Genomic DNA, 56,003 nt, shown 5'->3' on the forward strand with positions numbered 1-56,003 from the left:
CCTCGCCGCGGACGCATATCTTACTGATTTCAGGCGTCAGTGCAACCAAAAAAACGAAAAAATGCCTATTGCTGCTGCCAAACGCTTAAATTGAAAGCAACTTGCTGAAAATGACAACAGCACAGCAACTTTTTTCTTAATTCAGGCTATCCAACCGACCTTGTGCCAAACGGACCGCTGGAGCATTTGGATGTTGCTGTACAACCTGGCGGTAAAAACCTTTGGCGGCATTTACATTATTCTCTCGCTCAGCAATTTGGCCCAATTTAAACAACGCATCAGGCACCTTGCTGGAGTCGGCAAAGTTTTGTACTACCCGCTGAAAGTAGGTTTTGGCTTTAGACAACTCGTTATCACGCAGTACCAGCTCACCCAGCCAATAATTGGCATTGGCGGCATAGACGGAGTTGGGGTATTGCTGTAAAAAACGCTCAAACTCGGCGATAGCTGCATCGTAACGCCGATCACGCAGCACCATCTGGACAGCACGATCGTAGGCATCATTCTCAGACACATCGGAAGAAAACGGGGTTGTTGCTGGCTCAATGCTGGTCTGCACCTGTGTTGCCACAGGTGCAGGTCCCGCTGCCATTCGACGCTCTATCTCTTGATAGATATCACGCTGGCGTTGCACAATTTCTTCCAGTTGATGGCTGTGCAGCTCTGTTTGACCTCGCAGCTCAGACACTTCATCCAGCAACTGTTCCAGTTGCTGCTGCATCCGAATTTGAGCATTGGCACGGGCTTCTACCACCCGTTCCAAGGCTTCCAGTCGCTGCTCAATACTTCCAGCAGCAGCTGTAGATACAGCACCTCTGCTACGGCTAATATCAGACACCGGAGCGGGGTTGGCGACGGCAGCTGCAGATAACAGGCTAACCAGCACTATCAAGGATTTTTTCATTGCACAACGCTTCTCTTAGCAGGAATTAATACACCAATACAGCGCGACGGTTTTTCGCAAAGCCTGCTTCGGTACGTGACATATCAACCGGACGCTCTTCACCGTAACTCACAGTACGCATCTGATTGGCTGGTACACCCAGGTTTTGCAGATACTGTACCACAGCTTGTGCGCGACGCTCACCCAGTGCAATGTTGTACTCTGGCGTGCCACGCTCATCGGTGTGTCCTTCAATGGTCACACGAACCGATGGGTTGGTACGCAAGAACTCACCATGTGCACGCAGGCTTTCTACAAACTCCTGGCGAATGGTTGAACGGTCAAAGTCAAAGTAAATGACATTTTCCTGACGCAGTGCTTCCATCTGCTGACGCACACGCTCGGCTGGTGTTACCGCCTGATCAGCACGCTCCACTTGCACAGCAGCATCGCGCTCCATCTGAGCACGGCGTGCAGCTTCGGCCTCAGCATCTGAAACGCTGGTTTGCGAGGTAGAACTACAGGCAGCCAGTGTCAGGATTGGCAAAGCGATCAAAATCCCCTTTAACGCGTGATGTACGTTCATAGCAACATATCCTTAGTAGATTGAATGATTGAATTTCATTGTTATAAAAATGGCGACCAGGCTGGTGATTTCACTTCACCTTCAGCAGCTGGTAACCGGGCTTTAAAACGACCATCCATAGATACCAATGCCAACACCTGTTTAGATCCGTGCATGGTGCTATAAATCACCATAGACCCATTCGGGGCAATGCTTGGGGATTCATCCAGGCTGGTGGTAGTCAGAACCTGCATAAAACGGGTCTGTCGATCCATCCGGGCTATCTGGTAACGTCCTCGGGTACGATTCACCATCACAATGGACTGGCCATCCGGGGTAAAAGTGCCGGACAGGTTCATCTCACCTTCGAAAGTCAATCGCCTTGTAGTTCCAGTTTGTAAATTTACGCTATATAGTTGCGGATTTCCACCTCGCTCCGAGCTGAAGATAAGTTCTTTGCCATCTGGCGACCAAGCAGGCTCGGTATCGATCGCACGATGGTTGGTAATACGGGTTAACTCTCTGCTGGCAATATCCATCACATAGATTTCCGGGTTGCCATCTTTCGATAGCACCATCGCCATTTTACGGCCATCCGGGCTCCAGGTCGGCGCGCCATTAATACCTGGCGTACTGCTCAGCACACTGCGGCGGCCGGTGTAGATGTCCTGAATAACAATTTGTGCCTGCCGCTGCTCAAAGGTGACATAGGCCAGCTTGGTACCATCCGGTGACCAGCTAGGCGACATCAAGGGCTCGCGTGAGCGCAACAATATTTGCTGATTGGCACCATCGTAATCGGCAACCGCCAGTTGAAATGGGAACTCGGCATCACGCTGCACCAGTACATAAGCAATCTTGGTTAGAAATGCGCCGCGGGTACCGGTTAAACGCTCATACACAATGTCGCTGATGCGATGGCCAAACTGCCGTACCTGATTTCCGGTAATGGTGGTTTCCCGCGCTTCCAGCACATGCTCCTGACTTCTTACCAGCTGGCCTTGGTTTAGCATTTGCCGGCTTAAACCTGCATTGCCTCTCACCACATCAATTAATTCAAACGACACCGTGTAGCGATCCGGACCGGCCTCACGGATGGTACCAATCACCAGGTGTTCCACCCCTTCTTTGGCCCAGGCCGCATAATCCACATCACTGGCGCGATGTGGCTGTTGTGGCATGCGTACCGTAGGGATTGGATTAAACTGACCGCTGCGCATCAAATCAGCCGCAATCACCTCGGTGATGGTTTCTGTTGGGCGGTTTACGCCCTCAAAACGAAACGGCACCACAGCAATAGGCCGTGCAGAATCAATGCCTTCCGTAATGACAATTTCCAAGGCACTGCGAGCCTGCACATTCAGGCTAAGCAGCAAGATAAGGATGAAACTGTATCGGATAAAGGTTCTCATAATTAAAATTCTGGGATCACCGTTAAGTTAATATTGCGCAGTTGCTCAAACACATCCGGATCTTGCGACACCGGTAAGGTACCTGCTCGTTCGACTGCCCGCATGGCGGCATCACACACCACCTGATCACCATTTACCACACTGACATTGGTGACAAAGCCATTACTGGCCAAGCGGATATTGATGCGACACTGTCTGCCACGCATCCGCTCATCGACCCGCAAGTTTTGCTGAATGCGATCGCGGATCATGGCGGTGAAGCGTTCCACTTCGGTCACCGTCTGGCGCTGCCGTGCAACTTGCCTGGCTTGAGATTCACGCTCTAACCGCTCTTGCAGCTCACGTTCTTGTTGTGCTCGCAGCTGGGCCTCGCGCTCGCGTTGCTGGCGCTCAGCCTCTGCCCGCTGGGCGGCCTCCTGCTCCTGCCTGCGGCGCTCAGCGGCTGCTCTGGCTTCGGCCTCGGCCTGCTGCCGCTGCTGCTCAGCCTGACGTGCCCGCTCAGTTTCTTGCTGCTGCTGCCGACGTGCTTCAGCAGCTGCCGCAGTTGCCTGACGCGCAGCAGCGTCCTGCTGTTGGCGTTGCTGTTCCAGCCGGCGGATACGTTGCTCTTCCTCAGCCCGGGCTTGTTCAGCAGCACGGGCGCGACGTTCTAACTCGGCAATCCGTTGTTGCTCTGCGCGCTGCGCTTGTTCCCGTTGCTCGCGCAGTTGCTGTACCCGTTGCTCGTACTGCTGCTGATCGATGGCCACCGCTTCAATCGGTGCCGATGGCGCAGCGGATGCAGTCGCCGTTACTGGTGTCGGCTGCAAACTTGGGCTTGGCGCAAAATTGCTGGCTACCAGAATAAGCACAAAGCCGACATGGAGCAACAGCGACTTCTTTAAAGCTGTTTTAAACTCCGGCTGCATCATCTAGTTGCCCTCCCCCGGATCAGTCATCAGACCAACCGATGGTGCTCCCGCGTTTTTCAGCACATTGATTAAACGAATCACCGCATCATAACTGACGGTATGATCGCCTTTCACAATGACCTGAGTGCCTGGCTCAATTGACAGCCAACTGGCCACTTCCACCACCAGCTCAGCCGAGGTATAAGGGCCATGGGTTTCAGCATCTTTCTCAAAGTAATACAAACCTGCCGAATCCACGGTAGCCACCAAGGGCGTCTTGCCATCGGTCATTTGCTCCAGCGGCTCCGCTGATGACTTAGGCAACTCGACTTTCACCCCTTGCGTCAGCATTGGAGTGGTGACCATAAAAATAATCAAGAGCACCAGCATCACATCAATGTAGGGAACCACATTGATTTCAGCCATCATGCGACGCTTTTTACGGATGTACATCAGGCCGCCTCTCCGGTGGTATTCCCCGCCTGGCGGTGCAAAATATTGGAGAACTCTTCAACAAAGTTGAAGTAGCTGCTTTCCAGCAGTTCAACTTGATGCGAAAACTTATTGTAGGCGACTACTGCCGGAATAGCGGCGAATAAGCCCATGGCCGTTGCAATCAAGGCTTCAGCGATACCAGGTGCCACCATGTTGAGGGTCGCTTGCTGCACCGAGCCTAACGCAATAAAGGAGTTCATAATGCCCCATACGGTCCCAAACAAACCGATGTATGGACTGATGGATCCAACAGTGGCAAGAAAAGGTAAATGTGTTTCCAGTCGCTCCACTTCACGCGACAAACCAACCCGCATCGCACGCTGGGTGCCTTCCATCACAGCACCAGCCTGACGGTTGTTTTTGTGCAAGCGAACAAACTCTTTAAAACCAGACTTAAATAAAGCTTCTAACCCGGTCACCTGACCGCGGGCGCTGACTTCGGTATAGAGTTTCGATAAGTCGATACCAGACCAGAACTTATCTTCGAAGCGTTTCGCCTCTGCACTGGCCAGCTTCAACACTTTTCTGCGCTGAAAAATCATCGCCCAGGACACGATAGACATACCCACCAAGGTTAACATTACAGCCTGCACAATAATTCCTGCTTCGAACAGCAAGCCTATAACTGAAATTTCACCGGACACTGGACATTACCTCTGAGAATTCAAATCTGGGATTGATAGTGGCTATTTAATGGTGTACTCGCGCAGTGCCTATCATAGGGCAGCCATTTCGCGAACTCAACCGGTGCCAGACAAATGTTGTAAAATACTTTTATACCGCCATTTCACTGACTTTGCAGTAAAAAACAAGTTCCTGCTATGCGTTCAAAAAACCTGAAAATGCGACCAGCTTCCACAGGTGCAATTTCCAGGCTTTAGTAAACTTGCATGAATTATATTCTTACCATGCTGTGCACACTGCAAAGCATGCTTCGCCAGAATACAGCTGCATGTATGGCATGCTAAGGATTGTTATACAGCAGCTGGATGAACGCCAAATGAATGTTGCATTAGAAATTTTTATCCGAAACAAGCAATTTTTCTCGTTTGAAGTCTTTACTCTAACTCCCTAGAATACGCCCTGTGTTCTGAGCTAGCGCAAACTACAGCGGCTTGTTCGCTGTTTTAGACCAGTTCACAGAGTGGTAGAGGCTGAATTTTCCCAGTTCACTTTATTGCTCGTAGATGTTCCCTGGATTTTATTGAAGCACTTCCTTCAACTTGTTGCATTCGCCCGCTCTATTGAGCGGGCTTTTTTTTGCTTATAACAAGCCCTAGCTTTCGGGCAGATCAAAACCAAAATGCTGATAAGCGCGCGGTGCTGCGATGCGACCTCGCGGAGTACGCTGAATAAACCCCTGCTGGATCAAAAACGGCTCGATCACATCCTCGATGGTGTCTTTCTCTTCGCCAATGGCTGCCGCCAGGTTATCCAGCCCGACCGGCCCGCCCATAAATTTCTCAATAATGGCCAGCAGCAACTTGCGATCCATGTAATCAAAACCTTCGGCATCTACATCCACCATTTGCAGGGCCTCGGACGCTACTTGCAACGTGACTTCACCGTTGGACTTGACCTGGGCGTAATCACGCACCCGGCGCAGCAACCGGTTGGCGATGCGCGGCGTACCGCGGGAGCGACGGGCAATTTCAGTCGCACCAGCCTCATCCAGTTCCAAGTTTAAAAAACTGGCAGAGCGCAGGATGATTTGTGTCAACTCCGATACCTTGTAAAACTCCAGCCGCTGCACGATGCCGAAACGATCACGCAGCGGTGACGTCAACGCCCCTGCCCGGGTGGTAGCACCGATAAGCGTAAAAGGTGGTAAATCCAGCTTGATCGAGCGGGCTGCCGGGCCCTCCCCGATCATAATATCCAGTTGGTAATCTTCCATGGCCGGATAGAGGATTTCTTCGACCACCGGGCTTAAACGGTGAATTTCATCGATAAAGAGCACATCGTTTTCGTCCAGATTGGTCAGCAGCGCCGCTAAGTCGCCGGCTTTTTCCAGCACCGGGCCCGAAGTGGTTTTGATGTTCACCTTCATTTCGTTGGCGACTATCATCGCCAGGGTGGTTTTACCAAGGCCAGGCGGGCCAAAAATCAGCAAGTGATCCAATGGTTCATTGCGGCCCCGCGCCGCTTCAATAAAAATGGCCATCTGCTCACAGACATGTTGCTGACCGGTATAGTCCGCTAGCAAGCGCGGCCGGATCGCCCGATCGATGGCTTCATCTTCACGACTGGCGGTTGGCTGGATAAAACGGTCGGCTTCAATCATGGTTTACATCATGCTCCTGAGGGCGGCTTTGATCAGTGCTTCACTGCTCATATCGTCGGTTTTCACCTTTTGCACCGCTTTGCTGGCCTGTTGCTGAGTATACCCAAGGCTGACCAGAGCACCAAGTGCATCCTGCTCGGCCTGCTCACTGCTGCTAAGGTTCAACGTGACCGGGCTGATTTGTAAGTTGCTAAAGGCACTGTCGGACGAAGCCATGCCCCAGTCTTTTAATCGGTCGCGCATTTCTACCAGCAACCGCTCGGCGGTTTTTTTGCCAATACCAGGCAGCTTCACTAGGGTGGATAAATCATCCAGTTGCACGCAGCGCACAAAATCATCGGCCGTTAAACCGGATAAAATGGTCAGTGCCAATTTTGGCCCCACGCCATTGGCTTTGATCAGCTGACGAAACAAGGCCCGCTCGCTGGCGGTATGAAAGCCATACAGCAGCTGCGCATCTTCGCGCACCACAAAGTGGGTGTAGAGCACGCACTCCTTGCCAGGCTCCGGCAACTGGTAAAAGCTGGTGAGTGGCAACTGCACTTCGTAACCAACCCCCGCTACCTCCAGCAGCACATCCGGTGCCTGTTTTTCCAGCAAAATACCGCGCAATCGTCCTATCATGGGTTGTCCTTATCGTAAGCGGCCACGAACTGTTTTGCGGGCCTGTCCAGCCAGGCTGATTAAGCTTTGCTGGGTATGTCCATGGCAAAGCGCCACCGCCAATGCATCGGCCGCATCGGCCTGCGGTGTGCCGGGCAATTTGAGCATGGCTTTGACCATATGCTGCACCTGAACTTTATCGGCAGCACCGGTGCCCACCACCGCCTGCTTGACCTGACGGGCCGAGTATTCGAACACGGCCAGGCCAGCATTAGTAGCCGCCACTATAGCGGCACCACGAGCCTGCCCCAGTTTTAAAGCAGAATCAGCATTGCGCGCCATAAACACCTGCTCTATGGCAAACACCGTTGGTTGATGCTGCTGTATCAGCTCGGTCACGCCCTGGAAAATAATTTGCAAACGCTCGGCAAAATCCACCTTAGGAAGACGAATGCAGCCGCTTGAGCGGTACTCAAAGCGGCTGCCTTGTTGTTGCACCACCCCATAGCCGGTTAACAGGCTGCCGGGGTCAATGCCAAGAATAATGGCCACGTCTAGTCCAGACTCGCCAGGATATCGTCGCTGATGTCGGCGTTGTGAAACACGCTTTGCACATCGTCCAGATCCTCCAGCGTATCCAGCATTTTAAGGAATTTTTTTGCTTGCTCCAGATCCAGCTCGACTCTGGTACTGGGCACCTGAGTCACTTCGGCATTGGCCGGGGCAAAACCAGCCGCTACCAGCGCATCTTTAACATCGGAGAAAGTATCCGGCGTGGTCAGTACATCGAAAGAGCCATCGTCATGGCGCTGCACATCCTCGGCACCCGCCTCAAGAGCCGCTTCCATCAGGGCGTCTTCATCGGTGTCACTGTCATACGACAGCACGCCCTGCTTGCTAAAGAGGTAAGCCACCGAGCCGTCCGTGCCAAGGTTGCCGCCATTTTTGCTAAAGGCATTGCGCACATCACTGACGGTGCGGTTGCGGTTGTCGGTCATGGTTTCAACCAGCACCGCCACCCCGTTGATGCCATAGCCTTCGTACAGCAGCTCGTCGTAATTCTCGCCTTCGGTGGCACCGGCACCGCGCTTAATGGCGCGATCGATGGTATCCCGGGTCATGTTTTCCGCTAAGGCTTTATCCACCGCAATACGCAAACGCGGGTTGGAACTGACCTCAGGGCTTACCCGGGCCGCTACCGTCAGCTCCCGGATGATTTTGGTGAAGATTTTGCCTTTTTTGGCATCTTGTCTGGCTTTGCGGTGCTTGATATTCGCCCACTTGCTATGACCTGCCATGCTTACTCCTTTTTCAGCTCTATCATCAACTCCGCCAGCTGAGCCGGATTGGCCAGGCCAGGTGCATCGGTCAGAGGACAAGCCGCTGTGGTGGTTTTTGGAAACGCCATCACATCACGGATAGAGCTTGCACCGGTCATCAGCATCACCAGACGATCCAGGCCAAAAGCCAGACCAGCATGCGGCGGAGTACCGTACTTTAAGGCTTCCAGCAGGAAACCGAATTTTTCGGCGGCTTCATCATCGCTGATACCAAGCAAACGGAAGACCGTGGCTTGCATCACCGGGTCATGAATACGGACCGAACCGCCACCCAGCTCGGTGCCATTAAGGACCATATCATAAGCATTGGAAAGCGCCAGCTCCGGTGCCTGCTGCAGCGCCGAAGGATCCGGGTTGACCGGCGAGGTAAAGGGGTGATGAATGGCCATCAGCTGACCATCGTCGCCCTGCTCAAACATCGGGAAGTCGACCACCCACAGCGGCTTCCAACCTTGTTCAGTCAAGCCATGCTGTTCACCCAGCTTCAGGCGCAGTGCGCCCATGGCTTCACAAACCACTGAGTAGCGATCGGCACCAAAGAACAGGATATCACCGGCAGCAGCGTCAGTGCGGCTCAGAATGTCATTGACAATAGCATCGCTTAAAAATTTGGCCACCGGCGACTGCACGCCTTCGATGCCCTGACCCACGGCTTTGACTTTCATCCAGGCCAGGCCCTTGGCACCATAAATACCAACGAACTCGGTATAACCATCAATGTCTTTGCGGGAAATGGCTTCTGCCTTGCCCGGCACTTTCAGCGCAACTACGCGGCCTTTGGCATCGTTGGCCGGGCCGGAGAATACCTTGAATTCAACCTCTTTGAGTAAATCGGCTACATCCACCAACTGCATCGGGTTACGCAGATCCGGCTTATCCGAGCCATACAAACGCATGGCATCGGCGTAGGTCATGCGTGGGAAGTCGCCCAGATCCACCTGCAATTGCTGCTGAAACAGCTCGCGGATCATCTGCTCGGTCACTGCCATCACCTGATCGGCCGTCATAAAGGAGGTTTCGATATCAATCTGGGTAAATTCAGGCTGACGGTCGGCCCGCAAATCTTCGTCGCGGAAACACTTGACGATTTGGTAGTAACGATCCAGTCCCGACATCATCAACAACTGCTTAAACAGCTGCGGTGATTGCGGCAGCGCAAAGAACTTGCCTTTGTGGGTGCGGCTTGGCACCAGATAATCACGCGCGCCTTCCGGGGTGGCCCGGGTCAGCATGGGGGTTTCCACATCTAAAAAGCCATGGCTGTCCATAAAGTTGCGGACAAAGCTGGTGACTTTGGCACGAAACTTCAGCCGCTCGGTCATCACCGGGCGACGTAAATCCAGGTAGCGGTATTTCAACCGCTGCTCTTCGCTGTTGTTCTGGTTGGAATCCAGCGGAATGGGTGCAGCCTTGCTTAAAATCACCAGCTCACGGGCATAAACTTCCACTTCACCAGTGGCCATATCTGCATTGACCTGCGAAGCAGGACGGGCCCGCACTTTGCCTTTGACCTGAATGCAAAATTCGTTACGCAGCGTATAAGCCAGTTCAAACAGGGCTTTTTCATCCGGATCGCACACCACTTGCACCAGGCCTTCACGATCACGCAGATCCAGGAAGATCAGGCCACCCAGATCACGACGACGATTGACCCAACCACACAATGTAACCTCAGTATCTACCTGCAAAGCGGTTAACGAACCACAATAATGACTGCGCATGCATTCAATCCTTTCCAAAACTGTCGTGAAAGCCTGCATCGGAGGGGAAAACCGGCAGGCCTAGATGGGGGGACATTATAAAGAAAACAACAGCAATGTCACTGCCTGCAAGCTCTGCTATGATGGCATTTTTTCTGAAAAGGTCGCTGCCATGCTCTACCTTGGCTGCCCGATGTGGGCCAATGCCAGCTGGAAACACAGTCTGTTTAGTCCAGACTGCAAAACCGCCGATTTTTTGCAGCAATACAGCCAGTTGTTTAACACCGTGGAAGGCAATACCACCTTTTACGCCGATCCCAAGCCAGCAAGCCTGCAGCGCTGGGCCGGGCAAACCCCAAGCTCGTTTCGCTTTGTGCTGAAGGTACCTTCGCGCATCAGTCACCAGGCTGGGCCGGATGCTCAGGCAGAACTGAAACACTGGTGGCAATCCCTTAAGCCGCTGCATAGCCGCATCGGTCAGGTGCACCTGCAACTACCAGCCACGACCGGACCAGAGCAACTGGCGTTTATTGCCGCTATGCTGGATGCACTGGTCGCCGATGTGCGCTGCTGCGTGGAAGTGCGGCACCTGGCCTTTTTTGATAAAGCTGAACACGAAGTGCGTTTAAATCGACTGCTGCGTGATTATCAAACCGAGCGGGTGGTCTTTGACAGCCGGGCCTTGTTTGCGGTGCCAGCCAGCCATCCGGCGCTTATCGAGGCGCAGCGCAAAAAGCCCAGATTACCGGTGCATGCTATTTGCCTGACGGATGCACCCGTGGTGCGCTTTATCGGCTGCGATGAGGCCGCCATCAACCGTCAGCATTACCAGCCCTGGCTGGCTAAAATCCGCCAGTGGCTGGATGAGGGCAAAAGCCCGTATTGCTTTTTTCATACCCCGGACAATGCCTCAGCTCCGGAGCTGTGTCGTGCTTTTGTGCAGGACCTGGGGCTGGCGCATCCGGTGCTCCAGCCCTGGCCTGGCGAACACACCCCATCGGCTGACGGCATGCAGCCAGAACTATGGTAAGGCCTTAGCCGGTGATGGTGCTGGCGACTGGTTTATGCAGCAAGACAACATCGGGGCCATGCAGCTCTAATTGCAATTGGTATTCGCTGGCCAGCCAGCGGAAGCTATCATCGGCAAAAAAGCTGATATGGGTAGGGTCGAGTGTGTAATGCCAGTTGGCAAAAGCGGCGTCGGTGGAAAGCCGCTTGGTCATCAGTCCCAGCCAACCGCCGGGCGTAAGCATACCAATCAGCTGCCTGAGCACCTGGCCTGGGGCGCTTAAATGCTCCACCACTTCGCTGCTGCAAATAAAGTCGTAGCGCTGTGCTAAACGCTCGGGCTGATGGCAGTAGTAAAGATCGTAATTGGCGCAGGCAAAGCCGGCTTCTTCAAACATCAGCGCCAGCGTCGGCCCCGGGCCACAGCCAAAATCCAAACCAATAGCGCCCGGCGCAAGCTTCTGATGCATCGGTTCACACAAACGGTTTAAAAAGGTGCGGTAGCCCGGATCATCCGGCCGGTTCTGGTGCTGATCGTACACGGCTTTTTCAGCCACGCTATCCAAATGAAAAGCTGCCGGCACAAACACCAGAGCGCAGCTGGCGCAGCGCCAGTAATCGCGGGGCAATACCTTAGAGCGCTGTTCGCTATGATACAGCTGGGTGTGGTCGGATTGACACAGCGGACAAAGCGGTGACACGGTATTCATTTTGGCGTGAACTCAGGGAACGCCTGCATGGGCCCTTGATTTGACATCGAAAACGCCTCGCTCTAGGCTGGTGGTAACCAATAGGCGCTCAGCCTAACCGAACCGGCCTTGTCTGACAACCCGGCACACAACAGCAGGAGCCATGATGACCAAACAAGCCAGCTTGTTACCGCTGCCTTTTGCCAACAGCCACCAGGGCAACCCAAGACGAATTGGCGTTGAAATTGAACTCAGTGGCCTTACTCTGACCCAGCTTGCTGAATTGCTGGCGTCAGAGCTACAACTTAGTACGGAACAAAAGGGCCGTTACGATCTGCGTTTAACCGGCGATCCAGCCGGTGACTGGGTGGTGGAGCTGGATTTTCATTTACTCAAAGAGCTGGGTAAAACCGAGCGAGACCCCGGTAGCCTGTCACAAAGTGCCGAACAGTTGCTGGCATCTGTGGCCAGCCAGTTGGTGCCACTGGAGCTGGTAAGCCCGCCGCTGCCGTTCGAGCGCCTGAGTGATATAGAGCGCATTATCAGCCAACTGCAACAGCAAGGTGCTACAGGCTCTTCCGATGAGTTTCGCAATGCCTTTGGCTTGCAACTAAACCCGGAAATCCCTTCGAGCGATCCAGAGGTCTTACTGCGTTTTTTGCAAGCCTTTGTCTGCCTGCATGACTGGCTGCTGCAGCAAGAACAGATCGACATTACCCGACGTTTAACCAGTTACATCAACCCTTACCCTAAAGCCTACCAAAAGCTGATACTGGCAGCGGATTATCAACCGGACTTAGCCCGGCTGATCGATGATTATCTAAGCCACAATCCCACCCGCAACCGGGCGCTGGATTGTCTGCCACTTTTTATGGAGCTGGATGACAACCGGGTCAAAGCCGAGGTCAAGGACGAGCTGGTCAAAGCCCGTCCTACCTTTCACTACCGCCTGCCGAGCTCTGAAATCCAGCAACCCGGCTGGGGATTGCACCGGGCCTGGAATGGCTGGGTACAGATTGAAAAACTGGTGGCTAACCCGGACCGGCTGAAAGCCTGCGCAGCGGCCTACCTGGCCTTGCTGGACAAACCACTGGGAAAATTGCTGCAAGACTGGCCAACCCAACTGGAGCAAACATGGCTAAGCCAGTAATTGCTATTACAGGGCCAGAGCGCGGCGCCTTCGGCCCTCGCTTTTTGGTAGCACTGGCGGTGCACTGTTATGGCGGCGTCCCCCTCCAGTTGCGGCCATCCCAACACGAACAATCCATCAGCTTCGATGGCGTGGTGGTGACCGGTGGCCATGATGTAGACCCTGTCCTCTATGCTGCCGAGCCCGAGGTCCACCCAAAGTATGATCCTGAGCGCGATAAACTGGAAATGGCGGTGATCAAACAAGCTTTGCAGCAACGCAAACCCTTGCTGGGCATTTGCCGCGGCGCACAACTGCTGAATGTGTGCCGGGGTGGTAACCTGCACCAGCAGCTAAAAGAACATCGCTACAACACCTCGCATCGCTGGACGGTGTTGCCGCTAAAAACGCTTTGCCTGGAAGAACCCCCCTCGCTGCTGGCTGACCTGCTCAAGTGCCAGCGCTGTAAAATCAACAGCCTGCACAATCAGGCCATCAACAAATTAGGCGATGGTTTAAAAGTAGTAGCCCGCGACCTGGATCAACTGGTGCAAGCCATTGAAGATCCAGACTACCCCTTCTTACTGGGTGTGCAGTGGCACCCGGAATTTTTGCTGTTTCTGGGCCGCCAGCGCCGCTTATTTAAAGCCTTGGTTGCCATAGCCCGCGAACAGCAAACAAAATAAACTACGTTACGCTCAGGATGGCTGCAGCCGGCTGAAGTTTTCCAGCAACTCAAGCGTGCGGGCAATATCTGCCGCCTGGATATCCAGGTGGCATACCCAGCGCAAGCGATGCCACTCGGTACCGTTATGGCTGTAATTGCTGCCGCTTAGCAGTATGCCCTGCTGTTTTAAATACGGCAGCAAGGCACCAGCCAGCGCTGGCGCCATATCGCAGAACAAGATATTGGTTTGTACCGGTTGCAGCCGTAACATGCCCTGCCAACAGGCGTAGCGTTCTGCCAGTTGCTGCATTCCCCCGGCCAGTTGCTGACAATGCTTATGATCATCGCCCAACCTGAGCACCTGATGCTGCAAAGCATAGTGCCCGGCTGCCGCCAACAGGCCGGTTTGCCGCATACCGCCCCCCAGCATTTTCCGCAGGCGACGGGCCCGCTTGATCACATCCTTAGAGCCTAATAATAACGAACCAACCGGTGCTCCCAGGCCTTTGGATAAACACAGCGACACAGAGTCATAGCCCTGACACAACTGGCGCGCCATCTGCCAGACATCCTGCTCCCGCTCAGTCGCCAGGCGAGTGGCAGCATTCATCAACCGGGCGCCATCAATATGGCAGGCCAGCTGATGCTGTCTGGCCAGCTGTGCGACACTGGCCATGTACTCCGGGCTTAGAACTTTGCCGGCAATGGTGTTTTCCACCACCACCAGACGGGTGCGGGCAAAATGGGGGTCATCCGGTTTAATCGCCGCGGCGATATCCGCCAGCAGCAAAGAGCCATCGGCCTGCACCGTCAGGGGTTGTGGTTGAATAGAGCCAAGCACAGCGGCACCACCGCCCTCCCAGCGGTAGGTGTGCCAGTCCTGGCCAAGGATGACTTCATCGCCGCGTTGGCAGTGGCTCATCATGGCCAGTAGATTGGTTTGCGTGCCGCTTGATGCAAACAGTGCGGCTTCAAAACCCAGCTGCGAAGCCGCCCAGTCTTGCAGCGCATTGGTGGTTGGATCGTCCTGAAACACATCATCACCAAGCTCAGCGTCCATCATGGCAGCTTTCATGCCTGCGGTCGGTTTGGTCACGGTATCGCTACGAAAATCAATCATGGGAAGCCCCGCTCTATGCAAAATTGGTTCAGTGTCGCCCGGGCCTGACTGGGATACAATCAAAAAATCGAACACTCAACTGAATTTTATGCAATTTAATCGCAATGACCTCATCCCCATAGTAATAGCAGACAAGCAACCAAGGACCAGTCCATGATCGATTTATTTACTCCGCTTACCTTAGGCAAAACCAGCCTGCCAAACCGTATCCTGATGGCACCGCTGACCCGTTGCCGGGCCGATGCCGACCATGTGCCTACCGCCATGATGGCCGAGTACTATGCGCAGCGTGCCAGTGCCGGTTTGCTGATTGCAGAAGCGACCATGATCAGCGAAGGCAATTCGGCATTTTGGCGTGAACCTGGTATTTACTCTGAGGCTCAAATCAACGCCTGGCGAAGCGTCACTGATGCAGTGCATGCCAAAGGTGGGCGGATTTTTTTGCAGATCTGGCACGGTGGCCGGGCTTGTCATCCAGCTTTGAATGACGGAGCCACGCCGGTCGCCCCATCGGCCATTGCCATTGCCATTGATGATACGGTACATACACCGGAAGGCAAACTGCCTTATGCCGTGCCTCGTGCACTTGAGCTCAGTGAGATCCCGTCGATTGTGGAAGCCTTTCGTCAGGCGGCATTAAACGCCATCGCAGCTGGTTTCGACGGCGTCGAGATCCACGGGGCCAATGGCTACCTGCTGGATCAGTTTTTGCGCAGTAGCTCCAACCAGCGCAGTGATCACTATGGCGGCACGCTGGAAAACCGCGCCCGCTTAATGTTCGAGGTGATTGCTGCCGTGACAGCTGCCATTGGTAGCGAGCGAACCGGCTTGCGCTTATCGCCACTCAATAGCTTTAACAGCATGCTGGATGATGATCCTATCCAGTTGATGCAGTATCTGGCCTCTGAGCTGAACCGCTTTGAACTGGCTTACTTGCACCTGATGCGGGCTGATTTTGCCGGCATACAGCAGGCCGATGTGGTCTCAGTCACCCGTGAGCACTATCAGGGTACCTTGATTGGCAATATGGGCTACAGCTTTGATGAAGCCTGTGCTGCGGTAGCAAGCGGCCAGTTGGATGCGGTGGCCTTTGGCAGCGCCTATATTGCCAACCCGGATTTGGTGGAGCGTTTTGCCAACCAGCAGCCTCTGGCCCAACCGGATGCGGCCACATTTTACACCCAGGATGTCAAAGGCTACACCGACTACCCCAGCCTCGCTTAAACACCAAGCCTACAGACAAAATGGCTTCGGACAACCGAAGCCATTGTCATGCTACGACTCAGAGCGCAGCAGCATCCAACCAAGCAGCAACAAACTCAGCACGACCGCAATGGATGAGAGCACCAGCACTGGCTCTAAGATTTCGATGCCTAGAGCCTGACCAGGCCATTTTAGCTAACAGTTGCCACAAGGGGATCTGCCAGACAAATCCTATCCCGCCCCTCAGCCTTGGCCTGATAGAGCGCTTTATCTGCACGCTCAAAGCAAGCCATCAGCGGCTCTTTCGCCCCCTGCTCCGCCAGCCCAAAACTGCAACTGAGTTGCACACTACCGGCAAATAACTGCTGGCTGATGCTGTGGCGAATACGCTCCGCCAGGACCTTAGCTTCACGCAAACTGGTTTTCTGACAAAGAATCACAAACTCCTCACCGCCCCAGCGGGTCACCTGATCACCGTCGCGAACTTGTTGCATCAACTCAGACGCCAATTCCTGCAGTACCTGATCCCCAACCAAATGACCATGCTGATCGTTTATCTGCTTAAAATAATCAATGTCGAGCACAATCAGGCTAAAAGCATCGTCGCTATTTGGTTGTCGCCGCTGCTTTTGCATCGACTGATCAAAGTGATTGCGGTTGTAAGCCTTGGTTAATGGATCGTGGCTGGATAAAAATTGCAGCTTGTTGACAGCTCGTTCAAGCCGAGCTTGGGTTTGCTTTAGTTGCTGATTTTTTTCCTGCAACTTTCGATTAAAATAACTGCTGCGGTAATTCCAGAGCAGCAGCAACAGAATAATACCCAGCGCGGCAGTGGTTACTTGCCAAATTAAGCGATAATTGGTCTGATCGATAATTTCAATTTGGGTCCAGTTTCGATAAATCTGAATGCGCTCAGCGTCACTAAGCTCTGCCAATGCCTGTTCCAGTACCGGGATTAAGGGCTCAAGCCCAGTAATCACACCAAGCCGTAGTTCATCCTCTAGCCCTACCCAGCCTGCAATTTTCATTTGATACAAGGCTTGCTGTTGGATCAATGCATTGATGGAATACAAGGAACCAATAAAGAGATCGGCCCTGCCACTGGCGACTGCCGTTAAACCATCGGCTTCACTCTGCACCACTACGATGGGTATCTCTGGATAATGCGTGGCCAGGTACTCCAGCAGCCGATAGCCCTGAGGCACGGCCAGCGAGCGCTCACCAATGTTATCCAGGCTTTGTAAAAAGGGCTGCTCGCGCAATGACACCAACACATTGGGTGAGCGGAAATAGACGTCACTAAATACCAGGTATTGTTCCCGCTCTGGCGAGCGGTTCAGCATTGGCGTGAGCTGGCAGTCGCCTTGCTGCAAAGCGGTCAGTGTCTGGCTCCAGGACTCGGTTGGCAGCAGCACAAACTCAATGCCCGTAACGCGTTGCAAATAACGCATGTAATCAGCAGAAATACCAACATGGCGGCCATCAACAATGGCTTCATAGGGCAGCCAGTCCGGATCAACACAGTAGTTTACTTGTTGTGGCAATGCAGCCTGTGCACAGAGCGATAGCAAGCTTCCAGCAAGCAAGAGCAAGCAGCTGAAGCGTTTAATTGCTCCAATGAAATAAGTTCGGTGTGATGTTTTCTCTCGCACACTTACAGCTCTGTACTTCGATCCCTGATTTAAAGCCTAGTGTGCTTTTGAAAAAATACGAGTTTTTGTTTCTTTAAGAAACAAGCTGCTAAGCCAACCAGAAAGCAAAAACCCGGCCGAAGCCGGGTTTGTTGATGGAGTCACAACTTAGCGCTGCTGCTGGTCCTGTTCTTTCAGATAATCGTCGTAGCTACCGGCAAAGTTACGCACGCCATCGGCCGTGATTTCAATAATGCGGGTGGCCAGTGAAGAGACAAACTCGCGGTCGTGGCTGACAAAAATCAAAGTACCCGGAAAGTCCAGCAGAGCCTGGTTCAGGGATTCAATCGACTCCATATCCAGGTGGTTGGTTGGTTCATCCATCAGCAGAATATTGGGTCGCTGCAGCATCAGCTTGCCGAAGATCATCCGGCCTTTTTCACCACCAGATAACGCCGTGACCGGCTTTAAAATATCGTCTTTGGAAAACAGCATGCGGCCAAGCACAGCGCGTACCGCCTGCTCATCCTGCTGCGGTTGCTTCCATTGCAGCATCCAGTCGAACACGGTCATTTTGTGCTGGAATAAATAGGCGTGATCCTGAGCATAGTAGCCAATTTCGGCATTTTCTGACCATTTCACCAAGCCCGAGTCCACCTGATATTCGCCCATCAGGCATTTGAGCAAGGTGGTTTTTCCAATGCCGTTGGCACCAATCACAGCGACCTTTTCGCCCACTTCAATCAGAGCCGAAACACCTTTTAATACCGAAAGATCGTCAAAGCTCTTTTGCACATCTTTTAGCTCGAGTGCCTGGCGATAGAGCTGCTTATGCTGTTCAAAACGAATAAAAGGGTTAACACGGCTGGAGGCTTTGACTTCCGCCAGCTGGATTTTCTCAATCTGTTTGGCACGCGACGTGGCCTGCTTGGCTTTGGACGCATTGGCCGAAAAGCGGCTGACAAAGCTTTGCAGCTCGGCGATCTGCTCTTTCTTCTTGGCATTCTCGTTCAGCAATTGCTCCCGGGCCTGAGTAGCCGCAAACATGTACTGATCGTAATTGCCCGGATAAAGCCGCAGCTCGCCGTAATCGATATCGGCCATATGGGTACAAACCCGATTTAAGAAATGCCGATCGTGCGAAATGATCACCATGGTGCTGTTGCGCTCGGCCAGCACATTCTCCAGCCAGCGAATGGTATGAATATCCAGGTTGTTGGTCGGTTCATCCAACAGCATGATATCCGGGTTGGAAAACAGCACCTGCGCCAGCAACACCCGAAGTTTTAACCCTGGTGCCAAGGTGGACATGGTATCAAAATGCTGCTCTACCGGAATGCCAACGCCAATCAACAACTCGCCAGCCCGGGCTTCGGCAGTGTAACCATCCATTTCACCAAACTGCACTTCCAGATCAGCCACCCGCATGCCGTCTTCTTCGCTCATCTCGGCGCTGCCATAGATGCGATCACGCTCGGCTTTGACTTGCCACAATTCTTCATGGCCCATAATCACGGTATCAACAATGCTGAACTGCTCGTAGGCAAATTGATCCTGCCGCAGCTTACCAACCCGCATATTGGGCTCGACCGACACATTGCCGCTGGATGGCTCCTGCTCACCGCTTAGAATACGCATAAAGGTGGACTTACCGCAGCCGTTGGCGCCAATCAGGCCATAACGGTTGCCCTGACCAAACTTAACAGAAATGTTTTCGAACAGCGGTTTGGAGCCAAACTGCATGGTGATATTGGCGGCAGAAATCATGCTTTTCAGTGTCTCGGATGGTTGCAGCAAAAGGGGCGCTAATCTACGCGAAATGCAGCCTTAGCGCAATGCCATGTCCGAAAAAAGCGCATTATTTAATCATGGCCCCAGGGTGCCGGTGGCAGCTCCGTCAAAGGTGTGGTTAAATCAAAATCAATGCGCCAGCTCCAGTTATCACCACGAACTGTGCCATAGGTGTAACGCACTCCGGGTTCAATTTCGATGCGCCAGCCGCGAAAATAGCCTGATTCTTCGGTGCGTGGCACCGATTGAAATTGCTGTGTGATGGCCGAGCCTTCGCCAACGCTGAAACCGCCATATAGGGTGTTGCTGTCGTCCCTGCCATCGGCTTTACGGTGATCGTGCCGAAGCTCCAGGCCATCGGCATGGCGACTGATGATCCAGGTACGGGAGCGATCCCAACTTTGGCTTGCTTCCAGCTCGATATGAAACGGCAATTTCAGCTGATCGTCGCTGCACTCCCGAAAATGCACAATCAACAGCTCAGTCCCCGTCAGCATATCATCGCCTTCTGGCTCCAGTGTCAACCCACCGGGGTACGCTTTGCCACAGTGTTGTGCCAGCGCCTGGAAAAATTGCTCAAACGCCCGGCTATCGGCACTGACAGACTGGTCCACACTGACTTGTTGGTTGCAGCCAGTCAGTACCAGTGCTGTTAGTGTCCATCCCATCAGCTGTTTCATCACTGTCCCCTCCTACGATTTGGTTTTGGCTAGCCTACGGTATCCCTGTGGCGCTGGCAATGGTCTTTGCAAGCCAGGTATATTTGGTGTACAAACATAAGCATTCACCATCACTGGTTTAGCAGCATGCTGTTTACTCTGGAAAAAATTGCCTTACGCCTGTACATGATGGCTTTTAAAGTGAGCACGGCCTTACTGCCCTTTCGCTGGCCCAAGGTCTTTCAGGGCCCGGGCAGCAGTAGCTTGTTGCTGCAGCATATTCAGCAGCAGGAAACCGGCTGCTTGCTGCTGGTCACCGATACTGCCTTACGGCAGTTGGGCTTGCTTGCCCCCTTACTTGCAGAGCTGGAAAGCCTTGGTATTCACTACCAGGTGTTTGATCAGATCACACCCGATCCTATCAATGCGCAAATTGAGGCCGGTTATCAAGCGCTGGTGCAAGCCGATGCCAGCGCTTTGCTGGCAGTTGGTGGTGGCTCGGTGATTGATGCCGCCAAACTGATTGGCGCCAGAGCCAAAAACAAAAAGTCAGTATTAAAAATGACTGGCATGCTAAGAGTGTGGCGCGGCATGCTGCCGGTTTACGCCATTCCTACCACGGCTGGCACCGGTTCTGAGGTCACCATAGCCGCCGTGGTGTCGGATCCCGAGCACCAGCGCAAGCTGCCCCTGATAGATGTGCGCTTGCTGCCCAAAGCTGCCGCCCTGGATGCCCATCTGATGGCCGGACTTCCGCCTGCCATCACCGCCAGTACCGGCATGGATGCGCTGACCCACGCCATTGAAGCCTATTTATCGCGTAACGCCAACCGCACAACCGATCAACAGGCACTGGCGGCTGCACAGGCGATTTTTAGTTATTTGCCGCGCGCCTTTGCCCACGGAGCGGATCTCGAAGCGCGCCAACAGATGGCCGAAGCCTCTCACTTAGCCGGTAAGGCCTTTACTGTGGCAGGTGTTGGTTACATTCATGCCATCGCTCACCAGCTTGGTGCCTACTACCATGTCCCCCATGGATTAGCCAATGCCATGGTGATGCCCTCTGTGCTGGCGTTTTCTCTACCGGCTTGTCAAAAGCGCATGGCGCATCTGGCCCGTCATTGCCAACTGGCAAGTGGTGCGCACAGTGACCAGCAGGCAGCACAGGCCCTGATTGATCGCATTATTCATCTGAATGAAAGCTTTGGCATTGCCAACAAAGTACCTCAGCTGCAAGCCTCCGATATTGCCGCCATTGCCAGAGCAGCGCTGGCCGAAGCCCGCTTTACCTATGCGGTACCGCGCTACCTGAACCAACGCAGTGCCGAGCAACTCATAAGCCAGCTGCTGCCGGACGCTAGTGCTGATTAAGCAGGTGATCCAGTGCGCCACAAATAGCGGCTTGCTGGGCCAGCACGCAGATCTCCGGCGTGCTGCGCGGGCTGTCTGGGTAAACTTCCGTGGTAGTAACAAAAGCCGCATCAGTCATGCCGGCACATAGCCCGGCCCCTTTGGTATCGTACAAAATCACCCCAGGCTGTACCAGAGGCTCACCAATCAAGCAGCCCTGCTCATCCGGCTCGGCAATATGGGTGACCTTTGCTACCTCCTCGATAATAGCTTGCTGAAAGGCAGGTGCAGGCTGTTTCGTATCCCCAACCAGATAAAAACCATCTGGGATATTCCAGTTGGTATTGACGGTGCCATCGCGCGCCGCCTTGGCCGGGCGAAACTCGCTGTTATCGCTGTCAGTGGTTTCGTGCAAATCGATGTGTGCCAGCCAGTTGGCTGTGACTGACTGCACATATTGCATCGCCTGGGCCGACTCCGGTGCCGGGCTTGGGGTGATAAAGGAGCGATTGGGATCCACCGCCTCCGGGTTCCAACGGTTGATGGTTTCATAGCCCCAGGGGCTTAAACAAGGCAGCACCAGCAGGTTGAAATGCTGACTGTAACTAAGCGCCTGCTGGCGTAAAAAGGCCAAAGCACCATGCACCCCGCTGGTTTCGTAGCCATGCACGCCACCTGTTACCAGCACCGAGGGTTTGGTTGGATCCCAGTGACGGCTTTTCACTGCAAACAGCGGGTAATCAGCACCCACCAGCTCCCGGTAATCCAGCCGACCATACTGCTCCACATCAAAATCCTGTTGCAGTGCATTCAGCTGGCTTAGCACATCGCTTTGATAACTGCGCTTGATCTGCTGCTGACTTAACCAACGTGTTTTTTCCGGCTGGCCCCAGGGGGTGCCGACAGTGCCAATGGCATAGATAGGATCCGTCATAACGACTCACTTCAGCAAAAAAAGTCTATGCTAGCACAGATCCCATTTTGTTCGGGATAGTTCAGAAAGTACGCCACTGCATATAGACCATACCTGCTTTTAACTACGAGAGAATCACATTGTTTAAATGTGAAGCTTATGCAAAAAAACGAACGCTCCGCTAACTACTTCCAATAACAGCAACTGGGTTTCAGATCGCAGACATGCTAAACTGGCACTCATTTCAACATCCTTTCCCCGCAACCAACAGAGTCCTTTATGCGCGCAGTTATCCGTTTGTTTTTTCGTGGCATCCGCCTGATTTTAACGCCCTTTATGCTCGTAGCTGAAAAGCTCAGTACACCGGCACCAGTAAAGCGTGAACCAAAGGAGCAGTTGAAGGTTGATAAAGCCTGCCAGCAGTTGGTGCTGTATCAGTTTTTAGCCTGTCCTTTTTGCATTAAGGTTCGCAAGGAAATAGCCCGACTGGGTCTTCGCATCGAAAAGCGGGATGCCCAGCACAATGCTGCTCACAGGGCTGAGCTTGAAGCGGGCGGCGGTCGGGTAAAAGTGCCTTGTCTGCGTATTGAAAATGAGCAGGCTGAAGTACGTTGGCTTTATGAATCCAACGACATCATGGCTTATTTACAACAGCAGTTTGAGCTGAAATAACGTGTCACCCCTACAGTCTGGTTGATCTGGTCACGATTTGTACTAGAATCAAACGATTCTGTTACATTTGGTGCTAGGCCATGGCCGTAGATCTTAGCAAAGCCCCACATATTCTGGTGGTGCATGGCGTTCAGACTGGTAGTAACGAGCAGATTTCGCTGGATAAAACGGTGCGAACGCTGGTCGACCGGGTACTTGCTGCCAGCCATATCTGCGAAGAGTACCAGGTGCTGCAATACCTGTATGAAGACAAAAACGACGCTCATCCCACCGTGCAGCTGGGGAAACAACTGGCAACCGCTATCGCCCGTGGTCGCCCGCTAACCCGCCGGGCACTGAGTATGACGGTGGATCTGATTGGTGATGTTGTTATTGCTGCCGGCCAGGGCAGCACTGCCGCAACCATCCGCGCAGGCCTGCGACAGCGGATTTTAGACTCCCATCAACAAGGACATCGCGTATTGCTGCTAGCACACAGCCTGGGCAGCTTTTATGCTTTGCAGGTACTGAACGAGCTCATAGCTGAACCGGGTTTATTTGCGGGCGACGATCGTCGCTTCTGGCCGGTGCAAGGTCTGATCACATTAGGCAGCCCGCTTGGGCTGGCATTAAATATCGGCCCCTGGCAAGTTTTTCCAAAAGTTCAGCTAAACACCTTAGCATCAGAGCATGAACGCCTGCCCTGGCACAATTTTTACAGCCGCCATGATCCCATCGTTAGTGGCCGGGTGTTTGGCAGTAAAGTGGAAGTAGAGGGCACTGAAGGCCCCGTTGAGCTGCGATATCGCAATGGCTGCGATGACAAAGGCTGGTTGTTGCATGGCCATTATGTCAATACCGGCCAGCGCTGGTTACTGGCGCATACCGCTTACTGGCAAGATCCCTCCCTGGGTCTGCGGTTAGTGGCGATGCTTTGGGGGTAAGATGAAAACGATGCTTTTTATGCTATTACTGAGCTTATCGGGTTGCAGCATAGTCCATTACACTGCCGAAACCGATTTACCCGATACAGAAGCGCGGGCTGCTGTTTTGCATTACCGCCAAGGCGACAGCGTATTGCATATCGTGCGCTGCGGTGCCACACCGCTGCTGTTGGTCGCGGGCTTGCAAGGCCAGCAGCCTCTGCAAAGCCAGGACTATCGGGACTCCACGGGAGCCAGCTGTTTGCTGTTGCAGCAAGCTGGCCAGCCGGTCATGATAAACGAGCTTGCTAAGGATCAAAGCTACGACTTAGTGGTGCAATGCCAGCTTGCGCAGTTACCGGCAGCAAACAGCTATACCTTCAGTCCGCTTGAGCGCAAGCGACAGTGGCTTTGGCCTGGTAGCACAGCCCCCTGGACACCCAGCCCTTGCGTTGACAAAGATTAAGGCTCCAACCGGTAAATCACATTCACCGATTGCTGAATGCGAATATGTTTTGGCAGCACCAGACTACTTTCGGCCATATCGGCACTGGCGCGCATCTGAACGCCATAGACGCCGCTACCTGCACCAAAACCAAAATCTGAGCTTAAACTCCCCCAGCTACGACTGCCTTCACTGATGGCAAAGACCGAGTGAATGCCAGCGCCCTGTGCTTTTGCCAGGCGCTCAGCCCGCTGACGGGCATCAGCTCCGGCCTTGGCCATCAACTCTTGCTCCAACTGTTCTTTCTGGCTAGTTTCAAACTGGCCCTGAATGGAAAAAATATGCGGCTGCTTGAACAAGTGATCCATAATCTCGATGTAATGCTCAATACTACGCAGTTGCACAAACACCGGCTGAGTCGCCGCATAGCCGGTGATGATTCGGCTGCTGTAATCCTGATAAGTCGCTTCTTTGTTGATTTGAGCCGCTTCAATATCGCCCAAATCCACGCCTTTGCTTTGCAAATAGCTCAACAGGCTACGACCTTGTTGGTATACCGCACTGGTTGCCGCATCCGCGGTTTCGGCATTGGCACGGATCACCAAGGAAATACGGGCAGAGTCCGGCGCCACTTCCATCTGGGCAGAGCCGCTCACGGTCACGAAAGGAAAGTCCGGCACCGGGCTGGCTTGGATAGCAAAAGGAAGCAAGGCACTTAGGGCCACAGTCAGCAGCATAGTTCGCATGGTAAAACCTCATCAAGAAACGCTCATATCTGGCCAAGCATAGCCAGGCAGCGTGAACCCTGCCTTAACTGTTTACCATCCGGCAACGGTGTTGCTGGATGGCAATAAGCGGGGTGAAAGCAGAGCTTAGGGCTCTAGGAAACGCCCCATAAACAAAATAGCGCCGGTACCTTGTTCTTCAATCAGATAGATAAAGGGACGATTGACTGTCAGCGCAGCCGGAGGTGGCGCACTGGTCACCCCCATCTCAACAGCCGTTGCCGCAGCTGCTTCGGTACCATACTCATCCACATCAATGACAGCCTGATGCACCGCCGAGCCAATAAACAGAGATTGTGTACCATCGATACCGGAAAAGTCAGCACTGCCGGGTTGAAAAGCTTCCTGCATGCCGAAATCCTGCAACACGGATTTTAAATTGAGTTGGTGCTGTAATTGAAACTTCGGCAGCGTCAGATCCACCAAGTGCTCACTCAGTTGCTGACGGATCTGTTGCAGCCGATCCAGGTTCAGCTCTGCTTCAAAGGCAATAAAATTACCTTCGGATGGCACCAACACCAACATGGCAAACTGCTGGTTGGCGTAGGCTAAACGAATAACCTGATAACCAGCCCCCTCCGCATACAGGGTTCTCACCGCATCTCGCTGCATCATCGGAACCTGTACTGTGCTGCCATTCAAAGGAAAAAAATCTACCTGCTGGGTATCTGCCGGTTTAAACGGCTGCGCCCAGTTAGCTTTGAAAAACATGGTGTTTAACAGCATCAGGCGGGTATCTGCTGTCACACTACCTTCGGCCAACAACTCAGAGAGTTTGCCTTCAGTTTGCTCGGCTACCCAGTTGTTAATCGTTGCTCTGGCTTTGTCTGGTTGCTCTTTAAAGTCAATCTGATGCACGCCAGCATCGTAATGCACCGCCAACAGATCCAGATACTCGGGCAACACAACATAACTTTGCTCCAACCAGCTGGCCTGAGTAAGATTGAAGGTGATCGGGTAATCACCTGTAGCGGCAGTATCATGCAACTGCAACAACAGTTTATTCATGGCTGAATGCAGCTGCTCATCCGGCAGTTGGAAGTTCAGCGCTGTTGCCATTTCCGTAGCCGTCTGCTGACGGGCTCCGGCATAGCTCATTGCCATCGCCAGCGACACCGACATGGGTGCAAAAAACAAGTTTTCATCGTTTTCGGCCTGCCATTGATAGAGCCTCAACGCAAAATCATTGTTGTTATCAATAAGCTGCTCAAATGCAGCTGAACTGACCTGGGGCTGCACATCACGCGGCATATTGGATTGGCTGTACTGATAACCAACCGGCGCAGGATCTTGTTGTACCGGTGGTGCAACAGACTCCGAATCGCCGCAACCTGTAATAACCAGCGCTGCAAAAACAAGGCTTAGATATCGCATCGCATCCTCCTTAATAGTGAGCTATGAGTTTAGACTCCAGATAGTGGCATCAGTATAGGCCTGCGCATCGTGAAAACTGTGACTAAGTGTTATAGAATCTATCGCATTCTGTACTTTCCAAATGATTGAGATTGCTATGCTCAAAGGCATTCATCACCTGGCCATTATTTGCTCCGACTATCAGCGTTCGAAAACCTTTTACCATCAGCTGTTGCAGCTACCGATCCTGGCAGAAAACTACCGGGCCGAGCGCGACTCCTGGAAGCTGGATTTGCAACTGCCAGACGGCAGCCAACTGGAGCTATTTTCTTTCCCATCCCCACCGCCAAGACCGAGCCAGCCGGAAGCGCAAGGGTTACGTCATCTAGCCTTTGTGGTGCAGGATGTGGCCAAGGTGAAGACCTATCTGGAACAACATGGCATTCCCGTCGAACCAATTCGGATTGATCCCTACACCGACAAAGCCTTTACCTTCTTTCAGGACCCGGATGGATTGCCGCTGGAGCTGTATCAAGCTTAACCACCCAGCTTGGTTCATTAGCCGGCCCTGTGCCGGCTTTTTTGTGCAAAAAAACCACAAAACACCTTGACGCCTGTACTGTGCGTCACCTAGTATACATTTACTGTGTCACATACAGTATGTGGCACACAGTAAGCAGGAACCAACTATGACCACAGCGCAACTGGACAAAATGCGGCTGGAACTGCGGCGCGGCGTGCTGGTACTGGCAGTGCTGAGCTCACTAAAAACACCGCACTACGGTTACTCGCTGCGCAAGCAACTGCAGGACGCTGGTATCGATATCGACGAAGGCACCCTCTACCCACTGGTACGCCGGCTGGCCGATCAGGGCCTGCTGGACAGCGAATGGCGTCAGGGCGAAGGCCGGGAGCGGCGCTACTACCAACTGTCAGAAGTAGGCGCCGATTTGCTGACGCAGTTAACGCAAGAATGGCAACAACTAAACAGCGCCTTAGGGCCACTACTGGAGCACTAGCCATGGACTTATTAGAACGCTATCTGGCCGCCGTGCAGCAAGAGCTGCCAAAAGAAAAACAGCAGGATGTCACTCGCGAATTAAAAGCCAATATTCTTGATCAACTGGATGCCGTGCAAGAGCAACAGCCCAGCCTAACGGATGAAGAACGGATACACAGCGTACTGAAACAGCTTGGTCCGCCGAAACAAATGGCCCACCAGTTTGCCCCACCCAGCCCATTAATCCCGGTAGGGCTGATGCCGTTATTTAGTTACACCCTGGCCATGGTGTTTGGCATTCTGTTCCTGATCCAGGTCATTCAGTCCAGTCTGCTTTGGCTTGGCAATGAAAACGTTGGGCTGCTGCTAATGTTAAAGCACATGGCTGGCGGATTTATTCGCGATGCGACCTTTGCATTTAGTGTAATCACATTAGGATTTTGGGCGATAGGAAAAGAGCAAGGCAGTGCTTGTACCACTGCAACCAGCTGGGATCCTGCCAAGCTGCCGCAATTAGCGAAACCCTGGCAGCGCATTGAGCTCAGTGATATTTTCACCGATCTGGCGACGTATTTGTTCCTGCTGCTGCTGATTTGGTACCCGGTTTTTGGGCAGAACCTTGCAGCGGTAGAACTTACCCTCAACAGTCGTTTCTTGCTTCAGGCCTTTAGCCCTTTGCTGCTGCTTGGCATCACCCTCAGTGCATGGCAACTGAAACAGCGCTACTGGACTGAAGCTTTGCTGAAATGCAACCTGGCACTCAATGCTCTGCTGGTCACAGCCATTGTTATTCTGGCATGGACCAGCCCATTCTTCAGCGGTGTGCCGGAACAACTGCTCTGGCTGACGACGGAGCAGCTGGAGCGCAGCATCAGCATCACTTTACTGATTATCGCTCTGTTTCCGGGCTGGGAAGTTATTCGTGACTGGCGACGCTTGCAACGCATGTAAGTGTTTATGCCTCAGTGAGCATACAACAGGCAGCCCGCGCTGCCTGTTTTTTTTAGTAGAAACCAGCAAAGGTCCCTTAAAAATGAATCCATTATGGTAGTCTAAGGCTCTGTCTACCGTTCATCAGCAAGCCTTGTATGAAAATCATTCACACCTCCGATTGGCACCTGGGCCAAAGCTTTTTTACCAAAAGCCGTAAAGCCGAGCATCAGGCGTTTTTGCACTGGCTGCTGGCGCAGGCAGAGCAGCAGCAAGTCGATGCCATTCTGGTAGCCGGCGATGTGTTTGATACCGGCACACCGCCAAGTTACGCCCGCGAGCTGTACAACGAATTTGTGGTGGCCTGCAACCGGCTCGGTGTCTGCCTGGTGGTGCTGGCTGGCAACCATGATTCTGTGTCGGTATTGAATGAATCGCGCCAGTTGCTGGCTTGTTTGAATACCTATGTGGTCGCCAGTGTCACTGATGAACCAGAACACCAACTGATTGCACTGCCAAAACGCAATGGCAGCACCGGCGCTCTGCTATGTGCGGTGCCCTTTATTCGGCCACGCGATGTGCTGCAAAGCCGTGCCGGCGATAGCGGCCTCACCAAGCGCCGGGCACTGGGCACAGCCATTTCGCAGCACTACCAGCAGCTGTATCAGCTGGCCCTGGCCAAGCGCCAGACGTTAGCGCAGCCGCTGCCGATTGTCGCCACAGGCCACTTAAGTGCTTTGGGAGTTAGCCAGTCCGAATCCGTGCGCGATATTTATATTGGTACTTTGGATGGCTTTCCGGCCGATGCTTTTCCGCCCGCCGATTACATTGCACTGGGCCATATTCACCGCCCACAAATCGTTGGCAAACAGCCACATATCCGTTATAGCGGCTCGCCTATTCCACTGAGTTTCGATGAGCTTGGGAGTGCCAAGCAGGTGCTGCTGGTGCAATTTGCCAACGATCAGCTGGATACAGTGACACCACTGGAAGTACCGCGCTTTCAGCCAATGGCCTTGCTAAAAGGCAGTCTGAAGGAGCTGGAGCAGCAACTAAGCAGCTACCCGGAGCAGGCTGAGCAGCCCACCTGGCTCAGCATCGAAGTGGCGCTGGATGATTATTTGTCGGATTTGCAGCAGCGCATTCAGGCGCTCTGTGCGGATAAAGCGGTGGAGGTGCTGCAGCTACGACGGGCCCGCACCAGGCAGCGTCAGTCACTGCAGCAGCAGCAAAATGAAACCTTAACCGAGCTGACCCCACAGCAGGTATTTGATCGCCGGCTGGCACTGGAAAACTTTGACGACGAAAACGCCGGCGCCCGAAAAAACCGGCTGGAGCAGTTGTTTCACCAAGTACTGGCTGAGGTAGAAAGTGGCGACAGCGAGGAGAGCCCGGCATGAAAATTCTGACGCTGCAGTTTGCCAATCTCAACTCCCTGAAAGGCCAATGGCGCATTGATTTCACCCAGCCACCTTTTGCCGATAATGGTCTTTTTGCTATCACCGGGCCAACCGGTGCCGGCAAAACCACCATTTTGGATGCCATCTGCCTGGCGCTGTATCACCAGACCCCGCGGCTGGGCCTGATTACCCAAAGCAGCAATGACATCATGACGCGTGGCTGTGGCGACTGCCAGGCGGAAGTGGAATTTGAAGTCAAAGGCACAGTCTACCGTGCTCACTGGAGCATGCGCCGCGCTCGCGGCCAGGCCGATGGCAAACTGCAGCCAGCCGATGTCGAACTGGCTGAAGCCGCCACGGGCAAGGTATTATCCAGCCAGCTGAAGCAAAAAAACGAGCAGATTGAGCAACTGACCGGGCTGGATTTTGCCCGTTTTACCCGCTCGATGATGCTGTCACAAGGTCAGTTTGCCGCTTTTTTGCTGGCCAATGAAAGCGACCGCGCCGAGCTGCTGGAAGAGCTGACCGGCACTGAGATCTATGGCCAGATCTCAATGCAAGTGCATGAGCGCCACAGCCAGGCCAAACAACAGCTGGACACCTTAAGCGCCAAAGCCGATGGCATGCAGCTGTTAACCGATGAACAGCACGCTGAGCTAACGCAACAACAAAGCAGCCTGCAGCAGCAACGTCTGCCACTGCGTCAGCAACAAGACAGCCTCCGCACTCAAGCTGAGTGGTACAAGGACCGTCAGCAGGCAACCCGGCAGCAACAAGAAGCAAGCGCCGCTTTGCAGCAGGCCGAGCAGGCGCTCCAACAAGCCGCTCCGCAGCTGCAACGCCTGGCAGACAGTGAGCCGGCCGAAGCGCTGCGTGGCCTCTATCAGCGCTGGCAGGACAGCCAGCAGCATGCAGAGCAAGCCAAAGCCCAGTTGCAACCACGCCAGCAGCAGCACCCTGAACTGGCAGCCAGACATACCGCAGCAGATGCAGAAGTGCAGCAATTGCACGCGGCCCTGCAAAGCGCCAAAAGCCTGCACAAAGCCTTAGCGCAACTGCTAAGCGAGCAGGTCGAGCCGCTGGATCTTAGCCTGAAGCAACGAACAGCACAGCGCCAGCAACAGCAAGCAGAACACCACAAGCAACAGCAAAAATTGCAGCAACTCGAGCAGCAATACGGCGACAAGCAACAACAGCTGGCACAACAGGCAGCGGCCATGCAGCAATTGGAGCAGTATCTGCTTCACCATCAGGCAGATGAACGCCTCGGCCGCGAGCTTGGTCGCTTGCAAGAGCTGCATCGGGCTTGCCTGCAGTTGCACCAGCGATTGGCCGACAAACAGCAACAGTTGGCCAAAAACCAGCAGCAGATTGAAGACTTCAGCGCGCAGCAAGCCGGGCTTAGCAGCACCGAACAAACACTGGCTAGTCAGCTGCAGCAGGCACAGCTGCAACTGGCGCAAAGCCAGCAAGCGCTGCAAAGCACTGAGCAAGGCAGTGACCTGCAGCAAGACGAAAGCACGCGCGATGCCATGAACCAGCAGTTGCCTGCATTGCATGCCCTGCAGCAATTGCAGCAGCGCTACCAGCAAAATCATCATCAGCAGCAGGAAAAACTGCAGCAACAGCAGGATGTCAGCGCACAGCAGCTGCAACTAAAGCAGCAGCATCAAAGCCTGGCTGCCCAGTTTCGTCAGCAACGCCAACTGACCGAAGCCCTCAGCAAACTGGTGAGTCAGGATGAGCAATTGGCGCACTACCGCGCTGAACTTATGCCAGGTAGCCCCTGCCCGCTTTGTGGCAGCGAACAACACCCGGCGCTGAGTGAGCATCCGCATTTGCCAGCTGAGCATATCCAGCAGCGCGATCAGGCTATCGCAGATCTGCACGCGCTGGAAGAGCAAGGCAAGCAGCTGCGTACTGAGCTCGATAGCTGTGAGCGCCATTTAGCAGAGCTTGACAGCACCCTTGCGCGGCTTGGCAGCGAGCAACAGCAGCTGCAGCAGGATTGGCAGCAACACACTGAGCAAGCCACATTGCCAGCACTGCCAGCGATAAGCGACATCACAGCGCTGAACGAGTTGCTCGCCAGTAAGCAGGAGCAGCTAAAACGGCTGAGCAGCCGCATTCAGCAACTGCGCTCTATCAGTCAAACCTTGCAACAACAGCAGCAGCAGTGCCAACAATTGGAGCACAAGCTGATGCAGGCCAAACAGCAACTGCAGCTGTTTGACGAGCGACTGAGCCAGCAACAGCAAAGCCTTGCTACAGGGCAAGCGGAGCTGACTGGCTTGCAGCAGCAACTGGACGCGCAGTGGCAGCAATTGGCCGGGCATTTAGCGGCGCAGCAACTTAGCATGCCAGCAGAAGCTGACTTTGCTGATTTCCTGGCAAAGAAACAACAGGATGCCGAGCTCTGGCAGCAAAAACAGCAACAACTGCACCGCTTGAAACCGCAGCTAGAGCGCCTGCAAAGCGACCGCAACTATGTGCAGCAGCAGTTGCAGGAGCAAACGCAATGCCAGCAGAAACGGAGCTCGGAGCTCGCCCAAATGGAAGCTGAACTAAGCCAGCTCAGCGCCAAGCGGCAGCAGCTTTTTGGCGATAAAGATCCAAATCTTGAGCGCCAGCACAGCGAGCAACAGCTGGAACAGCTGGAACAAAAACTGTCGCAGGCCGAACAACAACGCCAACAGCAGCTGCAAGCCTTGCATCAGTTAGAGGCCAGCATCCAAAGCCTGCAAGACAGCCTGCAGCAATGGCAAGCGCGCAGCCAGCAGCACCAGCAGGTGTTTAACGAAGCCCTGGATGCATCCGTCTTTGCCGACGAGCAAGCCTTTATCAAGGCCCTGCTGTTACCCGAAGACAAACAACAGCTGCAGCAACTGCGTGAACAGCTGCAGCAACAAACTCAGCAGGCCAGGTTTGCCTTGCAGCAAGCCGAACGCCGCTGCCAGCAGCTGCAGGATGATCCCAATGCCAGCCGCTATGCCAACAGTACTTTGGATGAAACCGAGCAGCAACTGCGTAGCCTGCATGAGCAATTGGATGCACTGAACCAGCAGCTTGGCAGTGTTACGGGGCAGTTGCAGCAGGATGCCCGCTTACGCAGTGATCAACAGCAACTGCTGGCGCAAATCACCGGGCAACAGGCCGAGCTGGATGATTTGAGCTACCTGCATGCGCTCATCGGCTCGCGCGATGGCGCCAAGTTCAGGAAGTTTGCCCAGGGCCTGACGCTGGATCATCTGATGTATCTGGCCAATCAACAGCTGGAGCGGCTGCACGGCCGCTACCAGTTGCAACGAAAAGCCGGAGAAGGACTGGAGCTCAGTGTGCTGGATACCTGGCAAGGCGACGCCGTGCGCGATACCAAAACGTTGTCCGGCGGCGAAAGCTTTCTGGTAAGTCTGGCACTGGCGCTGGCACTGTCGGATCTGGTCAGTCATAAAACCAGCATCGATTCGTTATTTCTGGACGAAGGCTTCGGCACTCTGGACAGCGAAACACTGGATATTGCGCTGGATGCGCTGGATAACCTCAATGCCAGTGGCAAGATGATTGGCGTGATCAGCCATATTGAGGCAATGAAAGAGCGCATCCCTACCCAGCTAGTGGTTACCCGCAAAAGCGGCCTGGGGGAAAGCCGGTTGGATAAAAAGTTTGCGGTTAACTAATCTGAGCGCAGCGGTTTTGCTTCCTGCCCGGCTTCGATATGCTCCACCTCAGTCAAAGCCTGAGGTGGAGCTACTGCCAATCGCTCCCCCGCCAAACGGGCACCAAAGCGGCGCAGGCGTTCAAAACCCAACAGACAAATAGCCACCGCCATTAAAGCCACAGCACTGCCTCCGAAGCCCAGCACACCTTGCTCGGAGTAGAGTGTCCAGACAAACTGGCCAACACAGAGGGTGGATACCACCAGCAAGGTCGGTTTACGGCCAATTTTCGCCACGATATAAACCCCAAGGGGTGCGCCCAAGGCAACCACAGGCGCGGCCGCCAACCAGTTCTCAAACACACCAGGGGCAAGGCCCGGGCCAACCGTGACTTTAATCAGTACGCCAAGCACTGAAGCAAAGGCCATAATCACCACCGAGGTGGGAATGGCGATTTTTAAATCAGCCCGGCTAATCAGCACCAGCGCCGTGTAAAGCACCATATCAATACCTACCCCGGTTACCGATACCACTAAAGCGCCTGCTAACACACCAATACACAGCCCAAGCTGAAAATCCCAGCGCTCATCAAATTCGGTCATACCCGTATGACTAGCAATTTCCTGCAAGCGCCATAAGTGCAGCACACCAAAGCTGGCCCAGACGATGGCAAACAACAATTTAATCCAAAGCTCTGGCACCCAAGGGGCAAGCAGGAAGATGCCCAGCGGCAGACCAAACAAACAGCCCAGCATAGCGCCTTTAAGCATGGCCCAGGCAATGGGCTGACGCCGAGCCAGAATAAAGATACTGGCACTGACCATGCCAATGGATTGAATGGCAAAACTAAAATCACGCCCAAGGCTGGCCGGTAACTCAAACAACAGCACCAAGACAGGAAAACCAACCGTACCTCCCCCCATCGGCGTGGAGCCAGCAGCATAACTGCCAATCGCCATCGCTACCGCCATGGGCCAGTGCTCTGCGGCCACCGGCCAAAGACCGCGCCCCAACACCAAATAGAGCCAGGCACCGAAAAACACCACAAGCCATAGCAACCACAGCCACAGTCTTGGTTTGTCAGGTGAATGTGTTGTCATAAAGTATCTGGCTTGGCCATTTCGAAAGAGGATCATCATAGATCAGCTGAGCAGGTCTGACAATCAAGCTGGACAGGCTGCAGCAGCTGGCATAGGCTAAAGCATTCAATGGTATTAGGTTCTTCAACTATGCCGGATTACATCATCGCCGTTGATCAGGGCACGACCTCCAGCCGGGCTATTTTGTATGATCGCCAGCTGTGCCCACAAGCCAGTTGCAGCGAAGAGCTGCCGCTGAGCTACCCACATACGGGCTGGGTGGAGCAGGATCCAGAAGCCATTTGGCAAAGTGTGCTTAATTGCATCCGGCAACTGCTGCAACAAAGTGGTATCCAGGCCAAACAAGTCGCTGCACTGGCGCTGACCAATCAACGGGAAACCACCCTGCTGTGGGATAAAAAAACCGGCGAAACCCTGTATCCGGCTATAGTCTGGCAAGACCGACGTACTGCCGATCTGTGCCAGGCACTGAAACAAAAGCATGAAGCCAGCATTCGCGCCAAAACCGGCTTGCTGGCCGATCCGTACTTCTCCGCTACTAAGCTGCAATGGTTGCTGGAGCAAGTGCCCGACGCACGCCAGCGCGCTGAGTCCGGTGAACTGTGCTTTGGCACCATCGATAGCTTTTTATTGTGGCGCTTAACCGGTGGCAACGTGCATGCTACCGAAGCCAGCAACGCAAGCCGTACCCTGCTGTTTAATATCCATCAGCAGCAATGGGACCCGGAGCTGCTGAAGCTCTTTGCCATTCCGCCAGCTGTTTTGCCGCAAGTGCACGACAGTGCCGGCGACTTTGGCAGCTGCAGTGCCGAGTTATTTGGTCACCCCATCCCCATTGTCAGCATTCTGGGCGATCAACAGGCCGCTTTACTTGGCCAAGCCTGCGTCGAGCCGGGGATGCTGAAAAGCACTTATGGCACCGGCTGCTTTGCCATGGTCAATACCGGGGCCAAGGCCCTGCACAGCAAGCATCAGCTGTTAACTACGGTGGCCTGGCGAATAAAAGGTGTACCCAGCTATGCGCTGGAAGGCAGTATTTTTATGGCCGGGGCAACCGTGCAATGGTTGCGCGATAAGCTGGGTATCATTCAACAAGCCAGCGACACTGAAGCACTGGCTAACGGCGTGGGCTATCAGCAAAGCGAGTTGCTGATCCCAGCCTTTACCGGCCTGGGTGCACCTTACTGGCAGCCGAAGGTACAAGCTGCCTTGTTTGGGCTTAGCCGCAACAGTGGCAAAGCAGAGATTTGCGCTGCGGCCTTGCGCAGTGTTGCCTACCAAACCCAGGATTTGTTATTGGCGATGGCGCACGATGGCATTAGCATTGCCGATATCCGCGTCGATGGCGGCATGACGGTCAATCAGTGGTTCCTGCAAGCCCTGGCCGATTTAACCCAACACAGTATCAGCCAAAGCAAAATAAGCGATGCCACCGCTTTTGGCACCGCCTTTCTGGCGGCTTGGCAGCTTGGTTGGTTTAGCACGCTGGGGGCTATCCAGCCACTGTGGCAGCGCGCAGCACAATTCACACCCCAGATAAGCCCCGAGCAGCAAAGCATTTGCTATCAGCACTGGAGCTCGGCCATTGGCCGCTTGCTGGCAGAGCCATCAAGAGACTAAGGCATGAAAAAACAGTCTTGTTTGCTGTTAAATCCAGCAATCGCGACCACTGAGACTTGATTCAATGCCACAATGCCGCACAATGCGCTTCATGCCAATTTGATATCACCAATGAAATAAGCCGTGACATGACCAACGACATTCGCTATCGCTTTGCCACCGCTCAGATTGCCTATCGCTTTTTAAACGAATTGAAGCACTGGTCAGTGGCGGATGTAAAAACCGGCCTGCTGGATGGCGGCCTGGTGGTGAAAGTCCGTTATCAGTTTGATGGCAAGGGCTTTGATTACACCCTGGCGGAGCTGGATGAGATGGCCGCCAAACATGGTGGCTCAGAGACAACGTAAAGCGGTGCCAGCCCCTTCTCTCAACGAGCTGTGTCTTGCTCTGCTAAGCCAACTGACTCAACGACTTCGTCATGCTTGACCAGGCAAATGCGGTAGCCCTTGTATTTCAGTTGCAATGCTTCACGCAGGCATAACAACGATACAGGTACCGCAACCAGATAGCTCGCTAACGTTGCTAGTTGAATCGCCAGCTCAGCCTGGCCAATGATTAAGCCAATAACTCCACCAGCGAAACCCAGGATTAAGCCAATTACAGCCCCAATCAAGGTTGCCCGCCAGAAAAATGCCCACCAAATCCGACTTGCTCTGCCCCAGGTTAATTCAATTGTTTCCATCATGATCCCTTTAGATACTATTGGGTGTTTCCTTCCTTGGTATTCCAAGTGCGACACCAGACTATTGAAGTATCGGATTGTAATCCAGAGAAATAATTAACACAACGCAACAATACAGAAACGATAAAAACAGATCCATTTCAAGAAAGTGCAGTGGGTAAAATCAAACGGCATTAAAGCGCCCTACTATCCGTTACTTCGCGCCTAAGCACTTAGTGCCACAGGCGCAGCTCAAACTCGCTAAGACAGCGGATTTTGGCATCGGCAATATCAAATTTTTCATGGTGCCACTCTTCGGTAGCAGGCATGGCCACCACCGTCATGCCGGCCGCTTTGGCTGCACTGATACCAGTGTAAGAATCTTCAAACACCAGGCAATCGGCCGGTGCCACCCCAAGCTTACTGGCAGCCAGCAGGTAAATATCCGGCGCTGGCTTGCCTTGCGTTACCATCTCGACACAGCAATGGGCCGCAAAGTAATGCCGAATAGCCAGGGTATCAAGGGTAGTATCCATCAGGTATTGCGACGAGTTGGTAGCAAGCCCAATAGGTAGTCGATGCTCATGCAGTTGCTGCAACAAGGCCTGAACACCCTTTTTGGCTTCGCCTTTGCTCGCTATCGACTGCGCTACCCGGGCAATGACTGCCGCCTCGGTATCTGCCAGGCTCTGACCTTGCCAGGGCGATTGTTGGTACCAGAACCTGGTGACAGCCTGAGTTGTCATGCCGGCGGTTTGCCGGGTCTGCTCTGGAGTCAGGGTGACACCCAGCTGACTGAATACCTGCAGCTCAGCCTGTTGCCACATGGGTTCAGAGTCAATTAAAACCCCATCCATATCAAAAATAACGGCCTTAACCACCTGGCTTCTCCTGTTTTTCCTTGCTGCACTATTCTAACCTGCTTGTGCTGGACTGTCGAAAACACCTGCTTGACGAGTCGCAGGCTTTACCACACTATCGATACTAAAACCTTTAAAGGACATTGCATGCCAAGCTCTCAGCCATCGACAAACACACCCAAGGGTGCCCTGCACAATCAGGTGATCTGGGTAACCGGCGCATCTTCCGGCATAGGCGAAGCTCTGGCCCGACAACTGGCTGCACTGGGTGCCAACCTGGTACTAAGTGCCCGTCGCGAGGATGAATTAAGCCGGGTTCAGCAGCAATTAGCTGAGCCGGAGCGCCACCTTTGCCTGGTGCTTGATATCTGCGATTACCCGGCACACCAGGCTGCCTTGGATGCTGTACTGGCTCGCTATGGCCAGCTGGATTGGCTGATTAACAACGCTGGCATCAGTCAGCGATCTTTGGTGATGGACACCAGCCAGGATACGGATCGACGACTGATGGAAGTGGATTACTTCGCCCAGGTGGCACTGAGTCGTACCGCCTTGCCGCAGCTGCTCAAGCAACGACAAGGCCAATTGGCGTTTGTATCCAGTGTGGCGGGCCTGGTCGGTACTCAGTACCGTGGCAGTTACTCGGCGGCTAAAGCAGCCATTCACCTCTGGGCCAACAGTGTTCGGGCAGAGCTGTTTGATCAAGGCATTCGGGTTGCGGTGGTGTTTCCGGGTTTTGTCCGTACCGAGGTCTCTGCCAATGCCTTGACCGGCGATGGTAAGCCACTTGGCAGCATGGATGATGCTCAGGCCAATGCCATGAGCGCGGATGCTTTTGCCACTAAAACCATTCAAGCCCTGCTAAAAGGCAAAAGCTACATCGTGGTAGGCGGGCGAAAAGAGCGATTCGGAGCCTTACTGGCCAGGCTGGCACCCGAATTGATGTACAAGCTGATTCGCCGGGCAAAAGTGCGTTAAGCACATCTCCATGGCAGCAGCTTTGGAAAGCTTCGCTCCGGCTGCACCAGCCAAGAGTTTGCTTTACCGATCGAGGTTAGCCGCAGCATCGTACGTCAGAGAACGCTTTTTGGTTTCAAGTAAATAGGAAAATAAACATCTGATCCTATTGAGGTTTCATAGCGTTTAGAACTGCACATTAAGTATCTAATGTGCTATTTAAGAGGAAACGTTATGAAACTGTCTCACCTAATCACTGGTTCATTGGTTGTTGGATCTTTACTGTTTACAGCCCATGCGCACAATCACAAATCCAAGGCGGATATTGTCGACACTGCTGTTGCAGCCGGGAACTTCACTACCCTAGTGTCAGCCGTTCAGGCCGCAGATCTGGTTGATACCCTTAAAGGCCAAGGTCCTTTCACGGTGTTTGCACCAACTGATGAAGCTTTTGCCAAAATTCCAGCTGCTGACCTGAATGCCCTGGTCGCAGACAAAGCCGCATTAACCAGTGTACTGACCTACCATGTGGTAGCAGGTAAGGTAATGGCTGCGGATGTAGTAAACCTGACATCGGCCACTACAGTGCAAGGTCAGGACCTGGCTATTGAAGTGAAATACGGCAAAGTCTATGTCAATGGTGCCGAAGTCATTGCTACCGATATTGAAACCAGTAATGGTGTTATTCATGTCATCGACACCGTAGTATTACCAGCAAACTAAAAGCTGCTACGTTTGCTTTATTGCTCTAAAACCTCAGGCCCCAATTGGGGCTTTTTTTTATTTTGATGGTTGCTTGTATACCAACACTCAAGCACCAGCTGCCAATCGCAGCAGGCGCTGCGCCTGATGCTTCCGCTTGTTTAAGCTCTGTTGGCTCCAGAATGGTGAAATCAAAGGGCAGATAACAAAAACCACTCAGGTACCAGTGCTGGCGGCGAAACAACAAATCATAGGGAACTACCCTGCGATCCAGTGGCTCTGGATGATAAGACGCATAGCGGATCTGTACCGAGCGCTGTAGCTCCAGCCAAACACGCTGGGACAGGACGCTCGCGGCATCATGCCGTGGCGTCCTTACGCCAAGATAGGTTTGATTGTAACGACTAGCGGATCAGTCTGGCCAGACACTGGCCAAAAGCTTCGGTCTCGGCCGAGCGGTCTTGCTCAGTTCCATCAGAGATAGACATTTCGCCCGACAGCTGTGGCGAACCGCTTGTCGTATCCACAATGCCCATCACTTCAAAAGTGTACACCTTGCCTGGTGGCAACAAGCTGGCACACTGCTCAATGGTATTTACGGCAGGCTGTGAAGCGGTTGCAACACGGATAACAGCAACTGCAATTCCAGCAACAACAATGGCTAAAGCAATCAAAGTACGCATAAATCCTCCTGTTCAATAAGGCACCATGCCTGATAGCGAGTCGACTCCTTAAGGAAGCAGAAAACTCCCCCAATGCACTACCCAGGATTTTTCTTTCCATCACTTTCGCTGCAAGCAAATTAGCCAGCCACGATAAAAAAATCAACACTTTTTATCAGGATGTAAAATGAAGCATTCTGCCTGTAGTGAAGCAAGTTTCCGACCAGCGAATACCGTATGTTATGGACTCGCCAGGGCTGTTGCCCCTGAATCGGGTTCGCGTGAACAACCATGCTAAGGTATAATTCTTGTTCGGTTGATACACATTAGCCAGCCATGGCTATGATGGCTGGTCACTCTGTTTACCAATAGCGACACTGAGGCAGTGGGGTTAGGCAATGAAGCAGCCAAAGGCGATACCCATAACGTATCTCTTTTTCGCGTTTAGTGTACTACTGAGCTTTGCACGACCTACCATGGCCCAAGAGCGGGCACCACATGAGGTGCACTCGCTGAATTGGGTGATGAACACCGCGCCACCCTTTCATATTTTAAATGGCCCTCTGGCTGGCCAGGGAATTTGTGATGCGCTTATTAATGTCATTGATGCGCATCTACCGGAGCTTAGCAGTGAGCGCTTGGTGCTGCCTCAGTCCCGCATTCGCCAACAATTTGAGCGCAAGGAAGATCAATGCTTTCCTTGCATGATTTATCGCCCGATACCGGGCGATACCATTCAGAGCGACCCCACTCATTTTTATTACCCGCATGGCATTATCACGACCGCAGAAAAAGCGGAGGTTATCAAAAAACGTCATGGTCATCCGGTTCGACTTGCCAGTTTAATGACCGATCAGGATTTTCGATTCGGCTATCCTGATGGGCGCCATTACCCTGCGGTTCAACCTATTATGGATAAGGCTGTGCAAAGTGGCATTACCCGAATTGCCCATACCGGTGAAAATGCAACTCTGGCCATACTAGCCATGATCAAAAAAGGTCGGATTGATTACACCCTTGAGTATCAAATTCTGCACAATTTTGAATTAGCCGAGCATGCCACTACCAATTTAGTATTTTTGCCGGTTGCAGAAACCCAAGGCCAGCATGTGCTGGGCGCTATAGGCTGCACCAATACAGAATGGGGCCGGGCTGCTGTGCAAAAAATCAATCAGGTGCTCCCTCAGGTACGGCAGCACCCGGATTTTTTGCAGGTTCTGGGGCTCTGGTTTCATGATGATGCCGAATCGGATTCATACCATGAATTATTGCGTACACGTGTTTGGCAAGCGACTGAGTGAGCCGATAGCCACCCTACTTGCCTGCGAAGGCGCCCTGCATTCGACTAAATTAGAAATATCATACTTATTGTGCCACACTGGTAAGGTAGAAAGAGGAAACTTTCTAGTTGAGGTTTAACAACGAGCTCACCCGAGGATGCCGTTGCAGCCCCCCAGAAGTAAGTCATGGTATGAGCGATACAACGAGGATCACACAACTGCCTTTGCTACTACTCTGCTTAGGGGCAGTATTCCATATCCAGGCTGTGTTAGCCTATGACAAGCTTGTCCTCGCTGCCCCTCTTTTCCCTCCTTATACCTATTTAAACGAGCAGCATCAATTAACCGGCAGTGGTATTGAAAAGGTAGAACAGGTACTTAACCAGATGGGGCTGAACTATCGCTTCCGAGTCGTGGCCAATCATGGAGTAGCGCAGGATTTACTGGAGAAAGGCCTGGTCGATGGCTTCTTTCTGGCAACACAAAGCCTGGCCAGAGACAAGGTTGGTGTCTTGAGTGCCCCGGTGTTGTACAACAACTGGGCCTGGTTCTATTTGCACGACAGCCCTCTTACGCCTGCTAGCCCTTATTTTCGCAGTCAGGCAAAGATAGGTACTCGTCTAAATACCAATACCTATCACTGGTTGCTGGACCATGATTACCTGATAGCAGCTCAAGCCAGTGAAGCTTCAACTCTGGTTATTATGCTAATAAACAAACGGCTGGATGCAGTATTCTTATCCGCGGATGTATTCTGGCATGCCCTGGCGGAACAAGGCGTAGAAGCCAGTATGGTCCAGCATAGTATCGAGGTTAGTCAGCCTTTTAGCTGCTATTTCTCGAAGGCGTATTTAGCCAAAAACCCTGGTTTTCTGGAGGAGTTTGACCATCTGTTAGCAATAGCAGCACGGCATTAGTTCAACCTTCGGTATTACCCGCCCCTGCACAAGCCTGCTTTTTAAATTGATGCGGTGTGAGTTCGGTATGTTTTTTAAATGCCGAGTAAAAAGCGGACTTAGAATTAAACCCCACGTTCATGGCGATGTTGAGCACGGTATCATCGGTATGTGCTAACTGCTGTTTGGCTGCATCCACACGGTATTTATTGACGTAGTCAAAAAAACTCATGCCAAGAGTCTCGTTCAATGTCTGTGAGATATAGTTGGCTGAAGTATGTATATGCCTGGCAAGCTTGGGCAGTGACAAGGATGCGTCAAGATAGAGTTTATCCTGCAACATGGCGTACTCAATTTTAGCTGCAATCTGCTGTGCGTGTTCAGACGTTAAAGCCGAGCGCTGATACTTTGTTGATGCCTCAAACTCGTTGCCAATAGCAGCTTGCTGTTCAGTTTCCTGATAGAGTTCCTCAAACCCCGGCTTTTGCCTTAACCCCCAGGTGGCCACACAACTTACCATAACAAGTAACACTGTATTGTTGAATGGCCCAGCGAATGTAGTAGGAAAAAATAGGTTATCCAGTATCAGATTGCCCGCAGTGATAACCCAGGCAATGCCTACGGCAAACAGTAAGCCAGTCAGCCATTTGAGCTCTTTTTGTTCCGTGCTGGCAAAAACATCTTTCAGTTTCTTGCGATAACCATGCAATTGGCGAATGATCTTTATCAGATAAAATGCAGATTGAATGACCCAACCCAGTACCAGTGCAAAAGTCAGAATTAACACAGCAGCTGTCAGCTTTCGCACAAAGGCTGGTGCGTCTGCAAGAATGCTGTCTTGCCCGTACATCAATATCCCTTGTTTCACATCAGAGGGCAGTAGCAGCGCGATGATAGCAACTATCAGCCCTGCTGCCGGGAGCACAAAATGAGCGCGTTCGGTTTTAGTAAATTGCCAACGCGCGTTGCTCGTTAAGCCTTTAACATACAGCCAAAAACCTGGAGCAATACAGAGCAAAGCGGGCAATGACAAAATTAAAGCGGGGATCATGAAATCAGGGGCTAATACTTTGACTATCGGCTGACAAAGCACCACGGCAATGGCCCAGAAGCACACGGCAAGTGGGTAATAAGTCTGGTTTTTTACCGCTCTTTGCATAAATAGATGGGCGTTAAACAGCAACAGGCTCAAGGTCGCAACACTTAAGGCAAATAAAAATGGCTCTGTAATCGGCATGCCTTTAACGACCTCGTATGCTTGCTATAGCTGTGGTTCCTGGCTTTTTTACCCGTACGGACAGATAGGCCCGGACACTTTGCAGGTTCTAATCAACAGGCCCGAACGACACCATGGGTTTTATTCTACAAAATTGATTCGTACTTAACCAGTTATGAAAAATGGATTGAATCATGAATAACCGCGCAGCACAAACAACAGCACAGCAGCACCAAGCTATTTCCTATAATTGGAAGACGGTAGGCTTCTTATTATTTCTGACAGGCATACCTGGCTTGCCAGCCATCGGCATTCTAGCTTTGGTATTAATAGGACCTGATGCCTTTGAGGGTGCAAGCTCATTTATTAATGAAAACTTCTATCAAGTACCCGCCGCCATTTTATGGCATGGTGGTGCAGGTATTGTATTTGCCTTTACCATGCCTTTTCAATTTTCGTCAGCGCTTAGGGTTCGACAGCCAACATTGCATAAAGTATCTGGCCGTATTGTCGTGCTGTCGGGCTGTATTATGGCCCTTAGTGGAGTATGGATGCACCACGTGGTCTCACCCGATGCATTCGGTGCACGATATGCATCTTTAATTGTAATGACAGTAGCCATCTGCGTGAGCTTTATTGTGGCAATTTCTCACGCTATCTCCAAAAACCTACCGGCTCATCGGGTGTGGATGCTAAGAGCGGTAGCCATTACCCTAGCCGCGGTCACCGAGCTTTTTATAGCCATTCCTGCTTATCTTGTCTTTGGCCAGTTTGAAAACATAGCCATCCTTGCCAATCGAATCTTGTTTGATTATGGACGCTTAATCGCTATCGGAATGAATTTAATGATTGTAGAGCTGCTGATGTTCAGGAAAAAAGCGCCAGCAAACTCGTTACCAGCTCGCAAAGTTTATTCTGGCCGATCTGTTTGAAAATCAAGAACGGCTTCTGAATGAATGCGGGAGGCAGCACAAAGTGTTCACAGTAAGCCGCATATGCTTGCTGCTCATTCTGAAAAGATTGCATCTGGCCCTGATAAGGATCCAGCACTCGGATGGTGCACTTGGGCGCATTAAGATCCTGCACCAGTTGCTGCAGCCCGGTGCAGCGGCCAAAAATATCGCTAACGATAAATCGCTTCAGCATCGGCTTGCAACTCGACTCAATCTGCTGCTTCCAGTTTCTCCAAGTCATCCAGCAGTGCCAGCCCCTGCTCGGCATTTGCTCTGGCTGCCCTCACTTCAAATCTGACCTGAGCATCGAATTCAGTCAGCGCTATTGTGGATAACTCTTCAATGAGTTTATTGACACTGATATTACGGCTTTGCGCCAGTGCCTTTAGCCTGTTTGCTTTATCATCTGGCATTCGGATAGTAAGCGTTGTCATCGTAGTACCTCTAATAGCTGCTCTGGCTTTATCACCTTTAAAGTAGGAAATCGTAACTCAGCAAAACGGAAATCTTTCATGTTATTGGTGATCAAGTATTCGGCATTACTAGCCACCGCAAGTTCGACCAAATGATTATCACCCTCATCACGCAGATTTGGACGCCAGCGAAAATAAAGCTGATTCCACTGACATACCGATAAGAATGCATCCAAAAATAATTGCCGCTGCTCGCAGTTTAACTTACACAACGCTAATGTTGTCTGGCGCTCAAATACATCTTCATACTCAAAATAGAGTGATGCTGCCAATTGAGGCATTAAACGACCAGTTAAACAGTATCGGATAATTTCTCTATTCGGTCCTTTCCTGCCAAGTAGAGCTGCGATCAGTACGTTAGTATCCACTACAACTTTCATTATGTGATAGCTTATATGATGTCACTTTTCCTTATAGCAAAAGCATAGCGCTAAAGTCTACAAACAGCAATTAGCTGCTTAGATATAGACACAAATCAATTCACACCCGCTTCACAGCCGCGTAGCTATGCTTTCCCTGCGTTACACAACCGAATGGCTCAGCCACAGGCACCTGTGTGTATAGAGTTTCCCTTACCCCAACAGCTGCACCACACCAATGCCCAGCAGCAGGGTTAGTCCCAGGCTCAGCAAAGAACCAAGCAGGATGTACTCGGTTAAGGCCCGGTCATTGGCATTGCGCAGATCGCTAAAGCGCAGCACCGATTTGGCGGCGATGACAAAACCAACGCCGCCGTATTGCCCGACCAGGATCAAGGTGAGCACCAGCACCCGCTCCATCATGCCAATCCAGTGACCGGCAGCTGGCAAACCTGAGCCTGCACCGGTGGCTGGTGTCGCGATTTGGTTCAGGATAAAACCAATCACCACCGATGCCGGCTTTAATACCAGCAAATAAGCCAGCACCAGCAGCAACCCATTCGGGCTGAGCGCATGATGGTGTGCCAAAGCCAGCAACTGCGCTAGCGTGGTGTCCGTGAGCGCCAGCCACACCAGAGCAATCACCAGCACGTGCAACAGCTGATCCAGCAAAAAGTAGCGAAAACCCGGCCGATAGGACTTGGCCACATCAATCAGGCAATGGCTAACCGCTATCAATAGCGCCGAGCCAAGCAGCAGCCAGGCACTTAAGCTTGACCAACTGAGCCAATGCCAAAGGCTAAGTACCGCCAGGGTCAGGCCAAAGTGCAGCAGGCTATGATAGTAAAGTGCAGCAGCGCGCCAGTGCTGGCTGGCCCGGGCCTGCACCCAGGCGGTCGGCTGAAAGAAAAAATCGGCCAGCACATGAGCCAGTAGCAGGCAAAGCAGCAAGCTCAGATCGGTCATGATAAGATACTCCGGCTGATATGCTGCTCGCAATACGCCAGAAATGCCTGCAGCAATTGATAATCGAGGTGGCTGTTATTCAGTAATTTGGTGACATTGGCTCTGGAGGTACCGAGCTTCTGGGCTATGGCCTCGTGCGCCATACCGGGGTTGATCAGATGCAGCAACACCGCTTCGGCCTGGCGGGCGGTCAGACTTGCCAGCATCGCATCAGCCATCCGAACCGGCACGGCTAAAACAGCCTGCAGTTCACTCTGCTGGCAATGGATCTGCAAACGCTGAGAGCCGCTCAGGCTATCCAGCCCGGTGCCCGATAAGGTAAAAGCCGGGCCGCTGGCACTTTTAATGTCCTGGCGTAAATTGGTGACCTCACCCATGCCAATGCTGATTTTGCAATCCTGTGCCAGGCTGAGCAGGGTTAAACGTATGCTGATAGCCAGCTGCACGCCATACTGTGGCTTGGCCAGCAGCACCTGAAAGGCATCGCCACGATAAAAGCTGTAACTGAGCGCCCAGGCCTCGGCCTTGGAAGCAAACAGCTGCTCCAGCTGATACAGCACGCTATCGTACTGCTCGGCCTTGATGGCGCGAGACTTGACTAAGTCACCGGTTAAGACGGCATAGTTGCTGGCATGGTTTTTGGCATAGTTTTTGGCGTAGTGTGCAGGCATGGCTAAGCTTAGTGGTTGAACTTAGCTTAAAGTGTAACCGAAAAAAGTTACAAGTAAAGATTGAAACCAAATTCAGTTACTATTTTCAATGCAACCAAATGTGGATACTAAAATCCATCACCCGCCAGTGCTAATGCGGGCCAGCAGGATAACCACACCATAGATGCTGACCCCAACCAGCACCGGCCATCCCAGGGATTTGGTCCACAGCCAGGCCATCAAGGCAGATAAAGCTCCCAGCAATGTGGCAAACCAGGCCGACCAGCCAGGTGAAGCCGGTACCAGCGAGACACCAAGCATGGCCGCAATCATTAAAGGCCCAAGCACACTGAGCCAGCCAGGGATCGCCGCTAGGCCCCCTTTGCTCTTTTGTTTTAGCAGATGCCGCTGCATCCAAAGCAGCGGCAGTAAACGCATGCAGAGGGTGCCAGCGCTGACCAGCAGCAATGCAAGCCAAAAACCGTTATCCATCGAGGCGCCCCCCGGTCCGTGCATGCAGCTTTGCCAGGTAAAAGAACAAGGCACCAGATGCAGCTGCCAGCGGGATCGACGCATTGGTAAAGCCATACAGGGTCAGCAGCATGGCTACAGCAATGGTAGAGCCCAGCGCAATACTCCAGGTACGGGAGGTAAAACGCGGTGCCAACAGCACCAGAAACAGGGCCGGCAATGCAAAGGGCATGATCTCGCCCAGTAAAGGCCAGTGCCGGCTTAGCTCTTCACCGGCGATAGCCCCTGCCGCAGTGCCAGCCACCCAACTGAACCAGGCCAGCAACATGGCACCGCTGTACCAGCCTAACCGCTGTTCAGCAGGCAATTGCGACAGACGGCTTAGCGCCAGGGCAAAGATTTGATCGGTCAGGCCATGGCTTAAAAAAGGCCACCAACGGCTTTTGGGCAGCCAGGGTGCTATGCTTGGCCCGTATACCACATGACGCGCATTAATCAGCAGCGTCATCACCACCACCAAACCCCAGGGCGCACCGGCCGCCACCATAGCCACAAACAGAAATTGCGAAGCGCCCGCATAAATCAGGGTCGAAATCAGAATGGTTTGCCAGACACTAAAGCCCGCCTGCACCGCAACCATACCAAAAGAAATGGCCACCGGGATGTAACCACCCAGCAAAGGCGTCGCTTCACGAGCCCCGGTTCGCCAGCTCATCCCTATCTTCCCTTACTTGCTGCGGCCAGCTTTGGCTTTTGGCTTGGCTTGGGTTTTCGGCCGGGCCTTGCCTGAGCTTTGCAGCTCAATGGTGGTTTCGGATGCTTTATTGGCACGCCCGGTCAGCACTTTGCGCGAAATGCTTTTTAACAGCGAATCGCGGGTACTGACTTCAAAACCAGGTTTGGAGATGCGTTGAATGGTCGTGCCCATCAGCTTTTGAATGCGCTCCAAACTTTGCTCTTCTTCACGGCTGACAAAGGAAATGGCATGGCCGCTCGCCCCTGCCCGACCGGTACGGCCGATGCGGTGCACATAATCTTCCGGTAAATACGGCAGATGAAAGTTCACCACATAGTCCAGGCCCTGAATATCCAGGCCACGGGCAGCCACTTCGGTGGCAATCAGCACCTGCAACTTGGCCGATTTAAAATCCGCCAGTGCACGGCGCCGCGCCCCCTGGCTTTTATCACCATGACAGACCGCCGCTTCAATACGGCGTTGCTGCAGGCCAGCTAACAAACGGTCTGCCTGCTCTTTGGTACTGGTAAATACCAACACCTGAAACCAGTTCTGCTCGGCCAGCAGCTGTTCAAATAACTCGATTTTACGGCTTTCTTCCACCGCATACACCACATGGTTCACGGTATCCGCTGCGCTGTTGGCTTTGGTCACCCGAATTTGCTGGTGATGCTTCAAAATTTTATGCGAAAGCTCATTAACCGCAGGTGAGGTGGTGGCAGAAAACAGCAGCGTTTGGCGGTTGTTTGCCGTCATCTGCAGCAGTTTCAGCACATCGGCACTAAAGCCCATATCCAGCATGCGGTCGGCTTCATCCAGCACCACAAATTCCACATCGCTTAAAATCACGTTGCCAAGCGCCAGATGCTCCAGCAAACGGCCTGGAGTGCTAATGACCATGTCCACGCCAGCCGCTAATTTATTGGCCTGACCGCCCATCTTCACACCGCCGTACAGTGCAGTGACGCTCAGCGGCAAAAACTGCGCATAAGCGGTGATTGCGTGGCCAATTTGCTCGGCCAGTTCGCGGGTCGGCGTTAAAATCAAAGCCCTGGGCCGACGCTCCTGGGTTGCTTTAGGTGTATCCAGCATGCGCTGCAACAGCGGGATAGCAAAAGCGGCGGTTTTACCGGTACCGGTTTGCGCCGTGACCTGTAAATCCTTACCACGACGTGCTGGCACGATGGCCTGAGCTTGCACCGGCGTCATCTCGCTGTAGCCGCATTCGACCAAAGCGCGCTGTAAATCTGCCGCTAAATCTAAAGATGAAAATTGCATAGGAGTTCCTCTGTAGAATAGCTACAGTTTAAAAGGGAAAATTAATCACTGGCACCGTCAAAGTCGCCATCTGTATCGTCATGGCGATCGCGCGGCTGGTGCTGGCAGGCTCTGGCCAGAATTTCAACATAAAAGCCGGGCAGTTCCTGCGCTACGGCTGCATCGATGTGTTTATTGATGTCCGAAGTGAAAATTTTGGTGGCCAGGTCTTCGGTGGCGCCAAAGCGGCAATCAAAGGTCCAGTAGTCCATGCCTGCTGGCAGTGCTTTGCGCCGCTCCCGGTTCAGGTACTTTTTAATTTCATGCTTGATGGCGTCCACCCAACGCGCTGGTTTTAGCTTGGGGTGCGTTAACGCGAATGTTTTTTTCATGCCTATCCTACCCATATGCGCTTACCAGAAAACCTGACTGCGCTCAGAAAACGCGCATTCTACATGGAAGCGTAGAAGATAACTGCCACTATCTGCAATTTTTGGTCGATTCCATGCAAATAAGCAGTCACTCACGGGCAAATCATTCAAGGGTTTTTGCCATGCCCCGGCACTCAGCCGGGGCATGCTGCGAGCCGATTAACTGTTTTTTGCACTTCGAATGTTAAACACCACGGCATAGAACGTAGGCACCGCCACCAGCGTAAGAATAGTCGCAAAGGCCAGGCCTCCCATAATGGTCACAGCCATGCTGTTAAAGAACGCATCCCACAGCAGCGGCAGCATGCCGAGAATGGTGGTCAGCGCGGCCAGAATCACTGGGCGGATCCGGCTGACGCTGGCCTGCACGATGGCTTCTATCTGGTCCGGGATCTGCTTCAATTGCAGGTCGATTTCATCCACCAGCACGATGGCGTTTTTCATCAGCATGCCCGACAGGCTTAAAAAGCCAAGCAAGGAGGTAAAGCCAAAGGGCAAGCCGGAGAGCAATAAACCAGCCGTTACACCGCAGATCGCCATTGGCACGATCAACCAGATCACCAGCGGTTGTTTCAACGAACCAAACAGCAGAATGCTGATCACCAGCATCACCAGAAAACTCAGTGGCAGCTGGTTGGCCAGTGAAGCCTGCGCTTCGGCAGAGTCTTCGTACTCACCCCCCAGGGTTAACCGGTAGCCGGTCGGCAGCTCCAGCTGCATCAGCTGGTCTTTAATCTGCCTGAGCGCCTGATCGGCTGTAATGCCAAGCCTGGGTTCGGCTTCCACCGTCAGGGTACGGACCCGGTCGCGGCGATGAATGCGCGCTTCCTCACTGTGGGTTTGCAGCCCGTCGATCACCTGAGTGATCGGAATGTAGCTGTTGTCCACCGAGCTCCAGATCATCCGGTCGTGCAGATTATCCACACTGAGGCGTTCATGCGCCGGTGGCCGCACCACGATCGGAATTTGGCGATCGGCTTCACGGTACACCCCGCTTTGCACTCCGGTGGTGGCCAGCTCCAGTGTTTGCGCTAAATCAGTCCGGTTCACGCCGGCGACCCGGGCCCGCTCTTCGTTAAAGTCCGGTACAATCACCAACTCCCGCTGACGCCAGTTCTGACGAATATCGGTAATCCCCCCACTGGCTCGCATAATGCCTTCCACCTGCTGTGCATAACGGCGCAACTCAGCTTCATTGGCTCCGGACAAACGCACCTGCAATTTGGCACCGGCACCCGGACCAAACATCAGCTGCTGGGTATAGAGGGTGCCCTGTGGCAACTCGTGCGGCAACTGCTGCCGCAGCCGCTGCATCAAAGGCGGGATCTCGTCGCGGTGTTGGGTTCTTACAATCAGCTGGCCATAGGCTGCATTCGGCTGCTCAGGCGCATAGGTCAGCATAAAACGGCTGGCACCACCGCCAATAAAGCTGCTCACCGACACCACTTCGGCCTGCTGCAGCATGAAATCTTCGATATGGCCGATATCGCGGGCGGTGGCGTGGATATCCGAGCCCTGCGGCAAGTAGTAATTCACATAAAAAATCGGTGTATTCGAAGCCGGGAAGAACACCTGCTGGATCCGGCCAAAACCGGCCACACTGCTGACGGTAAGTAATACCAGCACGCTAATCGTCACCCAGCGATGACGCAGGGCCAGCTGCAACAAGCGGGCGTAATGGCCATAAAAGCGACCGGCGTAGGGATCGACGCTGGCAGAGCCAGAAGCTGGCTTAAACAGATAATGGCCAAACAAAGGCGTCACGGTCATCGCCAACACCCAGCTAAGCAGCAAGGAAATGCCAATCACGGCAAACAGGGAAAACAAAAACTCGCCAGTCGCGTCCGGTGATAAACCAATACCGGCAAAGGCCATAATGCCAATCACGGTAGCTCCGAGCAGCGGGATCTGAGTACGACCTGCCGCTTCACTGGCCGCCTGGCGCGAGTGCATGCCGCGCTGCATCTTGATCAGCATGGTTTCAGCCACCACGATGGCATTATCCACCAGCATGCCCATCGCAATGATCAGGGCTCCAAGTGAAATCCGCTCCATTTCGATGTGCCAGAGCCGCATAAAAAATACCGTGCCCAGCACCGTCAGCAGCAAGGTAGCGCCCACCACCAGGCCAACCCGCCAGCCCATAGCAAGGCACAGCACAGCAATCACAATCAGTACCGACAGCGTCAGATTGACAATAAAATCATTGATGGCTTTTTCCACCACCATATGCTGCTGGTAAATCGGTTGCAGCGTAACGCCAAGCGGGATTTGCGCTTGCAGCGACGCCAGATGCTGATCGACCGCTTTGCCCACATCGACGATATTGGCATCGCTTAACCCTGCCACCGCCAGAGTAAAAGCCGGCTGGCCGTTAAAGCGGATCAGCTTCGAAGGCGTTTCCACCGCCTCCCTGCGTACCTCGGCCACATCGTAGATGCTAAGCTGCTCGGTCGAGCCAGGATTGCCAATGCGCACCTGTTCAATCGCAGCCACTGAATCCAGCCCTGGCTTATTGACCAGCCGCACCCGTTTATCGCCAATCAACACCGAGCCGGACGAGGCCACGGCATTTTCTGATTGCAGGGTATCGACAATGGCAGCGGGCGGTAAACCCAGCCCCAACAGGCGCTCATGCGGTATTTCAACATAGATGGCCTCTTCCGGCTCGCCGGCCGTTTGCACCTTGGCCACCCCCGGCACCGTGAGCATTTCCCGCCGTAAAAAAGTCGCCAACTCGCGGATCTCGCGATCACTGAAACCTTCGGTAGTGACGGCGTAGAAGATGCCAAACACATCGCCAAAATCATCATTGACCATCGGAGGCAGAACGCCCGCTGGCAACTGCGGCCGGATATCGCTGACTTTACGCCGCAGTTCATCCCAGATTTGCGGCATCTGCCGGCCATCGTACTTGTCCTGAATTTCGACCCGAATTTCCGACATGCCCGGCATGGATTTGGAGCTGATGCGTTTTAGCTGTGACAGCTGTTGAATGGCCGACTCCATTTTTTCCGTCACTTCCCGCTCGACTTCCTCGGCGGTCGCGCCCGGATAAGGCGTCATCACGATGGCTTCTTTTAAGGTAAAGGCAGGATCTTCCAGGCGACCTATGGTGGCAAGCGCCCACAAGCCACCAAGAAAACACAACAGCACCAACATCCAGGTGCTGATTTGATGATCAATGGCATAACTGGCAATTTTCATACGGCGTCCTTACTCAGTAAGCCTGAAAAGGCCGCACCCGCTGCCCCGGTTGCAACTGCGCGTGGCCAGCCGAAACCAACTGATCGCCATACTGCACGCCACTTAGAATATCGACCTGCTGGCCATAGATCTGGCCAAGCTGCACCTGAACCCGCTCTACGGTTTGGCTGTCACTCAGGTAACGCCAGACATGAAATTGCTCCGGTGTGGCGGTATCTATTGCCGATAAAGGCACCGATAAGCTGCTTTGTTGCTGGGTTCGCTCAGTAACCACACTAACGGTCATGCCTGGCATCAGGTTCACTTCTGGGATCCGCGCCAGAGCAAAGGACACCCGGTAGGTTTGCGTCATCGGATCGGCTTCGGTGGCGTGTTCGCGGTACACCAAGGGATAGGCAGCATCCTGCCCCGGCAAACGCACCGATACCTGATAATCGGCACTGTCATTGACCAGACGCATCAATTGCTCCGGTACATTGATGTGCACCCGAAGCTCACTGATGTTTTGTACCCGCAGTACCGGCGTGCCAGCTGCCACCGTGGCATAGCGCTCAATCAGACGGCGGGTGATCAGGGCATCAAACGGCGCTTCCAGTTGGGCGTGGGCAATATTGCGGCTGGCGTTATCCAGCGCTACCTTGGCCAGTTCGTAACTGGTTTGCAGCTGCTCAAAATCCGACGGCGTTAAAATGCCCTGTTCGCGCAGTGGCCTGGCCCGATCCAAATCGCGTTTGGCCTGATCCAACTGCACCCTGGCTTGCTGCAAGGCCAACTGATAATCGGCAGGATCAAGCGCTGCCAACAACCCTCCGGCTGGTACCACCTGACCTTGCTGCACCGCAAGCTCAGTGACCCGGCCACCGACCTGGAATGCCAGGTCGACCGTGCTGACTGCATCGACCCGGCCAACAAAACTGCGGCTGCTTAGCTGCGAGTCGCCATTGACCATGACCAGTTTCACCGTGACAGGCGTAAGCTGAGCACCATCCTCCGGTGCCTTCGAGCAGGCTGTCAGCCCCAGCAATAACAGCAGGGCCATCAGTGCAGCAGCGCCCTGATTCATCGAAGAAGAAAAGCTACTCATGGCATCAGCTCCTTAGCGCGGCGTAGCATGTACTGCAACAGCTGGTCTTTTTGCTCTGCATCCAACGGTGAAATCGATAGCATGTCCTGCAACCAGAGCGCATCGCAGGCCAGCATCAACACCATCGCTTCCGGGTTATCGCCGCTTTCGGCATTGATATCGCACAGCAGATGCCGACAAGCCTGCTGCACCGGGTTGAGCAGCCCAGGCTGCTCGGCAGCAGCCGCCAGAATAGCCATTGCGGTATTGCACTGCACCTGCTCGCTTAAATGCACATGCGATTTAATCATGGCGCTCAGAGCATCATCACCCTGCGCCATCAGCTGCTGCCGGCTGGCTGCGTTATCATCCACCAGCTGCTGCACCATGGCGGTGATCAGCGCTTCTTTGCTTGGATAATGGTACAGCAGACCACCTTTACTGAAGCCACTGACTTTGGCGACTTCATCCAGCGTGACCTTACCAGCCCCCTTCTCGGAGGCAACCGCCAGCGCAGCCTCAATAATCTGCGCTTTGGTGACCTTGGCTCGTTTGTTCATGCTCTGCCCTCAAAAAAACCGTCTGGTTGGTACAGTAGCGCAAATAATAAACCGTCTGGTTGGTACAGTAAAGTAGTTTATCCGCTGAAAACCACTTGGTCATTACTTTGGTCTGCAGTACTATAGCCCTTCATATTGCTCAGGCAGTTCAGAGCTTTATCTAACAAAGGTCGTGACCGGATGTACCGATTCATAGTGCCGCTACTCGTCTGTTTCCCTTTATATGCAGCAGGGCCAGAACAACAACCTGTACTGCAACTGCTCACTGAGCACAGCCCGCCAGGTGAATACCTGGATGATGAAGGCCAGCTGGCTGGTGTTACCTACGAGCTGTTAAAAAACCTGGCTGAACAGCTCAATGAGCCGGTGCATTTTGAGCTAATGCCCTGGGCACGCGCCTTTACCAAGGCAAGATCCCAACCCTTGACCGCTTTATTCGAAACCACCCGTACCCCAGCCCGAGAACCCTTATTCCAATGGGTTGGCCCGCTAAAAATTCATCGCATCGCGTTTTATGCCAGAAAAGATCGTTTTAATGTGGCAGTCCCCCCAGCATATTGGCCGAAGCACTATATCGCCTGCGAGTACATTCAATCGGTGTACCTCGATAAGCTTATCGAGCTGGGATTTAATGAAGAGCGCAATTTATTCAAAACAGTGCAACATGGCGACTGCTTCAATTTGTTGCTGCGTGGCCGGGTCGATATTATTTTACTCAGTGAGACATCGGCAGCGCTCAGAGCGCAAGAAATTGCAGAACTAGATAGTGAGCTGGTGCAGTTAAATGGTTTTATCGAAACCCGCCAGTACCTGGCGTTTAGTCGTGATGTGCCTGCTAAACGTGTTGCCCGCTGGCAGCAGGAACTGATGCAAAGCTACCGGGATGGCCGCATGCGGGCCTTGTATCACTCGGTTTATCCGGAAGAAATGATTGCAGCCCTTGAGCAAGTCGCCCTGGAACAGTTGCTATTGCTGCAAAACCCAGACTGACTCTTTTCCTAAAAAGGTCACTGCATCAAGCGATGCCGTGACCTTTTCACACACTATCAGCTATTTTCGGACCATACTGCGAAACACCCCATCCCGCTGAATCAGACCGTGATAGAGCGCTGCCAGAATATGCACCACTATCAACAGCACCAACAGCAGCGCTGCCCAGCCGTGCATTTCGCGGAACAAGCCGTACAAGGCTAAATCGGTGTTTAGCAAGGTTGGCAGCGGCAGCCCAAACAGGCTCAGTGGCCGGCCAGCAGCGTTTTGCATTAAATAGCCGGATAGCGGCATCACGAACAACAACACATAAAAGCCAAATTGCGTTAGCTTTGCCGCCAATTGCTGCATTTTCGGCACAGTATCCGGCAACTTCGGCGTTTCTGAACGTAGACGGATAATAAGGCGTATCACAATCGCCAACAAGGCAATCACCCCCATGACTTTGTGCCAGGCCA

The 56,003-nt window shown here is 53.2% G+C and carries 58 protein-coding genes (1 of these 58 running past the window's edge); 21 read left to right on the forward strand and 37 right to left on the reverse strand.

The genetic code is table 11. From position 1 onward, the window contains the following. Nucleotides 1-136: 136 nt before the first annotated feature. From ybgF to aspS, 11 genes are all read right to left on the reverse strand, one after another. Nucleotides 137-904 carry a tol-pal system protein YbgF gene (gene ybgF, locus JJU14_RS06825; protein ID WP_228611905.1) on the reverse strand — a complete coding sequence of 256 codons (768 nt, stop codon included), beginning with the start codon at nucleotides 902-904 and terminating at the stop codon, nucleotides 137-139. A gap of 25 nt (nucleotides 905-929) precedes the next feature. Beyond that, nucleotides 930-1,469 carry a peptidoglycan-associated lipoprotein Pal gene (pal, locus tag JJU14_RS06830; RefSeq protein WP_228611908.1) on the reverse strand — a complete coding sequence of 180 codons (540 nt, stop codon included), beginning with the start codon at nucleotides 1,467-1,469 and terminating at the stop codon, nucleotides 930-932. A 41-nt stretch (nucleotides 1,470-1,510) separates the two neighbouring features. After that, complete coding sequence (gene tolB, locus JJU14_RS06835; RefSeq protein WP_228611910.1) at nucleotides 1,511-2,860, reverse strand: Tol-Pal system beta propeller repeat protein TolB; 1,350 nt, start codon at nucleotides 2,858-2,860, stop codon at nucleotides 1,511-1,513. A gap of 2 nt (nucleotides 2,861-2,862) precedes the next feature. Continuing rightward, on the reverse strand, nucleotides 2,863-3,771 hold the full coding sequence (tolA, locus tag JJU14_RS06840; protein ID WP_228611912.1) for a cell envelope integrity protein TolA: 909 nt from the start codon (nucleotides 3,769-3,771) through the stop codon (nucleotides 2,863-2,865). Next, nucleotides 3,772-4,203 (reverse strand): protein TolR, encoded by a 432-nt coding sequence (gene tolR, locus JJU14_RS06845; RefSeq protein WP_228611914.1) that lies wholly within the window; start codon nucleotides 4,201-4,203, stop codon nucleotides 3,772-3,774. It abuts the gene before it with no gap. Continuing rightward, nucleotides 4,203-4,889: a protein TolQ gene (gene tolQ / locus JJU14_RS06850; RefSeq protein ID WP_228611916.1), complete on the reverse strand. Its 687-nt coding sequence runs from the start codon at nucleotides 4,887-4,889 to the stop codon at nucleotides 4,203-4,205. Before tolQ ends, tolR begins: the two co-directional genes overlap by 1 nt. 632 nt (nucleotides 4,890-5,521) lie before the next feature. Further along, nucleotides 5,522-6,529, reverse strand: coding sequence for a Holliday junction branch migration DNA helicase RuvB (gene ruvB, locus JJU14_RS06855; protein ID WP_228611918.1), 1,008 nt, complete (start codon nucleotides 6,527-6,529; stop codon nucleotides 5,522-5,524). A 3-nt stretch (nucleotides 6,530-6,532) separates the two neighbouring features. Beyond that, nucleotides 6,533-7,153: a Holliday junction branch migration protein RuvA gene (gene ruvA / locus JJU14_RS06860; protein ID WP_228611920.1), complete on the reverse strand. Its 621-nt coding sequence runs from the start codon at nucleotides 7,151-7,153 to the stop codon at nucleotides 6,533-6,535. Nucleotides 7,154-7,162: 9 nt separating this feature from the next. After that, the gene (gene ruvC, locus JJU14_RS06865) at nucleotides 7,163-7,684 is read right to left on the reverse strand and encodes a crossover junction endodeoxyribonuclease RuvC (protein ID WP_228611922.1); all 522 of its coding nucleotides are present in this window, start codon (nucleotides 7,682-7,684) and stop codon (nucleotides 7,163-7,165) included. A gap of 2 nt (nucleotides 7,685-7,686) precedes the next feature. Further along, the gene (locus JJU14_RS06870) at nucleotides 7,687-8,430 is read right to left on the reverse strand and encodes a YebC/PmpR family DNA-binding transcriptional regulator (protein WP_228611924.1); all 744 of its coding nucleotides are present in this window, start codon (nucleotides 8,428-8,430) and stop codon (nucleotides 7,687-7,689) included. A gap of 2 nt (nucleotides 8,431-8,432) precedes the next feature. Beyond that, the gene (gene aspS / locus JJU14_RS06875; protein WP_228611926.1) at nucleotides 8,433-10,193 is read right to left on the reverse strand and encodes an aspartate--tRNA ligase; all 1,761 of its coding nucleotides are present in this window, start codon (nucleotides 10,191-10,193) and stop codon (nucleotides 8,433-8,435) included. Between the two features lie 64 nt (nucleotides 10,194-10,257). Between aspS and JJU14_RS06880 the strand changes: the two genes are divergently transcribed. Then, nucleotides 10,258-11,202, forward strand: coding sequence for a DUF72 domain-containing protein (locus JJU14_RS06880; RefSeq protein WP_366914886.1), 945 nt, complete (start codon nucleotides 10,258-10,260; stop codon nucleotides 11,200-11,202). A 4-nt stretch (nucleotides 11,203-11,206) separates the two neighbouring features. On the opposite strand, the gene JJU14_RS06885 is transcribed toward JJU14_RS06880, so the two are convergent. Continuing rightward, on the reverse strand, nucleotides 11,207-11,890 hold the full coding sequence (locus tag JJU14_RS06885; protein ID WP_300976185.1) for a class I SAM-dependent methyltransferase: 684 nt from the start codon (nucleotides 11,888-11,890) through the stop codon (nucleotides 11,207-11,209). A gap of 145 nt (nucleotides 11,891-12,035) precedes the next feature. Here JJU14_RS06885 and JJU14_RS06890 point away from each other — a divergent pair, with 145 nt between their 5' ends. Continuing rightward, complete coding sequence (locus JJU14_RS06890) at nucleotides 12,036-13,019, forward strand: amidoligase family protein (protein ID WP_228611928.1); 984 nt, start codon at nucleotides 12,036-12,038, stop codon at nucleotides 13,017-13,019. Continuing rightward, nucleotides 13,004-13,684 (forward strand): gamma-glutamyl-gamma-aminobutyrate hydrolase family protein, encoded by a 681-nt coding sequence (locus JJU14_RS06895; protein WP_228611930.1) that lies wholly within the window; start codon nucleotides 13,004-13,006, stop codon nucleotides 13,682-13,684. Before JJU14_RS06890 ends, JJU14_RS06895 begins: the two co-directional genes overlap by 16 nt. Nucleotides 13,685-13,696: 12 nt before the next feature. Here the strand turns inward: JJU14_RS06895 and ltaE are convergent, their stop codons facing one another. Then, nucleotides 13,697-14,785 (reverse strand): low-specificity L-threonine aldolase, encoded by a 1,089-nt coding sequence (gene ltaE, locus JJU14_RS06900; RefSeq protein ID WP_228611932.1) that lies wholly within the window; start codon nucleotides 14,783-14,785, stop codon nucleotides 13,697-13,699. A gap of 153 nt (nucleotides 14,786-14,938) precedes the next feature. Between ltaE and JJU14_RS06905 the strand changes: the two genes are divergently transcribed. Continuing rightward, nucleotides 14,939-16,009, forward strand: a complete 1,071-nt coding sequence (locus JJU14_RS06905) for an alkene reductase (protein ID WP_228611934.1) — start codon at nucleotides 14,939-14,941, stop codon at nucleotides 16,007-16,009. 170 nt (nucleotides 16,010-16,179) lie between these two features. On the opposite strand, the gene JJU14_RS06910 is transcribed toward JJU14_RS06905, so the two are convergent. The 3 genes from JJU14_RS06910 to JJU14_RS06920 form a co-directional block, all read right to left on the reverse strand. Continuing rightward, complete coding sequence (locus JJU14_RS06910) at nucleotides 16,180-17,532, reverse strand: diguanylate cyclase (RefSeq protein ID WP_228611936.1); 1,353 nt, start codon at nucleotides 17,530-17,532, stop codon at nucleotides 16,180-16,182. Between the two features lie 255 nt (nucleotides 17,533-17,787). Beyond that, nucleotides 17,788-19,386 (reverse strand): ABC-F family ATPase, encoded by a 1,599-nt coding sequence (locus tag JJU14_RS06915; protein WP_228611938.1) that lies wholly within the window; start codon nucleotides 19,384-19,386, stop codon nucleotides 17,788-17,790. Nucleotides 19,387-19,481: 95 nt separating this feature from the next. Beyond that, a complete protein-coding gene (locus JJU14_RS06920) occupies nucleotides 19,482-20,090 on the reverse strand; it encodes a hypothetical protein (protein ID WP_228611940.1) in 609 nt (202 codons plus the stop codon). 126 nt (nucleotides 20,091-20,216) lie between these two features. Between JJU14_RS06920 and JJU14_RS06925 the strand changes: the two genes are divergently transcribed. Further along, a complete protein-coding gene (locus JJU14_RS06925) occupies nucleotides 20,217-21,440 on the forward strand; it encodes an iron-containing alcohol dehydrogenase (protein ID WP_228611942.1) in 1,224 nt (407 codons plus the stop codon). Here JJU14_RS06925 and JJU14_RS06930 read toward each other — a convergent pair. Next, on the reverse strand, nucleotides 21,427-22,353 hold the full coding sequence (locus JJU14_RS06930) for a M14 family metallocarboxypeptidase (RefSeq protein WP_228611944.1): 927 nt from the start codon (nucleotides 22,351-22,353) through the stop codon (nucleotides 21,427-21,429). The two genes, JJU14_RS06925 and JJU14_RS06930, sit on opposite strands and share 14 nt — an antisense overlap. 258 nt (nucleotides 22,354-22,611) lie before the next feature. Between JJU14_RS06930 and JJU14_RS06935 the strand changes: the two genes are divergently transcribed. The 3 genes from JJU14_RS06935 (at nucleotide 22,612) to JJU14_RS06945 (ending at nucleotide 24,372) form a co-directional block, all read left to right on the forward strand. Then, complete coding sequence (locus JJU14_RS06935; RefSeq protein ID WP_228611946.1) at nucleotides 22,612-23,004, forward strand: glutathione S-transferase N-terminal domain-containing protein; 393 nt, start codon at nucleotides 22,612-22,614, stop codon at nucleotides 23,002-23,004. An 80-nt stretch (nucleotides 23,005-23,084) separates the two neighbouring features. Further along, nucleotides 23,085-23,927 (forward strand): hypothetical protein, encoded by an 843-nt coding sequence (locus tag JJU14_RS06940; RefSeq protein WP_228611948.1) that lies wholly within the window; start codon nucleotides 23,085-23,087, stop codon nucleotides 23,925-23,927. A 1-nt stretch (nucleotide 23,928) separates the two neighbouring features. Continuing rightward, complete coding sequence (locus JJU14_RS06945; RefSeq protein WP_228611950.1) at nucleotides 23,929-24,372, forward strand: hypothetical protein; 444 nt, start codon at nucleotides 23,929-23,931, stop codon at nucleotides 24,370-24,372. Here JJU14_RS06945 and JJU14_RS06950 read toward each other — a convergent pair. Both JJU14_RS06950 and JJU14_RS06955 read right to left on the reverse strand, forming a co-directional pair. After that, complete coding sequence (locus JJU14_RS06950) at nucleotides 24,369-25,097, reverse strand: SIMPL domain-containing protein (protein WP_228611952.1); 729 nt, start codon at nucleotides 25,095-25,097, stop codon at nucleotides 24,369-24,371. The genes JJU14_RS06945 and JJU14_RS06950 overlap by 4 nt on opposite strands. Before the next feature lie 126 nt (nucleotides 25,098-25,223). After that, nucleotides 25,224-26,510: a serpin family protein gene (locus JJU14_RS06955; RefSeq protein WP_228611954.1), complete on the reverse strand. Its 1,287-nt coding sequence runs from the start codon at nucleotides 26,508-26,510 to the stop codon at nucleotides 25,224-25,226. Nucleotides 26,511-26,646: 136 nt separating this feature from the next. Here JJU14_RS06955 and JJU14_RS06960 point away from each other — a divergent pair, with 136 nt between their 5' ends. From JJU14_RS06960 to JJU14_RS06980, 5 genes are all read left to right on the forward strand, one after another. Continuing rightward, on the forward strand, nucleotides 26,647-27,030 hold the full coding sequence (locus JJU14_RS06960) for a VOC family protein (protein WP_228611956.1): 384 nt from the start codon (nucleotides 26,647-26,649) through the stop codon (nucleotides 27,028-27,030). A gap of 148 nt (nucleotides 27,031-27,178) precedes the next feature. Then, complete coding sequence (locus JJU14_RS06965; RefSeq protein ID WP_228611958.1) at nucleotides 27,179-27,508, forward strand: PadR family transcriptional regulator; 330 nt, start codon at nucleotides 27,179-27,181, stop codon at nucleotides 27,506-27,508. Between the two features lie 2 nt (nucleotides 27,509-27,510). Further along, complete coding sequence (locus JJU14_RS06970) at nucleotides 27,511-28,440, forward strand: hypothetical protein (protein ID WP_228611960.1); 930 nt, start codon at nucleotides 27,511-27,513, stop codon at nucleotides 28,438-28,440. A gap of 137 nt (nucleotides 28,441-28,577) precedes the next feature. Then, entirely contained in the window at nucleotides 28,578-29,819 is a 1,242-nt protein-coding gene (gene sbcD, locus JJU14_RS06975) for an exonuclease subunit SbcD (protein WP_228611962.1), read from the forward strand. Continuing rightward, complete coding sequence (locus JJU14_RS06980) at nucleotides 29,816-33,496, forward strand: AAA family ATPase (RefSeq protein WP_228611964.1); 3,681 nt, start codon at nucleotides 29,816-29,818, stop codon at nucleotides 33,494-33,496. The genes sbcD and JJU14_RS06980 overlap by 4 nt, the downstream gene beginning before the upstream one ends. On the opposite strand, the gene JJU14_RS06985 is transcribed toward JJU14_RS06980, so the two are convergent. Beyond that, on the reverse strand, nucleotides 33,493-34,575 hold the full coding sequence (locus tag JJU14_RS06985; RefSeq protein ID WP_228611966.1) for a sulfite exporter TauE/SafE family protein: 1,083 nt from the start codon (nucleotides 34,573-34,575) through the stop codon (nucleotides 33,493-33,495). The two genes, JJU14_RS06980 and JJU14_RS06985, sit on opposite strands and share 4 nt — an antisense overlap. A 129-nt stretch (nucleotides 34,576-34,704) precedes the next feature. On the opposite strand from JJU14_RS06985, the gene glpK reads away from it, so the two are divergent. Both glpK and JJU14_RS06995 read left to right on the forward strand, forming a co-directional pair. After that, on the forward strand, nucleotides 34,705-36,195 hold the full coding sequence (gene glpK / locus JJU14_RS06990; protein WP_228611968.1) for a glycerol kinase GlpK: 1,491 nt from the start codon (nucleotides 34,705-34,707) through the stop codon (nucleotides 36,193-36,195). A gap of 128 nt (nucleotides 36,196-36,323) precedes the next feature. Continuing rightward, the gene (locus tag JJU14_RS06995; RefSeq protein WP_228611970.1) at nucleotides 36,324-36,542 is read left to right on the forward strand and encodes a hypothetical protein; all 219 of its coding nucleotides are present in this window, start codon (nucleotides 36,324-36,326) and stop codon (nucleotides 36,540-36,542) included. 20 nt (nucleotides 36,543-36,562) lie between these two features. On the opposite strand, the gene JJU14_RS07000 is transcribed toward JJU14_RS06995, so the two are convergent. Both JJU14_RS07000 and hxpB read right to left on the reverse strand, forming a co-directional pair. Next, nucleotides 36,563-36,877, reverse strand: a complete 315-nt coding sequence (locus JJU14_RS07000) for a hypothetical protein (RefSeq protein WP_228611972.1) — start codon at nucleotides 36,875-36,877, stop codon at nucleotides 36,563-36,565. 212 nt (nucleotides 36,878-37,089) lie between these two features. Continuing rightward, nucleotides 37,090-37,737 carry a hexitol phosphatase HxpB gene (gene hxpB, locus JJU14_RS07005; protein ID WP_228611974.1) on the reverse strand — a complete coding sequence of 216 codons (648 nt, stop codon included), beginning with the start codon at nucleotides 37,735-37,737 and terminating at the stop codon, nucleotides 37,090-37,092. Nucleotides 37,738-37,863: 126 nt separating this feature from the next. Here hxpB and JJU14_RS07010 point away from each other — a divergent pair, with 126 nt between their 5' ends. Together JJU14_RS07010 and JJU14_RS07015 are read left to right on the forward strand one after the other, a co-directional pair. Next, nucleotides 37,864-38,694 (forward strand): SDR family oxidoreductase, encoded by an 831-nt coding sequence (locus tag JJU14_RS07010; protein WP_228611976.1) that lies wholly within the window; start codon nucleotides 37,864-37,866, stop codon nucleotides 38,692-38,694. Between the two features lie 213 nt (nucleotides 38,695-38,907). Then, a complete protein-coding gene (locus JJU14_RS07015; RefSeq protein WP_228611978.1) occupies nucleotides 38,908-39,396 on the forward strand; it encodes a fasciclin domain-containing protein in 489 nt (162 codons plus the stop codon). Nucleotides 39,397-39,421: 25 nt separating this feature from the next. On the opposite strand, the gene JJU14_RS16710 is transcribed toward JJU14_RS07015, so the two are convergent. Both JJU14_RS16710 and JJU14_RS07020 read right to left on the reverse strand, forming a co-directional pair. Further along, nucleotides 39,422-39,721: a WYL domain-containing protein gene (locus JJU14_RS16710; RefSeq protein WP_366914887.1), complete on the reverse strand. Its 300-nt coding sequence runs from the start codon at nucleotides 39,719-39,721 to the stop codon at nucleotides 39,422-39,424. Between the two features lie 58 nt (nucleotides 39,722-39,779). After that, the gene (locus tag JJU14_RS07020) at nucleotides 39,780-40,058 is read right to left on the reverse strand and encodes a hypothetical protein (RefSeq protein WP_228611980.1); all 279 of its coding nucleotides are present in this window, start codon (nucleotides 40,056-40,058) and stop codon (nucleotides 39,780-39,782) included. 377 nt (nucleotides 40,059-40,435) lie between these two features. Between JJU14_RS07020 and JJU14_RS07025 the strand changes: the two genes are divergently transcribed. Both JJU14_RS07025 and JJU14_RS07030 read left to right on the forward strand, forming a co-directional pair. Beyond that, complete coding sequence (locus JJU14_RS07025; protein WP_228611982.1) at nucleotides 40,436-41,338, forward strand: ABC transporter substrate-binding protein; 903 nt, start codon at nucleotides 40,436-40,438, stop codon at nucleotides 41,336-41,338. A gap of 170 nt (nucleotides 41,339-41,508) precedes the next feature. After that, nucleotides 41,509-42,234, forward strand: coding sequence for a transporter substrate-binding domain-containing protein (locus JJU14_RS07030; RefSeq protein WP_228611984.1), 726 nt, complete (start codon nucleotides 41,509-41,511; stop codon nucleotides 42,232-42,234). A gap of 1 nt (nucleotide 42,235) precedes the next feature. Here the strand turns inward: JJU14_RS07030 and JJU14_RS07035 are convergent, their stop codons facing one another. Continuing rightward, nucleotides 42,236-43,450 carry an AraC family transcriptional regulator gene (locus JJU14_RS07035; RefSeq protein ID WP_228611986.1) on the reverse strand — a complete coding sequence of 405 codons (1,215 nt, stop codon included), beginning with the start codon at nucleotides 43,448-43,450 and terminating at the stop codon, nucleotides 42,236-42,238. Nucleotides 43,451-43,623: 173 nt separating this feature from the next. Here JJU14_RS07035 and JJU14_RS07040 point away from each other — a divergent pair, with 173 nt between their 5' ends. Continuing rightward, nucleotides 43,624-44,361: a DUF2306 domain-containing protein gene (locus tag JJU14_RS07040; RefSeq protein ID WP_228611988.1), complete on the forward strand. Its 738-nt coding sequence runs from the start codon at nucleotides 43,624-43,626 to the stop codon at nucleotides 44,359-44,361. A gap of 230 nt (nucleotides 44,362-44,591) precedes the next feature. Here JJU14_RS07040 and JJU14_RS07045 read toward each other — a convergent pair whose 3' ends face one another. The 11 genes from JJU14_RS07045 to JJU14_RS07095 form a co-directional block, all read right to left on the reverse strand. Continuing rightward, entirely contained in the window at nucleotides 44,592-44,816 is a 225-nt protein-coding gene (locus tag JJU14_RS07045; RefSeq protein ID WP_228611990.1) for a toxin-antitoxin system HicB family antitoxin, read from the reverse strand. Next, nucleotides 44,813-45,235, reverse strand: a complete 423-nt coding sequence (locus tag JJU14_RS07050; RefSeq protein WP_228611992.1) for a putative toxin-antitoxin system toxin component, PIN family — start codon at nucleotides 45,233-45,235, stop codon at nucleotides 44,813-44,815. The genes JJU14_RS07045 and JJU14_RS07050 overlap by 4 nt, the downstream gene beginning before the upstream one ends. 192 nt (nucleotides 45,236-45,427) lie before the next feature. Further along, the gene (locus JJU14_RS07055; protein ID WP_228611994.1) at nucleotides 45,428-46,180 is read right to left on the reverse strand and encodes a DUF3307 domain-containing protein; all 753 of its coding nucleotides are present in this window, start codon (nucleotides 46,178-46,180) and stop codon (nucleotides 45,428-45,430) included. Further along, on the reverse strand, nucleotides 46,177-46,851 hold the full coding sequence (locus JJU14_RS07060; protein WP_228611996.1) for a SatD family protein: 675 nt from the start codon (nucleotides 46,849-46,851) through the stop codon (nucleotides 46,177-46,179). Before JJU14_RS07060 ends, JJU14_RS07055 begins: the two co-directional genes overlap by 4 nt. A gap of 117 nt (nucleotides 46,852-46,968) precedes the next feature. After that, on the reverse strand, nucleotides 46,969-47,322 hold the full coding sequence (locus JJU14_RS07065) for an AzlD domain-containing protein (RefSeq protein ID WP_228611998.1): 354 nt from the start codon (nucleotides 47,320-47,322) through the stop codon (nucleotides 46,969-46,971). After that, nucleotides 47,315-48,016, reverse strand: coding sequence for an AzlC family ABC transporter permease (locus JJU14_RS07070; protein ID WP_228612000.1), 702 nt, complete (start codon nucleotides 48,014-48,016; stop codon nucleotides 47,315-47,317). The genes JJU14_RS07065 and JJU14_RS07070 overlap by 8 nt, the downstream gene beginning before the upstream one ends. Before the next feature lie 12 nt (nucleotides 48,017-48,028). After that, the gene (locus JJU14_RS07075; protein ID WP_228612002.1) at nucleotides 48,029-49,315 is read right to left on the reverse strand and encodes a DEAD/DEAH box helicase; all 1,287 of its coding nucleotides are present in this window, start codon (nucleotides 49,313-49,315) and stop codon (nucleotides 48,029-48,031) included. 41 nt (nucleotides 49,316-49,356) lie between these two features. Beyond that, complete coding sequence (locus JJU14_RS07080) at nucleotides 49,357-49,686, reverse strand: DUF6172 family protein (protein ID WP_228612004.1); 330 nt, start codon at nucleotides 49,684-49,686, stop codon at nucleotides 49,357-49,359. Nucleotides 49,687-49,884: 198 nt separating this feature from the next. Next, a complete protein-coding gene (locus tag JJU14_RS07085; RefSeq protein ID WP_228612006.1) occupies nucleotides 49,885-52,932 on the reverse strand; it encodes an efflux RND transporter permease subunit in 3,048 nt (1,015 codons plus the stop codon). A gap of 13 nt (nucleotides 52,933-52,945) precedes the next feature. Beyond that, nucleotides 52,946-54,016 (reverse strand): efflux RND transporter periplasmic adaptor subunit, encoded by a 1,071-nt coding sequence (locus JJU14_RS07090; protein WP_228612008.1) that lies wholly within the window; start codon nucleotides 54,014-54,016, stop codon nucleotides 52,946-52,948. After that, nucleotides 54,013-54,555, reverse strand: coding sequence for a TetR/AcrR family transcriptional regulator (locus JJU14_RS07095; RefSeq protein ID WP_228612010.1), 543 nt, complete (start codon nucleotides 54,553-54,555; stop codon nucleotides 54,013-54,015). The genes JJU14_RS07090 and JJU14_RS07095 overlap by 4 nt, the downstream gene beginning before the upstream one ends. A gap of 180 nt (nucleotides 54,556-54,735) precedes the next feature. Here JJU14_RS07095 and JJU14_RS07100 point away from each other — a divergent pair, with 180 nt between their 5' ends. Beyond that, nucleotides 54,736-55,545, forward strand: coding sequence for a transporter substrate-binding domain-containing protein (locus JJU14_RS07100; RefSeq protein ID WP_228612012.1), 810 nt, complete (start codon nucleotides 54,736-54,738; stop codon nucleotides 55,543-55,545). A gap of 60 nt (nucleotides 55,546-55,605) precedes the next feature. On the opposite strand, the gene JJU14_RS07105 is transcribed toward JJU14_RS07100, so the two are convergent. After that, a protein-coding gene (locus tag JJU14_RS07105) for a cytochrome b (RefSeq protein ID WP_228612014.1) crosses the window boundary here: on the reverse strand, nucleotides 55,606-56,003 show its 3' portion. Its footprint extends 130 nt past the window's final position; 398 of the gene's 528 nt are visible here — the last part of the coding sequence; its start codon lies beyond the right edge, outside the window; its stop codon occupies nucleotides 55,606-55,608.

It is taken from the genome of Alkalimonas sp. (assembly GCF_020831925.1).
Classification (GTDB): Bacteria; Pseudomonadota; Gammaproteobacteria; order Enterobacterales; family Alteromonadaceae; genus Alkalimonas.

Coding starts and splice junctions, on each gene's coding strand:
- ybgF (WP_228611905.1), bottom strand. CDS start 904: ATGAAAAAATCCTTGATAGTGCTGGTTAGCCTGTTATCTGCAGCTGCC.
- pal (WP_228611908.1), bottom strand. CDS start 1,469: ATGAACGTACATCACGCGTTAAAGGGGATTTTGATCGCTTTGCCAATC.
- tolB (WP_228611910.1), bottom strand. CDS start 2,860: ATGAGAACCTTTATCCGATACAGTTTCATCCTTATCTTGCTGCTTAGC.
- tolA (WP_228611912.1), bottom strand. CDS start 3,771: ATGATGCAGCCGGAGTTTAAAACAGCTTTAAAGAAGTCGCTGTTGCTC.
- tolR (WP_228611914.1), bottom strand. CDS start 4,203: ATGTACATCCGTAAAAAGCGTCGCATGATGGCTGAAATCAATGTGGTT.
- ruvB (WP_228611918.1), bottom strand. CDS start 6,529: ATGATTGAAGCCGACCGTTTTATCCAGCCAACCGCCAGTCGTGAAGAT.
- ruvA (WP_228611920.1), bottom strand. CDS start 7,153: ATGATAGGACGATTGCGCGGTATTTTGCTGGAAAAACAGGCACCGGAT.
- JJU14_RS06870 (WP_228611924.1), bottom strand. CDS start 8,430: ATGGCAGGTCATAGCAAGTGGGCGAATATCAAGCACCGCAAAGCCAGA.
- aspS (WP_228611926.1), bottom strand. CDS start 10,193: ATGCGCAGTCATTATTGTGGTTCGTTAACCGCTTTGCAGGTAGATACT.
- JJU14_RS06880 (WP_366914886.1), top strand. CDS start 10,258: ATGGGGGGACATTATAAAGAAAACAACAGCAATGTCACTGCCTGCAAG.
- JJU14_RS06885 (WP_300976185.1), bottom strand. CDS start 11,890: ATGAATACCGTGTCACCGCTTTGTCCGCTGTGTCAATCCGACCACACC.
- JJU14_RS06890 (WP_228611928.1), top strand. CDS start 12,036: ATGACCAAACAAGCCAGCTTGTTACCGCTGCCTTTTGCCAACAGCCAC.
- JJU14_RS06895 (WP_228611930.1), top strand. CDS start 13,004: ATGGCTAAGCCAGTAATTGCTATTACAGGGCCAGAGCGCGGCGCCTTC.
- ltaE (WP_228611932.1), bottom strand. CDS start 14,785: ATGATTGATTTTCGTAGCGATACCGTGACCAAACCGACCGCAGGCATG.
- JJU14_RS06905 (WP_228611934.1), top strand. CDS start 14,939: ATGATCGATTTATTTACTCCGCTTACCTTAGGCAAAACCAGCCTGCCA.
- JJU14_RS06915 (WP_228611938.1), bottom strand. CDS start 19,386: ATGATTTCTGCCGCCAATATCACCATGCAGTTTGGCTCCAAACCGCTG.
- JJU14_RS06920 (WP_228611940.1), bottom strand. CDS start 20,090: ATGAAACAGCTGATGGGATGGACACTAACAGCACTGGTACTGACTGGC.
- JJU14_RS06925 (WP_228611942.1), top strand. CDS start 20,217: ATGCTGTTTACTCTGGAAAAAATTGCCTTACGCCTGTACATGATGGCT.
- JJU14_RS06930 (WP_228611944.1), bottom strand. CDS start 22,353: ATGACGGATCCTATCTATGCCATTGGCACTGTCGGCACCCCCTGGGGC.
- JJU14_RS06935 (WP_228611946.1), top strand. CDS start 22,612: ATGCGCGCAGTTATCCGTTTGTTTTTTCGTGGCATCCGCCTGATTTTA.
- JJU14_RS06940 (WP_228611948.1), top strand. CDS start 23,085: ATGGCCGTAGATCTTAGCAAAGCCCCACATATTCTGGTGGTGCATGGC.
- JJU14_RS06945 (WP_228611950.1), top strand. CDS start 23,929: ATGAAAACGATGCTTTTTATGCTATTACTGAGCTTATCGGGTTGCAGC.
- JJU14_RS06950 (WP_228611952.1), bottom strand. CDS start 25,097: ATGCGAACTATGCTGCTGACTGTGGCCCTAAGTGCCTTGCTTCCTTTT.
- JJU14_RS06955 (WP_228611954.1), bottom strand. CDS start 26,510: ATGCGATATCTAAGCCTTGTTTTTGCAGCGCTGGTTATTACAGGTTGC.
- JJU14_RS06960 (WP_228611956.1), top strand. CDS start 26,647: ATGCTCAAAGGCATTCATCACCTGGCCATTATTTGCTCCGACTATCAG.
- JJU14_RS06965 (WP_228611958.1), top strand. CDS start 27,179: ATGACCACAGCGCAACTGGACAAAATGCGGCTGGAACTGCGGCGCGGC.
- JJU14_RS06970 (WP_228611960.1), top strand. CDS start 27,511: ATGGACTTATTAGAACGCTATCTGGCCGCCGTGCAGCAAGAGCTGCCA.
- sbcD (WP_228611962.1), top strand. CDS start 28,578: ATGAAAATCATTCACACCTCCGATTGGCACCTGGGCCAAAGCTTTTTT.
- JJU14_RS06980 (WP_228611964.1), top strand. CDS start 29,816: ATGAAAATTCTGACGCTGCAGTTTGCCAATCTCAACTCCCTGAAAGGC.
- JJU14_RS06985 (WP_228611966.1), bottom strand. CDS start 34,575: ATGACAACACATTCACCTGACAAACCAAGACTGTGGCTGTGGTTGCTA.
- glpK (WP_228611968.1), top strand. CDS start 34,705: ATGCCGGATTACATCATCGCCGTTGATCAGGGCACGACCTCCAGCCGG.
- JJU14_RS06995 (WP_228611970.1), top strand. CDS start 36,324: ATGACCAACGACATTCGCTATCGCTTTGCCACCGCTCAGATTGCCTAT.
- JJU14_RS07000 (WP_228611972.1), bottom strand. CDS start 36,877: ATGGAAACAATTGAATTAACCTGGGGCAGAGCAAGTCGGATTTGGTGG.
- JJU14_RS07010 (WP_228611976.1), top strand. CDS start 37,864: ATGCCAAGCTCTCAGCCATCGACAAACACACCCAAGGGTGCCCTGCAC.
- JJU14_RS07015 (WP_228611978.1), top strand. CDS start 38,908: ATGAAACTGTCTCACCTAATCACTGGTTCATTGGTTGTTGGATCTTTA.
- JJU14_RS07020 (WP_228611980.1), bottom strand. CDS start 40,058: ATGCGTACTTTGATTGCTTTAGCCATTGTTGTTGCTGGAATTGCAGTT.
- JJU14_RS07025 (WP_228611982.1), top strand. CDS start 40,436: ATGAAGCAGCCAAAGGCGATACCCATAACGTATCTCTTTTTCGCGTTT.
- JJU14_RS07030 (WP_228611984.1), top strand. CDS start 41,509: ATGAGCGATACAACGAGGATCACACAACTGCCTTTGCTACTACTCTGC.
- JJU14_RS07035 (WP_228611986.1), bottom strand. CDS start 43,450: ATGCCGATTACAGAGCCATTTTTATTTGCCTTAAGTGTTGCGACCTTG.
- JJU14_RS07040 (WP_228611988.1), top strand. CDS start 43,624: ATGAATAACCGCGCAGCACAAACAACAGCACAGCAGCACCAAGCTATT.
- JJU14_RS07045 (WP_228611990.1), bottom strand. CDS start 44,816: ATGACAACGCTTACTATCCGAATGCCAGATGATAAAGCAAACAGGCTA.
- JJU14_RS07050 (WP_228611992.1), bottom strand. CDS start 45,235: ATGAAAGTTGTAGTGGATACTAACGTACTGATCGCAGCTCTACTTGGC.
- JJU14_RS07055 (WP_228611994.1), bottom strand. CDS start 46,180: ATGACCGATCTGAGCTTGCTGCTTTGCCTGCTACTGGCTCATGTGCTG.
- JJU14_RS07060 (WP_228611996.1), bottom strand. CDS start 46,851: ATGCCTGCACACTACGCCAAAAACTATGCCAAAAACCATGCCAGCAAC.
- JJU14_RS07065 (WP_228611998.1), bottom strand. CDS start 47,322: ATGGATAACGGTTTTTGGCTTGCATTGCTGCTGGTCAGCGCTGGCACC.
- JJU14_RS07070 (WP_228612000.1), bottom strand. CDS start 48,016: ATGAGCTGGCGAACCGGGGCTCGTGAAGCGACGCCTTTGCTGGGTGGT.
- JJU14_RS07075 (WP_228612002.1), bottom strand. CDS start 49,315: ATGCAATTTTCATCTTTAGATTTAGCGGCAGATTTACAGCGCGCTTTG.
- JJU14_RS07080 (WP_228612004.1), bottom strand. CDS start 49,686: ATGAAAAAAACATTCGCGTTAACGCACCCCAAGCTAAAACCAGCGCGT.
- JJU14_RS07085 (WP_228612006.1), bottom strand. CDS start 52,932: ATGAAAATTGCCAGTTATGCCATTGATCATCAAATCAGCACCTGGATG.
- JJU14_RS07090 (WP_228612008.1), bottom strand. CDS start 54,016: ATGAGTAGCTTTTCTTCTTCGATGAATCAGGGCGCTGCTGCACTGATG.
- JJU14_RS07095 (WP_228612010.1), bottom strand. CDS start 54,555: ATGAACAAACGAGCCAAGGTCACCAAAGCGCAGATTATTGAGGCTGCG.
- JJU14_RS07100 (WP_228612012.1), top strand. CDS start 54,736: ATGTACCGATTCATAGTGCCGCTACTCGTCTGTTTCCCTTTATATGCA.